This window comes from Helicobacter sp. 12S02232-10 (genome assembly GCF_002272895.1).
GTDB lineage: Bacteria > Campylobacterota > Campylobacteria > Campylobacterales > Helicobacteraceae > Helicobacter_J.
Genome location: NZ_MLAQ01000001.1, coordinates 1 through 57,671 on the forward strand (window position 1 = coordinate 1; position 57,671 = coordinate 57,671).

Sequence of the window (57,671 nt, forward strand, 5' to 3'; positions counted from 1 at the left end):
TTCTTTAAATACTATCTTGTATATCCAAAAATTTCAGGGAAAGAAACAAGAGATTTAGAAAATGAAAAAGAAAATCAAGCAAAAGAAATAAATGATGCATTTAGGCAACAATTCAGTACAGCAAGTACGGTTAATGATTTGGATCTCTATTCATTTATCATCAATCTGATTGCTGATGGTTTGATCAATCCGAATGGCTCACTTAAAGTAGCTGGCAGTTTGAACCAAAAATAAAGGAGTATTTAATGCTTTTAAATAACAAAAACAAAAATCTTATCGATCATCCAATGATACGATATTTATTCAGACTAATGGTAGTGTGTTTGATTGCTCTAGGAGTATTGAACATAGCTTATGGAGAAAAGATGGGTCTTAAAGAAGCAAAGATGAAATATTATGATGCCCTAATAGATGATCGTAATTTATTTATTCCTCCAAGATTTAGGTGTCCTGTACCATATCAAAAAACAAATGATTCATTGCTTCAAAACAGACAAGGAAATGAAGTAATCATTTGCAATTTCAATCATCTTTCCTTTCAAGATAATTTCTTCTCTTCTCTCTATAAAGCCATCATCAAAGGAAATCCAAATCTTAAAGAAAGAGCCAAGAAGATTGTGGAAGCAATGTTAGATGAAAGAGATAATCAATGCAGTGTTCCTGCTGAAGCGTTTGTCAAAAATAGTAATGTTTTAAAAACTTTTCAAGGTGGTATAGATGGTGTGGCGACTGCTGGATGTATCTCTGGAGTCTATGATGATTTTATCTATCAAATGGTCTCTTTTCTTTATGAGAATGACAAAACTTTATTTGAAAGAATATTTGGAAAAGATAAATTTTTCTCTGATTTTGTAGAGAAATATCCAACTTATAAGAATTATAATAGATATGATGAAGAAGATTCTGAGATGAAAGAATTCTATGATGAGTTTAAAAAAACACATAATGGCTTTTCTTGTAGCATTGATTTTGATTGTTTCTATACACTTCTAGTTGCTGATGATCGGTTGGATATTGAGCATGGAAGGCTTAATATTGTATTTGAGGATGAAAAAGACTATGTTAAAGCCAAGCAGGAATATAACGCATATGCTCCATACATTAAAGATATCTTTGTAGCTACAGCTGATTTAAGCAAATTACCCAAGATTTCTCCAAGCTTTCAATGTAAAATCAAAGATAAAAATCTTAAAAATATCACCAAAGCAAAAGATATTACTACTGAAGATATGATTTGTATTTCTAATGATCTTATTTATAGGGATAATCTCTTCTCTTCTTTGTATCAAGCCATCATCAAAGGAAATCCAAAACTCAAAATGGAAGCTAGAAACATTGCAAGGGAAATGCTAAGAAAAAGAAATGGTAAATGTAACTTTAAACGTGGCGACAATTTTGATTGGATTGCACACATCTATCATTATTGCATCTTTAAAGCCTATAGTGACTACATCTTCAAACTTGCTTCATTCCTTTATCAAAATGATCAAGTCCTATTCAATCAAATCTTTAAAGATACTCAAAAATCTCCCACTCCTTATTATTCTGAATTCTTTAAAAATTATCTTTTATATGCAGAAGATTCAGATGATTTAGAAAACGAAAAACAAATTCAAGCAAAAAAAATAAATGACACATTTATAGAGGAATTCAGTACAGCAAGTATGATGAACAGCTTTGATCATTATTCACCAGATAATTATCCAGTAAAGGCGTATTTATCCGATCTGTATCTATCAAGTGATTATATAGATAACTATTCATTTATCATCAATCTGATTGCTGATGGTTTGATCAATCCGAATGGATCGCTTAAAGCAGCTGGTGGTTTGGAGAAAAAATGATGAAATACAATCTCGATAGTTATCTTTAAGATAGTTGCTGCTTCCTATGAATCAGTCAAAATCAAAGATTTGTTTGTATTTATTTCCTTTTAAAAAAACAGAAGAAAAGCAACGGATTTGATTGTTTCAGGTGACATTAAAGGAGCGTTGGATAAAGTAGTTCAAGAATGAACAAAGGAAGAAGCAATGATGCAAATTGATCGCATAGCGGGGTGGGTGGTATGGTATAGTTGGCACAATGTCGATTAATGGAAATGAGGGTGATTTTAAATGGTTCGGTTTCTTTGATAAAAAGACAAAAAAAGTATTTTTTGGAAGATGTGTCTAGTTTTTCTGATTATGCCAAAAATGGTGTTATTAAGCTCCATCATTGTGAATAAATTCAAATCAATCAGAATCAAAAATAAAGGAGTATTTAATGCTTTTAAATAATAAAAATAAAAATCTTATCGATCACCCAGTGATACGATATTTATTTAAACTAATGGCAGTGTGTTTGATTGCTCTAGGAGTATTAAACACAGCTTATGGGGAGGAGATAGATCTTGATTACGAAAAGATGCAATATGATGCTATACAAGATGAAGATTTTGATTTATTAGTTCCTACAAGATTTAATTGTCCCTTGGCGTATCAAGGACCAAGTAATTGGTCACTTCAAGAAAACAGACAAAAAATTGAAGCAATCATTTGCCAACTCAATAGTCTTTCCTTTCGAGATAATTTCTTTTATTCTCTCTATAGAGCCATCATCAAAGGAAATCCAAAACTCAAAGAAAGAGCCAAGAAAATTATGGAAGCAATGTTAATTGAAAGAGATAATCAATACGAAACTTGTGGTTGTGAATTTTTTAGTTGGACTACTGTTACTATGCTTGCTGAAGGTCGTATAGTGCGTGATTATATCTCTGGAGTCTATGATGATTTTATCTATCAAATGGTTTCTTTTCTTTATGAGAATGACAAAACTTTATTTAAAAGAATTTTTGGAAAAGATAAATTTTTCTCTGATTTTGTAGAGAAATATCCAACTTATAACAAATATAATAAAAACAATAATGAAGAAAAACTTAAGATGCAAAAACTCTATAATGAATATGCTAATGAATTTAAAAAAACACATAATGGCTTTTCTTGCAGCATTGATTTTCGTTGTTTCTATGCACTTCTTGCTGCTAGCGATCGGATGAATTTCGAAGATGGGACACTTAATATTGTATTTGAGGATGAAAAAGACTATGCTAAAGCTAAGAAGGAGTATAATTCGCTCTACCCATACGCTATAGATATTTCATTTAGGTCTGTACCCAAAATTTCTCCAAGCTTTCAATGCAAAACTAAAGATAAGAGTCTCATCGATTTCGAACTACCACGTGTTGGGTTCGAAGATATTATTTGTGCTTCTGATCTGCTTGCTTATAAGGATAATCTCTTTTCTTCTCTCTATGAAACGATCCTTATCAAAGGAAATCCAAATCTTAAAATGGGAGCTAGAGACATTTCAAGGGGAATGGTAGAAGAAATAAATGATAAATGTGGCTCTCACTTTCAACCTCCTTATGGACGTGCTCTTGTTCTTGCAGATCCCACTGCAGTTATTGGCTCTTTCCATTATTGCATTGCTAAAACCTATGATGACTATACTTTACAACTTGCTTCATTCCTTTATCAAAATGATCAAGTCCTATTCAATCAAATCTTTAAAGATAGTCAAAAATCTCCCACTCCTTATTATTCTGAATTCTTTAAAAATTATATTTTGTATCCAAAACCTTCAGAGGAAGAATACGAACATCCAAGCAAAGAAAAACAAATTCAACTAAAAGAAATAGATGATGCATTTACGGAACAATTCAGTACGGCAAGTCTAGTTAATCATTTAAATTATTATTCATTAGGAGATATTTATTCGTTCAATAAATATCCGCTACTATTTGGTTATTATTTAGATAATTATTCATTTATCGTCAATCTGATTGCTGATGGTTTAATCAATCCGAATGGATCTCTTAAAGCAGCTGATGGTTTGATCAAACCGAATGGATCGCTTAAAGCAGCTGGTGGTTTGAAAAAAAATAATGATTATTAAGGAGGGTTGATGTATCAAGACAAAAATCTTATCGATCATCCAATGAAACGATATTTATTTAAACTAATGGCAGTGTGTTTGATTGCTCTAGGAGTATTGAACACAGCTTATGGAGAAAAGATAAATAAGGATTTTGAATATGCAAAGATGGCATATGATGATGTTATACAAGATGAAGATTCTGATATATTAGTTATTCCTACAAGATTTGATTGTCCCCAGTCGTATCAAAAACCAAGTAATTGGTCATTTCAAGAAAATAGACGAAAAAATGAAGCAATCATTTGCAAACTCAATCATCTTTCCTTTCAAGACAATTTCTTTTATTCTCTCTATAAAGCCATTATCAAAGGAAATCCAAAGCTTACAACAAAAACTCAAAAAATTATGGAAGCAATGTTAAATAAAAGAGACAATCAATGCAGTGCTCCTGTTGAAGAGTTTGCCAAAAATAGTGATGTTTTAAGCACTCTTCTTGGTGGTGCAGGTGGTGTGGAGTCTTTTGAATGCATCTCTGGAGTCTATGATGATTTTATCTATCAAATGGTTTCTTTTCTTTATGAGAATGACAAAACTTTATTTAAAAGAATTTTTGGAAAAGATAAATTTTTCTCTGATTTTGTAGAGAAATATCCAACTTATAACAAATATAATAAAAACAATAATGAAGAAAAACTTAAGATGCAAAAACTCTATAATGAATATGCTAATGAATTTAAAAAAACACATAATGGCTTTTCTTGCAGCATTGATTTTCGTTGTTTCTATGCACTTCTTGCTGCTAGCGATCGGATGAATTTCGAAGATGGGGCACTTAATATTGTATTTGAGGATGAAAAAGACTATGCTAAAGCTAAGAAGGAGTATAATTCACTCTACCCATACACTATAGATATTTCAATTAGACCTATGCCCATAATTTCTCCAAGTTTTCAATGTAAGATCAGAGATAAGAGTCTTGAAGATTTCGAGAATCTAGTAGATATAAAGGATAGGTATCTTCATATTGAAGATATTATTTGTGCTTCTGATCTGCTTGCTTATAAGGACAATCTCTTTTCTTCTCTCTATGAAATGATCCTTATCAAAGGAAATCCAAATCTTAAAATGGGAGCTAGAGAGATTTCAAGGAAGATGATAACCGAAACAGATAATATATGTAAGGATAACTTTTCTCCTGGTAGAGAATATGGTCGAGCTATTGCCTATTTCCATTATTGCATTGCTAAAACCTATGATGACTATACTTTACAACTTGCTTCATTCCTTTATCAAAATGATCAAGTCCTATTCAATCAAATCTTTAAAGATAGTCAAAAATCTCCCACTCCTTATTATTCTGAATTCTTTAAAAATTATATTTTGTATCCAAAACCTCCAAAGAAAGAATATGAATATCCAGAAAAAGAATTAGAAGATTCAGAAAAAGAAAAACAAATTCAACTAAAAAAAATAAATAATGCATTTATGGAACAATTCAGTACAGCAAGTCTAGTTAATCATTTAAATTATTATTCATTAGAAGATCATTATGTACTCAATGGATATCCAGAATTCGTTGGTTATTATTTAGATAATTATTCATTTATCATCAATCTGATTGCTGATGGTTTGATCAATCCGAATGGATCTCTTAAGGCAGCTGACAGTTTGGAGAAAAAACAATGATTGCTAAGATTTTATCTTTATACAGATTGGGAATAGGGAATAATGTGATTTATGGAATATCAAAAGAATTTACCTCTTAATTGAGATTTAAAATAATTTTAACAACATTTGTTCTATTTCTTGAAGCTTCAAACATTTTAAGGTTATAAATAAGTTTTTCAAGAAATAACAAATCATACATCAAAACAATTCAAAAACTATGTTACAATTGTAGACAATACTGATTAAGTCAAGTAAAAGGTAAAATATATGGCTGATAGTTCTATAGCTCCAAAAGAGCGCATTAATATTTCATACAAAGCAAAGACAAATGGTCTCAATGCCGATGTTGAATTGCCTATGAAAATTATGGTTATGGCAAATCTTACTGGAGGAGTTAATCAAACACCTTTAGAAGATAGAGAGATGATTTCAATCAATAAAATAAATTTCAATCAAGTTATGGAAAAAATGGATATTCAAACTAGTTTTACAGTTAAGAATGTTTTAAATACGGAAGCAGATGAAATGAATATTAATCTAAAAATTTCAAGCATAAAAGATTTTTCGCCTGATAATATTGTCCGACAAGTCCCTGAACTCAAAAAACTAATGCGCTTGCGAGAATCACTAATGGCACTAAAAGGACCTATGGGAAATATTCCTGATTTTAGAAAAGCCGTTTTGAATGCTTTGAGCGATAAGGAAGCAAAAGAAAAACTATTGTTAGAAATTTCTAAAGCAAAAGAAGAACAAGATAAAGAGTAAAACAAGGAGATTTTAAAGATGAAAGTCGAAACAATCGAAACGCCGATCATAGAAAGTATTATGCAAAAAAGCAAGTATTTAGAGAACGATGATAGTTATAATATTGCCAAACAAGGCGTAGCTGAATTTATCTCTCAAATTGTGCAGTCTGAAAATGTTGCTGACAAAATCAATAAATTCGTTTTGGATGAAATGATTGCCCATATTGATGAATTATTATCCAAACAAATGGATGAAATTTTGCACAACGAAAATCTTCAGCAAATTGAAGCTACTTGGAGAGGTTTATATACCTTAGTAGAAAGGACGGATTTTAACGAAAATATCAAAATAGATTTGTTTGATGTGACCAAAGAAGAAGCATTGGAAGATTTTGAACTCAATCCCGATATTACAAAAACAACGCTTTATAAAAATATTTATTCTGCAGAGTATGGACAATTTGGGGGTGAACCCATAGGAGCAATCATCGGGGATTATCAATTGGGCGTGTCAAATCCCGATATGACTTTTTTAAATAAAATGGCTGCCATTGGAGCAATGTCGCACGCACCATTTTTAACTTCTGCGGGAGCAAAGTTTTTTGGTTTGGATAATTATATGGAGCTTCCAAACATTCAAGACTTAAAAGCTTTGCTCGAAGGACCCCAATATACAAGATGGAGAAGTTTCAGAGAAAATGAAGATGCTAAATATACCGGTTTGCTTATAACGAGGTTTTTGAGTCGATCTCCCTATGATCCTGAAAACAATCCCGTAAAAGCTTTTAATTACATTGAAAATGTGAATACATCTCACAACCATCTTTTGTGGGGTAACTCGGTTTATCTTTTTGCCACAAGATTAACGGAAAGTTTTGCAAAATACCGATGGTGCGGCAATATCATAGGTCCTCAAAGTGGCGGTGAAGTCAGGGATTTGCCAATGTATTTTTATGAAAGTTTTGGTAGTGTTCAATCAAAAATACCCACAGAAGTTTTGATTACAGATAGAAGAGAATACGAACTTTCAGAAAATGGTTTCATCACCTTGACCCTTCGAAGAGGAAGCAATAATGCATCTTTCTTTTCGGCAAATTCAGCATTAAAACCAAAGATTTTTCCAAATACTCCTGAAGGCAAAGAGGCTGAAACTAACTTTAGACTTGGAACGCAACTCCCTTATCTATTTTTGATATCGAGGGTAGCTCATTACCTAAAAGTTCTCCAAAGGGAAGAGATAGGAAGTTGGAAAGAAAGACAAGATATTGAGAAAGGGCTTAATGATTGGCTCAGGCAATATATTTCAGACCAAGAAAATCCTCCTTCTGAAGTTAGAAGTAGAAGACCTTTCAGAGGGGCAAAAGTCAATGTAGTGGATATACCTGGAGAACCTGGTTGGTATAAAGTGGAACTCTTAGCTAGACCTCATTTTAAATATATGGGGGCAAATTTTGAGCTATCTTTAGTTGGCAAGTTGGACAAAGAGTAGATGGGTTTTATTGATGGTATCATTCATAATTTGGATGACCAATGTGCTTCTATAAATTATTTTGAAAATACATTTTCAGATATTAAGAACAATATCAATTCCTTGTTGAATACAAGGGTTGATGATTGTATCAGTGTCCCGAATTTAGGATTTTCAGAGCTTAATCAATTCAGTGCAGATTCCAACGAAATTTATAGTACTTTGGGATTTGAGATTCAAAATATGCTGTATGAATATGAACCTAGAATTAAAATTTTATCTATCAGCTATTCAGATATTTCAGCCCCTTGGGAATTGTCTTTTATTTTGAGATGTGCTCTTGTTGCAGACAAATTCAAGGAGTTTGATATTTGGATTGTTTTCCGCAATAACAGGTTTTGCGAGGTTCTTTAAATGGAAGATAAAGATAGGCTTCTTTATTACAGGCAAGAAATTGATTATTTATTGCATACGCGAGAGCTTTTTATAAAAAACTTTCCCAAACTTGCGCCTTTTTTATCCCATGACAGCAAAGATCCTGATATTGAAAGATTGATTGAAAATTTAGCCTTGCTTACCTCTAAAATCCGTCAGGAAATGGATCAAAATATCCCGACAATTGCAGAGTCTTTGATTAATATTATATCGCCAAATTATACTTCACCCATTCCTTCTGTATCTATGCAAGAATTTAGCCTTTCTCCAAATTGCAGTGAGAAGAAAATTTTTATCCCAAAAGGTACAAAACTAAAATCTGAGCCTATTGATGGTGTAGCCTGTTCTTTTAAAACTATTTACGATGTGCATTTATATCCCTTGAAGATTTCGGATTTATTTGTAACGACTGCAGGCAATAAATACGCTTTGAGTATAAAAACAACGCTCATTCATAAAAATACCCTTGTAAGTGATTTGGGGATTGATAGATTGAATCTTTTTTTGGGATTAGACATTTATCTATCAACGACACTTTTAATGTGGATATTCAACCATCTTGAAAAAATTGTCCTGATTCCTGTCGGAAAAGAAGAAGAATTTAGAATTCCTAATGACTCGATTGCTCCTATAGGTTTTAGTGAAGATGAAAGTATCTTTTATGGCAGAAATTCAGGTGCTGAAGCGTTTCAATTGATGCAGGAATTTTTCTTTATTCCTGACAAGTTTAATTTTGTCAGTATCAAAAACTTGGATATTTTAAGTAGTTTTAAAACTGAGGGCTTTAGCATAAAACTAGTTTTCAACAAAGAAATTCCTCCCTTATGTATTCCTAGAAAAGAAAATATTAATTTCTTTATCACTCCTATCGTAAATTTGTTTGAGACTTCTGCAGAACCTATTATCAATAACAACCAAAAAGATGGTTATCGAATTTTTATCGACCGCACTAAACCTCATTATTATGAAATTTTAGACATCTTAAAAGTCCAAGCTTCAAGTACAAAAAGCGGGCGAAGACTCCTCAAAAATTATAAATCGTTTGAAAGATTTGAATTTTTTGAAAATAAGCATTTAAGCGATTTTTATAGTATTGCAAATAAATACGATTCGCAGGGAAATTCTTATCGGGAAATATCATTTTTTTTAATGGATCCTGATCGATTTGATATAGAGACTATCTCTATAGAAACTTTATGTTGCAATAAAAATCTTCCTATGCAATTAAAGATAGGTCAAATCAATCAAATCGAAAAAATTTTTGCAGATGTTATGACCAAAAATATCACTATCCCGACAAAAATGCACGCTGTTCAAATTGATGGACAGCTTCTTTGGAGACTCGTTTCCGTACTTTCGCTCAACTACCAAACCATTATTGACAGAAAATCTTTTCTTTCAGTCTTGCAGGCATATGATTTTACTATTCAGAATGAAGATGCAGATAATATTTCAAAAAGACTTTCGCAAGGCATTACAGATATCAAATCCAAATCCATCTATCGTATCACGAACGGAATTTCCAAAAAAGGAATTTTATGCCTGATGTTTATTGATGAAGAAAAATTCTATGGTATCGGAGAGATTTATAGATTTGGTTTGGTGGTATCTCGCTTTTTATCTTTTTTTGCCTCTACGAATTCATTTTGCGAACTCCAAATTTTTTGCCAAAATACGCGACAAACCATTGAGTTCAATCCTTGCGAAGGGATAAAATCAACAATTTAAATGGTAATTACAGAAAATAAAGTCAAAGATTATTCTTTTTATAAACTCATAGAATCGCTATTAAAAAACACCGATAGAGACAATCTATTTTTAAGGGTGAATCCCTCTTTGGGTCACCCTTCAAGGGATATAGAATGCCTCAAAATCAATCCCGAGAATTCCATCTTTGAATTATTTGTTAATTTTATGGGATTGCATGGGAATAGTTCTCAACTTCCGAGCTATATTTTGGATAAATTTTCCAAAAATAATGATGGCAATGAAGGTTGGAGTCTATTTTTTGATTTTTTTCATCATTATCTCTTGTGGTTATTTTTCGACACCATTTCGATTAAAAACTACCCAAGATCGTTCAAAAAAGACATTGATGACAAGATATCAAAGATGCTTTTATCAATGTTGGGTCTCAAGGATACTCAAGTTGCTAAAACTTATTTGCCTTTTGCTTCTCTCATTGCTTCGCATCGCAGACCTAAAAAACAGATCGAAAGAGTGTTGCAAGTCACTTTCAATCTATTTGGAAAAATATGGATACTTGAAAATATTCTCCATCAAATAACCATTAATCCCAAACAAAAAATTTTTTTGGGGATTAAAAACTCTTCACTCGGAAATACTTTTATCTTAGGAGATAAAGTCAAGTCCTATCAAACAAAAATCGGCGTGTTGATTAAAGACATCAGCTATCAAGAAGCGCTTGAATTTTTGCCTGCGGGATCAAAATTTATGAGTCTTAGGGATAGTATTATTTTTTTAACTAATAATGAGTTTGCCATCGATCTATATTTGCAAATTCGCTATAGCGATCATATGTCATTCAAATTGGGAAGAAACGGCATTAAGCTAGGTTGGGGAAGCATTATGGGCAAACCAAAGAATGACATCTATACTATGCTTGTTAAAATGTATGAATGAGAAAGATTATTTGTTTATAGATCAATCTCAGGAGTCAAAATGTATTGTCATCAGAAGCAATCATTAGTTTAAGATTTTCTTAAGAATAAAACGCTATGATTAATTCAAATAGAGCTTATTGCATATTCATAATCAAAAAATGAACCAATCAATACAGAAAACAAAATTAAATAAAGTTGGCAAAGAAAGAAATCTATACAATGGCTTATCATAAAGAATTTGGAGAAACCATTAAAACTAAGATCTCATTGTGGGGGGGGGGGTATTAGTTTTGAGTTCTATTGTTTTAAAGTCCGATAAGTACTTTAGCTGTGAAAGGACACTGTTTTTTATTTGTTAAAAGAGTGATGACTTATACTACCTTTGAAAGAGAATCGATAAGTAATCTTGCCCAAAAGCGACTTATCATCGATGCCCTTAGAGGAGAAATAAAGGAAGCCTTGCAAAAAGAAGATAAAGAACTGAGTCGATATAATTTGAAAAAATTGATTTATTGGATAAATAATCTAACAATGAACCATTTAAGGAAATTCATCTTGAATCCCCAACAATTCCATAAAATTACAAACTCCCATCAAGAAAGTAGGGAAAGGATCAAAAATTATAGTGGCAATAAACAAGAAAAAGAATTTGATGGAGCCGTTAAAAGGATGTTTGAATTTGAACCGATAATAATCTTAGGAATCGCAGGAGAATTAAAAAATAATCTGAAAGATTTGGGCATTGGATTTACTTATATAAAGGGGACAAATGAATAGCGGTAACAATGATACACAATCTAATTTTAATACCAATAATAATTTCATAATTACCTTTGAATCTCAAAGCTCTAATATCTTGACGTTAGCGACAAAAATGCTTGAGGTTGTTCAAGAAAGGGTCGATCAGGTAAAAAAAAACCTTGGAGAATTTCAAGCAAATGCAAAAGAATCCAAATTTGTCTTTAACGCAGAGAAATTAGGCGTGGTGATTGCCTATGGTAATGCCAAGGCTGAAGATATAACTAAAACATCGGCAGATTTTAGGAAGAGTAGGTTTGTGTTGTGGGGGATTAAATTTTTTTTTCGTGTGTTCAAAAAGGATTCCTATTATATTGCATTTTCTGTTATTGCTTCTGCCATCGCCACTATTTTAGTGGAGGTTTTAGTCAATAATGTTTATAGCAAAGATAAAATTAATAAAATCCCTACTAATATCAAAAAAGTCTTTGAGGCTATTCAAGAGAATGATTCTCTTTTTTTTCAAACTCTTCCTATTATCTTGAAAAGATGGATTTCTGATTGTTATCAAAACGATCTCAAAGCTTATGAGACAATAACTAACCAACCTGACAACTCTTCTCAAACCGATAATTTTAATCCTTTGACCAAAAGAGACTATTCTGATTACATCGCATTTTTTCTTAGAGCTTCTGCCCATGAAGAACTTCCTAAAGACTCCCGCTATCTTTATATCTCTAATTATTATTCAAAGAATCAAGAAAAAATAGAAGAGATCTTAACCCATCTCGAAAAATCCTTTCCTTCTTTAGAATTTTTAGAAAAGCAGAGTCAAACCCATAAAGAAGATAATGAGTCTGTTCAAAAAAAAGACACCTATCTCTATAAAGCCCTCAGTTTAGAGATTTATCAAAAAAGAAAAACGGGCAAGGGAGTGAATGATGCCAATCAAGAAAAAAATCAAGACCTCTTGGGAATTTATGAATGCCTTTTGCTCGCTCCCAACAAAAAAAATAACAATGAAGCATATCCTGAATCCATTCAGATGAAATTTAACTTTGAGAGAAAGATTAGTGAAAGATTGTCGAAAGAATCAAGCAATAAAGAATCTGACCAAAATAAATCAACAAATAAAACCCAGCCAAACAATCAATGCAACCCAAGCAATGATTCCTTGATTCATTATTCTCATTTCTTTGATGGTTCTCCTCTTATCCATACCTCCATATTCAATGTCCCCATAAATTTTAATAAAGTGAGAATCTTTTGTGATTTGAATTTTTTCTTCATCCCCTCTTTTGGTGTTAGTAGAATTATAAAAAGAAAAGTTTTCCTAAAACCACAAGCTGGTAATGAAGCCAGTCCTGTTCAAGAAGACAATGTGTTAGATAAGCAGAATATGACTGATTCTTTCATTTTTCTTAGAGCTATCTGTTCTATGATGGTTAATGATCCTAAAACTATTCAAGAGCAAAAGCATCTGATTAAATGGGGGTATATCGCTTTAAGTAACAAACCACAAAGAAAAAATAAAAAGAATATTCAAGAAAAAAACAAAGCCATTCAAGCTAAACTAGATCAAATCTCTAAAGATGGCAAAAATATAGAAACATTAGACAACTTTGTTCATTTAAAAAAAGAAAATGTAATCTTAGATGAGAAAATTTTTTTTGATCTTGGTCTTGATTCTTTTGATACTTATTATTGCCACAATGATAATGAGCTTGGAGAAAGTATTCTTTTAGATCTCAAGAAGCTCCAGTGGGATTTGCAAGCCAATACCTATGTGGTATTTGCCTATATCAGAAAAGCAGTAATAAGTGTAAGTGTGAAGATAGGGGAGGAAAAAAGTGAGTTATAAGTATTCTTTGACTCATAGTCCTCTAGGAAATTGGAATCAGGAGATCCTTAAGAGGAAAAATAATGTTAGAGACTACAATATCTTTAGAGAAAAATACAAGGGCATTATCACTGCTTTGAATACTATAAAACATATCAATATTTTATAGCATTCAAAGCATATCCTGAGGTTTTTGGTGCCAAGCCAAACAGAGAATAGGTGATCAAAAGAGATGATGAATTTTGAGGAAGTGGCAGAGAAATGCGATTTTATAACGATATTTGATACCGATCGTTTCTGTTTTTGCTATATTTACCAAGCTTTCATCGTCCTATACCTTATCAAATATGCAGCCGATTGGGGCAACTGTTTTCCCATCAGGCATAAGTTTTGCAAATCAGAATATGAAAGTATTTTCTATAGTAATGACAAATTTCGTTGAAGCAAGAAATGGACAAATTGATTTTGATTGTTTCTACACACTTCTAGTTGCTGATGATCGGTTGGATACCGACACTGGAAGACTTAATATTGTATTTAAGGGTGAAAAAGATTATGTTAAAGCGCAGGTGGAATATGACTCATATGGTTCATATCCTCCAAGCTTTCAATGTAAAATCAAAGATAAAAATCTTAAAAACATCACCAAAGCAAAAGATATTAGTACTGAAGATATGATTTGTAGTTCTGATGAACTTGCTTTTAAAGATAATCTCTTCTCTTCTTTGTATCAAGCCATCATCAAAGGAAATCCAAAGCTCAAAATGGAAGCTAGAAACATTGCAAGGGAAATGCTAAGAAAAAGAAATGGTAAATGTAACTTTAAACGTGGCGACAATTTTGATTGGATTGCACACATCTATCATTATTGCATCTTTAAAGCCTATAGTGACTACATCTTCAAACTTGCTTCATTCCTTTATCAAGCTGATGGTTTGATCAATCCGAATGGATCGCTTAAAATAGCTGGCAGTTTGGAGAAAAATAAAGATTAAAGTCTTGCGGCACTATTGGACATTAAAATGGTTGCTAAATCGGTGATTATAGAGTATAACGATAAAAGTCTTAATTACTGTTTTTCTCAGCTTTTTCCAGTAAATCTTTCCAATATTTTTTACCCGGACTTGTGGGCATTTCATCACAGGCTATAAAAAATATTTGGATTGCAATCACAAGGGGTGATAAAAATTTCATTATTTTCTCCTGTATTGTATTGACCGTTGCTTTATAATATCGGATTTATCGGCATAAAATTTAGTTTTGATGATTTTAATCAGGATTTTATTTATAAAGTCTTATAGACTGGTCGGAGTAGCGGGATTCAAACCCACGACCTCACCCACCCCAAGGGTGCGCGCTAATCAGGCTGCGCCATACTCCGTAAAACCAGAAGTGGCATTGTAACATAAAAACGTTCAAATTTTATTTTTGCGAAGCATTTGTAGAATTTTTGAAAATATGGAATGTTTGTTGCTTTTTGGAGTAGAGTTTATGATTTTAAAGGAGAGAGCTTTATGGTATTTCAAAGGCACTCAAGCGGAATTTTTCTAGTGTGTTTTTTAGTATGCTTATTTGGCTTGAAACTGCAGGCGGAGAAAATAGGTGATATTGCTAATATTGTAGGGGTGAGGGATAATCAGCTCATCGGTTACGGCTTAGTGATCGGACTAAATGGGACAGGAGATAAGACGAGTTCAAAATTTACGATGCAATCGGTAGCAAATATGCTTGAGAGCGTGAATGTAAAAATTTCTCCTGAAGACATCAAATCCAAGAATGTCGCAGCAGTAATGATTACAGCTTCTTTACCTTCGTTTGGGAGACAGGGGGATAAGATCGACATACAGATATCTTCTATAGGTGATGCAAAATCTATTGAGGGTGGGACGCTTGTGATGACACCATTGACTGCAGTCGATGGAAATATTTACGCCATTGCTCAAGGAGCTGTAGCTTTGGGAAGCTCACAAAATCTTCTTTCAGGAACCGTTGTTAATGGGGCTACGATAGAGCGTGAGGTAAGCTATGATCTTTATAATAAAACAGGGATGACGCTGAGTTTGAAAAAGTCAAATTTTCAAAATGCCATCAAAATCCAAAATACACTCAATGAGGTTTTTGGTTCTGATATCGCTGTTGCTATTGACCCTAGGACAATTAAAATTGCACGACCTGAGAAGTTGAGTATGGTAGAGTTTCTCGCACTTGTTCAAGAAGTGAATGTAGATTATTCCAACAGAGATAAAATTATTATTGATGAAAAATCAGGCACTATCGTGGCAGGAGTGGGAATTATCGTACATCCTGTGGTTGTTACAAGCGGGGATATTACTATCAAAATCACTAAAGATCCTTTGAATGGGCAATCTCAAAAGCTTGATGGGGATAACGACTTTGATCCCAAAGAAAATACGCTTAGCTCAAATGGCAAGCTTACGACTATTTCTAGTGTCGTGAAAGCGTTGCAAAAAATGGGTGCAAGCCCCAAAAGTATGATTTCCATTCTTGAAGCAATGAAAAAAAGTGGCGCAATCAGTGCTGAAATTGAGGTGATATGATGATAAAGTCAGATGCAATCAATCTTTATAATAACTACCAAACTCAAAAGGTTTTGGATAAACGTGGGCTAAAAGGTGATGATAAGGCTTTGAAAGAGCAAACCAATGAATTTGAAGCTTTGCTGTTAAAATTTCTACTTGAAACTTCCTTGAAGCTTGAAGATCCACTTTACCCTAAGCAGCCAGGAGGAGAGATCTATCAGTCAATGTATAAGGACACTTTATCAAAGCAGCTTAGCGGGAGTTTTGGCTATAGTGAGCTATTGTTTGATTTCTTGAAAGAGCAGCAGCTTGGCAAGCGATAAACATTCAGATAAGAACATCATCCAGCTTGAAGATACTACAGATACTGATGAAAAAGTAATAGGTCAAGATGTGCTTGAGAAAATTAACTCTCAAGATAAACAGGAGCTTCTTGGACTTTTGAATGAGTTCATACTTCAAACTTATAAGATTGAGAAAGAATTTAAAGACTATAAAGCTCTTTATGAATGGGTCATTGAGATTTTACCCCAAGCGATATGGGTGATCAATAATGGTGGTAGTTTTTTTTATAAAAATACGTTGGCCAATCAGATTGAGATTATTTTTCAAGAGGCTAAAAAACAGGATTTTAGTGGCGAAGTTGATTATGATGAAAAAACCTATTTATTTCAAAGCAACAGTATTCAAAATAAACAGATTGTAACGGCTATGGATATCACGCTTCAAAAGCGACAGGAGCGACTGGCTTCTATGGGGCGAGTTTCGGCACATTTGGCTCACGAAATCCGTAATCCTGTGGGATCGATTTCGCTTTTGGCATCGACACTGCTGAAACGCGTGGATAATGCTTCAAAACCCATCGTTTTTGAGATACAAAAGGCTTTATGGAGGGTCGAAAGGATTATTAGCGCAACCTTACTTTTTTCTAAAGGCGTGAGTATTCAAAAGAGTGCGTGTAATTTGAATGACCTTAAGGATGATTTGGAAGAGGCTATTGAGCAATACACTTACACCAAGCAAATAGATTTTTTGTTTGATTTTGGGATGCAGGAGGCATTTTTTGATTTAAATTTAATGGGGATTGTATTACAAAATTTTGTCTATAACGCCATTGATGCAATTGAAGAAGGAGAGGAAAGTAGGGGATGGGTGAAAGTTGATGTGAATATTTATAAGGAACAGATTGTATTTCGTATTGCCGATAATGGCAAAGCAGTAGAAAATAAAAATCTTCTTTTTGAACCCTTTAAGACTACAAAACTCAAGGGGAATGGTCTAGGACTTTCACTTTCTTTGCAAATTGTGGAGGCTCATGGAGGAAGTATTGAACTTTTGGAAGATAGAGAGAAAGTTTTTGAAATCAAGATTCCAAACTCTATTTAGATTAACTTTAATTTACTATTAATGGTATATAATCAACATTATCTAAAGATAAAATTTTCAAATAAGGACATACAAATGAATACCGTTAAATTACTCAAACAGCTTCAAGCTGATTCCATCGTACTTTTTATGAAAATTCACAATTTTCACTGGAATGTTAAGGGTTCTGATTTTTATCACACCCATAAAGCGACAGAAAGAATTTATGAAGAGTTTGCTGATATGTTTGATGATCTTGCTGAAAGGATTGTACAAATCGGAGATAAGCCTGTAGTCACTCTTACAGAGGCACTAAAAACTGCTAAAGTAAAAGAAGAGATTCGATCAGATTTTCGATCAGATGAAGTTTTTAAAGGTATTTTGCAAGATTATGAATATCTTGAAAAAGAATTTAAACAATTGTCTGAATTGGCTGATAAAGAAAATGACAAGGTAACTGCAAATTATGCAGATGATCAAACTGCCAAGCTTCAAAAATCTCTTTGGATGTTAAAGGCACATTTAGCTTAATTTCTCTTCGCCCCTTTAGGGGTGTTTTCTTCCATTGCTTCTTAGTTGTGTTATAATATAAGCTGTTTATACTTGGAATGAGATTTAACAGGGCTTGCTATGATAAAAATACTAAATACTGCCGATTCGAGTTTTAAGGAGAAATTTCAGCAGGTGCTGGATAGAGGAAAACTTGATATAAAAGATGTCAAAACGAAAGTTCAGAGTTTGCTTGATGATGTTTCTTCACGCGGACTGAAAGCGGTTTTGGAGCATATTGCAAAATTTGATCGTTGGAATCCGCTTGGGTTTGAGGACATTTGCGTATCTCCGCAGATGTGTCAAAACGCTTATGAGAATTTGAGCGAGGATGTAAAATGTGCTTTGCATACCGCTTATGAGAGGATTTATGCTTTTCATTTGAAACAAAAGCCAAAAACTTGGCTGGATTTGGAAGAAAATGGGACGATTTTGGGTCAAAAGATCGCTCCTGTCCAGCGGGCAGGTCTTTACATACCCGGAGGAAAAGCGGCTTATCCGAGCTCTTTGCTGATGAATGCCATTCCTGCAATCGTCGCAGGTGTCAAAGAAATTATTGTATGCACTCCCACTCCTGAAAATCGGCTCAATGATATTTTGCTTGGGGCAGCTCATTTATGCCAAATTAAAACAATTTATAAAGTCGGTGGGGCAAGTGCGATCGGGATGATGGCTTATGGCATCGAGGGGATTAAGAAAGTCGATGTTATAACAGGTCCAGGAAATATTTTTGTTGCCACTGCTAAACAACTTGTTTTTGGTGAAGTGTCTATTGATATGATTGCAGGTCCTAGTGAGATTGGCATTATTGCTGATGAAAGTGCCAATCCTAAATATATCGCTCACGATTTACTCTCTCAAGCCGAACACGATGAGATGGCAAGCTCGATTTTAATCACACCAAGTTCCAAAATAGCTGATGAAACTATCTTTCATCTTCGCAAAATTTTAAGCACTTTACAACGTCAAAGCATTGCTGAAGAAAGCATTGTTAATCGGGGGATGATTATCATTGCCAAAAATATTGAAGAATGCATTGATTTGAGCAATGAGATTGCACCTGAACATTTAGAGATACTCACGTATAATCCTTTTGAGCTTTTGCCTAAAATTAAAGATGCAGGTGCAATATTTTTAGGTGAAAATACACCTGAACCTATAGGTGATTATCTTGCTGGTCCTAATCATACGTTACCTACAGGAGGAAGTGCAAAGTTTTTTTCTCCTTTAGGAACGGAGCATTTTATGAAAAAAAGCTCTATTATTAGTTTTTCAAAACAAGCTATTTTGGAGCTTGGCGAGGATTGTGCTAAATTGGCCCATCTTGAAGGGCTTGGTGCGCATAAGGAAGCCGTTTTAGCTAGAATAAAGGAGTGATAATGTGGGAAAAATTTGATGATCTTGAAATGCTTGAGGGCAGTCCGATTGAAAAATGGAAAGATATTATTTTCAATGCAAGCAGGAATCTTTCAGGTATTGAGCTTGAAAGAATGTTAGAATTGCAAGCGATTTATGAGGTGGCATTTGAAGAGTTTGAGCTTGAAAATAAGCTCAAAGAATTATATATGAGGCTCAAGGAAGATGTGGAATTTCAAGAAAAAGTCAAGCATCAAAAAAATAATATTGCTATTGAATCGATGGCTAAAATTTTGAGTGAAAATGAATAAATTTTTTTATTTATTTATTTTTGCAACTTTGGTTTTTTCCAAAGCTCCAGTTTGGAGTTTTGATCAAAATGTTGTTTTAAAAAAAGATCAGTTTTATAAGGGGATGGTTTATAAAAACTATGTCCAAAAACCTCTTTTTTTAAGATGGACATTGTATAAGAATTTTGGTCTTGTGGTTCATTTGAATTATGATAAGTTTCCTTATCAATTTATTTTATATAAAGATTATCAAAGAGATACTTTTAAGCTTGAGCTTTTTGGGAATGATCCTGTTGGAAAAGTTTCATATTTATACGTTTCCTTTAGGGATTTTAATCAAAAAGAAAATACTGCTTCATTGTGGTTGGGAATATCTGGCGACGCTCAATTTTTAAAACAATAGGGAGATAAATGTTAGGGGAAGTCCAAGAGAGAATACGAAGTTTTATGGATCAGGTTGGTAATCCGAACGTTTCCCATCTTTTTTCTCAAGTGGTTTGCGGGAAAATGTTAAGAAGTAAGCTTATTTTGGCCATATGTCCTCATCATCCCAAAGTAATCGATTTGTGTGCGGTTATTGAGATGATCCAAAGCGCCTCTTTGCTTCACGATGATGTGATTGATGAATCAGAAACCCGCAGAGGACAATCTTCTTTAAATGCGGTTTTTGGAAATAAGAATTCGATTATGCTAGGTGATGTTTTTTATTCAAAGGCATTTTTTGAGCTTACAAAGATAGATGATAGGGTGGCTAGATGTATTTCAAATGCTGTTGTTGAGCTTTCAAGAGGAGAAATAGATGATGTATTTATGGGGGAAAGCTTCAATTCAGATAAGGAAAAATACTTTCAGATGTTGCGGGATAAAACTGCCTCTTTGATTGCTGCAAGTGCTGAGTCAGCAGCCATTTTAAGCGGATTGGACAGTGCAAAGTATAGGGATTACGGACTTAATTTGGGAATTGCATTTCAAATTGTCGATGATTTGCTTGATGTTACTCAAGATGAACGTATTCTTGGAAAACCTGTTATGAATGATTTCAAGGAAGGGAAAAGCACCTTGCCTTACATTTTGTTGTATGAAGCACTTGGTGAAGATCAGAGAAAAATTTTGATTTCTTATTTTAGAGAAGATAAAATAGATGCCCAAAAGTGGTTCAAAGAACATTTTTACAAATACAACATTATACCGCTCGTAATTGCTGAAGCTAGAAAATACGGGAATTTGGCCATTGCTTCGATTAAGGATCAAAACAATCGCTTATTGGAAGAAGTGGTTGAAAGTATGATATATAGGGAGTTTTGATGGAATATACAGCGGGATATTTGGCGATCAGCTTTTCGCATAAAAATACCGAAATTGCGATGAGGGAGAAACTTGCCTTTGATTCAGGCGAAGATTTGAAGATTTTTTTGCAAACGATGAAGAGCCAAAATCCTGATATCCAAGAAGTGCTTTTGCTTTCAACTTGCAATCGGGTAGAAATCTATATTTATGCTTCAAATTTAGAAAATAATAAGGATTTTGTTTTGGCATTGTTTGCCAAGATTAAGGGTGTGGATTTAAAATATTTACAAGAAGTAGCAGATGTTTATGTTGATCAAGGGGCAGTTCATCACGTATTTTGTGTGGCAAGTAGCCTTGATAGCATTGTGGTTGGAGAAACACAGATTGCAGGACAACTCAAAAGTGCTTATAAGTTTTGTTTTGATCATGGATTTTGCGGTAAAAATTTAACCCGACTGATTCATTTTGCATTTCGATGTGCAGCTCAAGTAAGGAATTCTACGCAAATTTCACAAAACGCGGTTTCTGTTGCATCGGTAGCTGTTAAAGAGGCTAATGCAATGCTTGAACAAAGTGAGATAAAAGACAAGATTGCCATTGTTGTGGGGGTAGGTGAGATAGGCACTTTAGCAAGCAAACATTTGCTTGCCTGTGGTTATCGCATTTTATTGCTTAATCGCAATAAACAAAGAGCACTTGGGCTTGCACACGAGCTTAATAATGAATATGGCAAAATGGTGGAGGTAGGGAATTTTTCAGAGCTTCCCACTCTTATCAATCAATACCCCCTTTTATTTTCGGCTACTTCTTCATCTTATCCGATTATTTTAAATTCAATGATTGAACTTACCAATTTCAAGCGTTTTTGGTTTGATTTGGCAGTTCCTAGAGATATTGAAAAACCCAATGTCAATGAAATTTTTTTATTCACTGTTGATGATTTGGAACAAGTTGTTTATGAAAATATTGCCAACAGGAAAAGAAACACGACTAAAGCTTATGAGGTCATAGGGATTTATACGTTGGAATTTTTCAAATGGCTGCAAAGTTTGGGCGTGGAGCCTTTGATTAAAAAATTGCGAGATTTAGCCAAAGACGCTTCTTTAAAAGAATTGGATAGGGCGGTAAAAAAAGGTTTTCTTCCTAAGGAATATCAAGAGAATGTTGCAAAGATTCTTCACAGTGCCTTTAACGCATTTTTGCACCAGCCTACGATTAATATTAAAAAATTTTCAGATACACAAGAGGCTGATCCTATCATTGAAGCTATCAAGAGCGTTTTTAACATTGATGATGAAGTGATACTTATCAATCGTTATAAATGCGAATATGACACAATTTTGAACTAAAAGGATTTAAATGCTATTTTCCAAGATTTTTATTCCAACGGCTAAGGAAACACCAAAAGACGCCGTACTTAAAAGCCATCAATTTTTAATTCGCGCCGGTTTTATCCATCAGATCGGGAGTGGGATTTATAATTTTTTGCCGCTTGGAAAAAAGGTATTGGATAAAATTTCTCAAATTATAAAAAGAGAGATGAATCGTTCTGGTGCCCAAGAAATTATGATGGGATTTGTGATTCCTGCTGATATTTGGAAAGAGAGTGGGAGATATGAGAAATACGGCAAAGAACTCTTGAGATTTAAAGATAGAAAAGAAAACGAATTTGTTTTAGGTCCTACGCACGAAGAAAGCGTTACAGAAATTGTAAAATCTTATGTGACAAGTTATAAGCAACTTCCGCTTAATCTCTATCAGATTCATACGAAGTTTCGAGATGAGCTTAGACCTAGATTTGGACTGATGCGAGCACGAGAATTTATTATGAAAGATGCTTATAGTTTTCACGCAAGTAAGCAGGATTTGGAGAGAGAATTTGAGCTGATGGAGAAAACCTATCGGAATATTTTTCAGGCTTTGGGACTTGATTTTAGGGTTGTAGATGCTGATAGTGGGGCTATCGGAGGAAGTGGCAGTAAGGAATTTATGGTATTGGCAGAATGTGGCGAAGATACGATTGTTGTTTGTCAAAATTGCGATTATGCAGCTAATATTGAAGCGGCCAAACGATCGAAGCGTCTTGAGCCTGAAAATGCACCTAAGGCTTCCTTTGCAAAATTTTACACCCCCAATGTTTCGACGATTGAAAAGCTTGCAGATTTTTTTAAAGTCGATAAGTTTTTTACTCTGAAGGCAGTGGTTAGAAAGGCTATTTTTGATTCTTCTGCAAATAAAAATCCAGAATTGGTTTATTTTTTCCTAAGAGGAGATGATAATCTTGAGATTACCAAAGCCTTGAACGCTATTAACAAATTAGGCGCAGATGCTTTGGAGCTTGTAGATGCCACTGCCGATGAAATAGAGAGTTTGGGGCTTAAGCCTGGATTTATTGGTCCTTATGCTTTAAAGAATATTACAAATGCACGTTATATTGTTTTTGATGCAGATTTGAGAGAAGAACGTGATTTGATTTGTGGTGCTAATGAGAAAGATTACCATTTTGTTGGTGTGGATTTGAGTTCATTTGAGGGTTTGATTTATGACGATATTGTCGAGGTCAAAGCAGGGGATCAATGTCTTTGTTGTGGAGGAAGGCTTGATTATAAAAAAGGCATTGAAGTCGGGCATATTTTTAAGCTCGGGCAAAAGTATTCAAAGGCTTTAGGGGCTGTTTTTCTTGATCGGGATGGGAAAAGTATTCCTTTTGAAATGGGGTGCTATGGTATTGGGGTAAGTCGTTTGCTACCAGCTATTTTGGAGCAAAAAAGCGACTCTAAAGGGTGCATTTGGACAAGAGCGAGCGCGCCTTTTGATTTGAGTATTATCATTTCCAATATAAAAGATGAGAAACAAAATCTTTTTGCTCATAAAATTTATGAAGAACTGCTTGGAGCTTGCGTGGATGTTTTGCTTGATGAGAGGGATTTAAGATTTGGCGCTAAAATGGTCGATTTTGAGCTTATTGGTTCAAGATATGCGTTGATTGTGGGTAAAACTCTTGAACAAGGAAAAATTGAAATTATCAATAGAAAAAATTTACAAAAACAAGATTTGGATTGTGATGGTTTGCTCGAGCAAATTCTTAAAATTTTAGAGAAAGATTAAAAATGCCCTTTTTGTACATTGGAGGTTTTTTATATTTGGTGCTTGAGCTTTTTTCGATTGTGATTTTTGTTCAAGAATTTGGTGCTTGGATATATTTTTTAGAAATTATTGTCAGTGGAATTTTTGGATTTTTTATTTTATTTCGGGGGCGTTTGAGTATAGCAAAGGGCTTATCTGGACTTTTTGAGGGCAGGATTGTGTCGATGGAGTTTTTAAGCAGTAGTTTTTTTGGAATGCTTGGAGCATTTTTTTTAATACTTCCGGGTATTTTGAGTGATTTTTTCGGAATTATTTTACAATGCGTGGGATTTTTAATTTCTAACGCTTATTTTTTTAAAAAGCATCCAAAAAATAATAATGATGATGAGATCATTGATGTAGAAATAATTCCTGATGATGAAAACTTAAAGCAGGAGAAGTGATGAAAAAACTTATCATAGGGACACGGGGTAGTGTTTTGGCTTTGTGGCAAGCTAAGCATATCCAACAAAGGATTCAAAGTGAATTAGGAATTTTAAGCGAACTTCAGATTGTAAAAACAAAAGGTGATAAAATCTTAGATGTACCGCTTGCAAAAATTGGAGGAAAGGGATTATTTACAAAAGAGCTTGAAGAAATGCTGCTTGATCGAAAAATTGATTTAGCAGTCCATTCGTTAAAAGATGTTCCGGTTGATTTTATTCAAGGGCTTGGGCTTGCTTGTATTACCGAGCGTGAAGATGTCAGGGATTGTTTTTTGAGTCATCGGTATTGTGATATTAAAGCTTTGCCAATAGGGGCAAAAGTCGGTACAACTTCTTTGAGACGTTCAATGCAAATCAAAGCCTTTAGACCTGATTTGGATACCCAAAGTTTGCGTGGGAATGTGCAAACAAGGCTTAAAAAACTTGAAAATGGAGAATTTGACGCAATTATTTTGGCTTGTGCAGGCGTGAATCGTTTAGGTATAGATACTTCTGAAGTTAGACATATATCGCCTATATCCACAGAGATAATGATTCCGGCTATGGGGCAGGGTGCTTTAGGTGTAGAGGCACTTGAAAACGGAGAAGTATTTTCTCTATTGAAATGTCTCAATCATAATCCTACAGCTATATGTTGCAATATTGAGCGGGCATTTGTGAGGGCTTTGGAGGGGGGGTGTCAGGTTCCTATCGGTGTGAATGCTTCAATTTCTGATAATAAGGTTTATATGAATGCAATCGTGGGGCTTCCTGATGGTTCTGAAATTCTTCAAGATAGAATTGAAGGGAATATAGGAGATGGAGAATTTTTAGCTCGAGAACTTGCTGAGAATTTTATCCAAAGAGGTGCCAAAGAGCTTTTAGAGAGAGCGCAGAAAATGATGTTTGGAGAATAGCTTTGCTTAAAGGTCTTTATGGGATTAGCAATGAGATTTTAAATCCTAATGATGAGATTTTTAGAATGTTGGGACAAGCCATTAAGGGGGGATTAAAAATTTTTCAACTTCGGGATAAGAGTCATTGTGATGAGGAAATTTTGAATCTTTCTTTAAAACTTGTTCGTTTTTGTGCTGAAAATGACGTTTTATTTGTTATGAATGATAGAGTTGATCTTGCTATTGAGGTTGGCGCAGATGGGGTTCATATTGGAGAACAAGATTGTTCTTTAAGAGAAGTTAGGAAACGTTTTAAGGGAAAAATCGGAGTTTCTTGTTATGATCGCTTGGAATTGGCATTAAAGGCTCAAGAAGAAGGGGCGGATTATGTTGCTTTTGGAGCTTTTTTTGATTCTAAAACCAAACCGAATGCTAAAAGAGTCTCTTTAGATATTATCAAAAAAGCGAAACAAGAGTTAAGTATTCCAATTTGTGCGATTGGAGGGATTAATCATCAAAATATTCATTTGTTAAAAGATGTAGAAATGGTTGCAGTAATTGGGGGACTTTGGCAAGGAGATATTCAAAAAAATGCGAAGTTGATGATCGAGCATTGGAAGAAATAATCTTCCAAATGCGGATTATCTTGTCTTGGGATTGGCTTCGTTTACTCTGATGGTTCTGCTCATAAATTCTGTGTTATCAAGAGAGCTGATAGCTTTTAGGGCTTGATCGTCTTCCATTTCTACAAAACCAAAGCCTTTTGCTCTGCCAGTTTCTCTGTCGCTCACAAGCTTTACTGACACTACGTTGCCGTATTTGCTAAAAAGCTCTTTGATATCTTCGTTGGTCGCACTATAGGCGAGATTTCCTACATAAATACTTTTCAAATCTATTCTCCGTTATGCTAAAATTAGAGGCGAACCTCAACAAACACTTATTCTTTAATTGTGTAGGCTGAGGAATCAGGAATGTGAAAATACCAATAAGAACTCAAACTTACATACTTAAAGTGTTGTAATAGTAAGCTAGTTAAGCTTAAAAACAATTAAAACGATGTCACTCATTCCTCAAAACAGATAAAGAATCAATATTAGAAGCTTTTTTTGCAGGGTAATAAGATGAAATGAAAACGATTATAACCGCTCCGATGATGGTAGAAAAAAAATCTGTAAGAGAGAGATCGATAGGGAGTTTGGTAATGCCATAAACATCTGCAGGCAAGGAAATAATAGGGAAAGTTGCCAGAATATATAAGACTATGATGGACAAGATTACGCCCAATAAAATGCCTCCAATTCCAATGCAGTTTCCAAGCCAAAAAAATGTTTTTTTAATTTCAGCAGAAGTCGCTCCCAAACTTAGAAGGAGTGCAATTTCTTTGCGTCTGTTCATAATTACCATTAATAAAGAACTGATGATATTTAATGAAGCCATCAGAATAATTAACATCAATACAATAAATAAGGCTCTTTTTTCTAATGCCATCGCTGAAAAGAAATTTCCGTTTTGTTGCCACCAACCTTCAATTCCTATGCCATAATTGGGAATTTCTAAAAGGGCTTGCTTGATTTTGGTAATGTCTTCCATTGGCTTGAGGGAAAAAATATGGATCCCATCATAGGTTTTAGAATCAATGTTTTTAATGGCAGCAATTGCTGAAAGATTGGTATAAATGTAGCTTGTGTCATATGCTTTGAGACCTGAATCAAAAAAACCTTTCACATCAAATCTTTTCATAATGGGCGAAAAGGTTAGCCCAGTTGGCTCAAGTTTTGTGAAAAATAGGCTAATTTTGGAATCATTTTGGAGCAATAACAAATCCTTAAGCCCTTCTCCGACAATGACAGAAAACTTATTTTTATGAAAATCTGAAATATTTGTTTTGGTAAGTGCTTTTGCAAATACTTCATTAATTTTGGCTTCTCTTTGAATATCTACTCCAAAAACAATGCCTGCAGACATTATTCCATTAGCTCTTGCAACCGATTGTATTCTTAGATAGGGGCTGAAAGAGAGATCAGGAAATTTATTTTCCAATGCTTCAAGAACTTTTTCAGAGATCCCTTTGCTACTCGTCGCAAATAGGGTAAGGGGGTAGTTCATAACAAAGAGTTTTTTTTCAAACTCCTTTGTCATTCCGTTCATAATCGCCATTGCCACAATCAGTACCATCACGCCCACTCCAACACCTAAAAATGCAAGGATAGCAGTGATAGAAATGAAAGGTTGGCTTTTGTCAAAGCGTAGATAGCGTTTGATTAAAAATTTGCTTAGAGTTGCGGTATTAAGCATTTTTTGCCAGCAATCCTTTTTTTGGACCGCTTTTTCCGTGACATTGCTTATATTTTTTTCCGCTCCCGCACGGACATAACTCATTTCGGGATATTTTTTTGGGATTGATATCAAGTTCTATTTCATCGGTATTGTAATCAAGCTCTTCTTGAGATTGTTCAAGTTCTTCAAGGATTTTTTGTGTAGAATCTTGTGCTTTTTGATTGGTGTCTTCAGCTTGGAATTGAATGATATGGAGAGTTTTGATAGCTTCTGATTTTATCGAATCAATCAACTCTAAAAACAGATTGTAACTTTCTTTTTTATATTCCACCAAAGGATCTTTTTGATTATAGCCTCTCAGTCCGATTCCGGTTTTGAGGTTATCCATTGTATATAAGTGTTCTCTCCAAGCGTTATCAAGGACTTGTAAATAGATAATTCTTTCAATTTCATTTTTTTGTTCAGGTTCTAAAGAAGACATTTTTTTATCATAAGCTTGGGTAATTTTTTCGAGAATGAAGCGGTATATAGCTTCATCATCAAGCACGTCTGATTCATTCATTTGGAGATCAGTTCCAAAATCTTCTTTGATGATTGCTTTTAGGGTTTCTATATCTGCATTTTGAATATCTTGATTTTTAAACGCTTGAGTTTTAGCAAGACTTTGAGAGAGAGTATATGCACGATTTTCTTCAATGCGTGTGCTAATGTTGTAATTGGGATCTAAAAGTTCATTTCTAAACTTATAGACGGTTTTTCGTTGTTCATTAGCCACGTCGTCATATTCCAAAAGATGTTTTCTTGATTCAAAATGCAAATTTTCTACTTTTTTCTGGGCATTTTCCACGGAACGAGTCACAAGTCCCGATTCAATATGTTCGCCGTTTTTTAATCCCAATCTTTCCATTACGCCTTTGATTTTATCGCTACCAAATATTCTAAGAAGCGGATCTTCTAAGCTGAGATAAAATTGACTGATTCCAGGATCGCCCTGTCTCCCGCTTCTTCCGCGAAGTTGATTATCGATTCTGCGACTTTCGTGCCTTTCTGTACCAATAATGTAAAGACCGCCAAGTTCTTTGATTTCTTCTTCAAGTTTTATATCCACGCCTCTTCCTGCCATATTTGTGGCAATAGTAACCGCTCCTTTTTTGCCGGCATCTTTAATGATTTCAGCTTCTTTTGTGTGTTGTTTTGCGTTTAGAACGGTATGGGGAATACGTTGTTTTTGAAGAAGATGGTGCAAGACTTCGCTTTTTTCAATGCTTGCTGTTCCTACCAATACGGGTTGTCCTTTGGTGTGAAGTTCTTTGATTTTTTTGATGACGGCTTCAAATTTTTCTTCTTCGCTTTTATAGATGAGATCATTGAGATCTTTTCTCTTGATAGGAACATTGGTTGGTATGGAGACAACTTCTAAATTGTAAATCTGCAAAAATTCACTTGCTTCAGTTTGTGCAGTGCCTGTCATACCTGAGAGTTTTTCATAAAGTCTAAAGTAATTTTGAAACGTGATATCTGCTAAAGTCTGGCTTTCTTCTTTTATCTTCACGCCCTCTTTGGCTTCAAGAGCTTGGTGTAAGCCTTCGCTAAAACGGCGTCCTTCGCTTAGTCTGCCTGTAAATTCATCAACGATAATGACTTCACCTTCTTGAACTACATAGTCTTTATCTTTAGCAAAGAGATAATTTGCCTTAAGGGCTTGATCAAGATGATGGGAAAGTGCAGCATTTTCAATGCTATATAAATTTTCAATTCCAAAGAGTTCTTCGGCTTTTTTGATACCATTTTCAGTGATAAGAATGATGCGATTTTTCTCATCGATGCTGAAATCGTCTTTGGGTTTAAGTTTTTGGGCGACCTTATCAGCAGATTCGTAATTTTCCATTTTTCGATTGACAGGACCAGAGATAATTAAAGGTGTTCTAGCCTCATCAATCAGAATTGAATCTACTTCGTCTATAATTGCAAAAAAATGTTCTTTTTGAACTTTTTGATCCAAAGAATACTTCATATTGTCACGTAAATAATCAAATCCAAATTCGTTATTGGTTCCATAAACGATGTTATTGGCATATGTATCAAGCCTTTTTCCATCGTCTTTGACTTCAGCTGTTATCACACCAATACTATAACCCAAGAAATTGTAAAGAGGCTCCATTTCTTTGGCATCGCGATTTGCTAGATAATCATTAACGGTGACAACATGAACACTTTTGGCACACATTGCATTTAGAGCTACTGCTAAGGTTGCCACTAACGTTTTTCCTTCGCCCGTTTTCATTTCGGCTATCTTCCCATCATTTAAGACCATTCCTCCAATAAGCTGCACATCAAAGTGACGCATATTTAAAACTCTTTTGGAAGCTTCTCGAGTAATGGCAAAACTGGCTTCCAAAACCTCATCAAGAGTTTTTTCTTTATTTTGAACCATTGCCTTAAGCTCAGAAAATTCAGCCTTAAGTTTTTCATCATCCATTGTCTGATATTTAGATTCTAAGGCATTGATGGCTTGAACGCGTTTCTGGTATTTTTTGACCAGTTTATCGTTTCTTGTGCCGATGATTTTTCCTATCAATGTTTGTATCATTTGGATTTATCCTCGTGTTTTTCAATTTTAAGCTAACCTGAATTCTAACATAGTTACAATAAAATTTCTTTAAACTAAAGTAAAATCGGGGTAAATGATGCATCTATTGAAAGTGTTGATTTTATTGATGCTTGTAAATGCTCTTTATGGGGCAGGAGAGAATATTAAAAGTTTTTGGGCAGATTTTGTTCAAAATGTTTCTAGTGAAAATGAGGGAAAAATTTCCTATGAGGGTAATATTGAAGCAAAAGTACCTAATTTGGCAAAATGGACCTATTTGAAGCCTTTGAAAAAAGAAATTTATATCAATGCTCAAAATGTGATTGTTTATGAACCCAATCTTTATCAGGCCACTATCACGCATTTGGAAGAGAAAGCCGATTTTCTTTCCATTATCAAAACCGCAGTTTTAGGAAAAGATGGACGGTATCTTTCTGTGATCGGAAAAACTTCATATTTTTTGACTTTCAAAGATAAAAAACCTTATTTGCTTGAATTTAACGACGAATTTGGAAATGAAGTTCGGATTGAATTTAAAAATGTTCGAATGAATATCCCTCTTAAAGATAGCGATTTTGTCTTTGTGCCTAGTGATGATATTGATATTATCCATCAATAGATAATGAAATTTGGATATAATCGTATGTCTCAATAATAATGGGAATAATGGGGCTGAAATGGCTTCGACAGGAGCCGTATCGCTTGGGTTGCATGCCAGCTGCACGCTGTAAAACTGCACAGAAAATAAACGCAAACAATACAAATTACGCTCCAGCTTACGCAAAAGTCGCGTGAGTTTAACTTACTCTTAGGAGCTGGTCTTTCCGAATGATGCTAGCTCATCGGTTTGATCATCATCACGCTAGATGCCTCTATAAAACACCTTGTTTATAGGGAAAGATTTTGGTTGCTCGCTTATAATGCTTTGGGGATTGAGCGTTTAAGTGAAAAGATTTTTCAATCCTATCTAAGCATGTAGATGCTCTTGTTGGGTATGGTTTTTGGACTGGGGTTCAATTCCCCACAGCTCCACCACAATCTCTTCTTTTTCCATAGTAATTCATAGTCATTTCGTAGTATATTACAACCATTAAAAAGTGGTTACCAATTTGGATATAATTCAAAAAACGCTATTTTTGGTAACCACTTGGTTGGGTTTACCTGCTAAACAAGGGGATTAGACTTGACTGATTTTAAAATTAAAAATGCCAAACCCAAAGAAAAGAATTATTTTTTATTTGATGGTAATGGGTTAAGATTATTGATAAGAAGCAGTGGTTTAAAAGTTTTTCAAATTCGCTTACCTATCAAAAACAAAGAAAAGTCATTACAATTGGCTCTTATCCTCAATTTTCTCTTTTACAGGCAAGAAAGAAAGCGTTAGAATATAAAGAATGTTAAAGGATAGGGTTTTTTTGTTGTATGCTTATAAAAATTTATTAAGATTTGTTTGTTGATTTGTAAAGGAAAGAAATGAAGAGACTGCTTTCAGTTTTTTTAGTTTGTTTATGTTTTAATGGGGTGATATATTCCCAAGAAACTTCTAAACAAGAAACAAAGAATTCAACTAGTGCTGAAGCTCCTATAGAAATAAAACCTGAGATTGAAAATCAAGATTCTGTAATTGAAAATGAAACCAAAGAGAAACAAGTACCCTCAAAAAAAGAAAGATGGAAACCGGGTTTTACCGCTTATGGTGGTATGGATTGGGGTATGAAATTTTTTTCATCAAATGATACCAGTAGTGTATTTTTAAATTTCATTATTTCGGCAGGTCCGCTTTATAGATTTACAGAACATTTTGCAGTTGGTGCCCGAATCGGTATAGGTTATGAGATAAGACTTGTTGATGATGACAAAAAGTCAGGAAGCTATACCATCCCGTTAGCTTTGGATGCTATGTATCAATTCAGTAATAAATTTGGAGTATTTGGCGGGACTGAGTTTGATGTCGGAGGTTTGATAAACAATTGGTCTGTATATCTCGGGGTAGTAGGTTTTAATAACGATGGAACAACTAATTATTTTGTAAGATTAGGCTATATCCCTTATTCCAATCTAAATCCTCAAATCACTGCTGAGAATTCTGATAGATTTGAATTTTCTCCAAAAGAAAATTCATCTAAAAGCTTAATTAAAGGTGCCTTCTTGATTTCTATAGGTTTTGTTTTATAAGAAAGAAATTGACTATGACTTTTAAACATTAAAATCAGATCAAAAAATTCATCAATAATAAGGATTGATGATTTTTATCGATTCTGTCCGTTGTATAAGTGCTAGACATCTTAAAAAGTTTTAAATTCTTTTAAGTGAAATAAGATTCTTCGTTATTTTCCATTGCTTGAAATTGTGATATAAATTTTTAGCGTATTTGCTTTAATTAAGAGATATAATTTTGAAAAATTTAAGATTTGGAGAAAAAATGAACATATTTGAAAAAATTGTTGCCGGAGAGATTCCGTGCAAAAAAGTTCTAGAAAATTCAAAATTTTTAGCTTTTCACGATATAGCTCCAAAAGCTCCTATCCACGTGCTTGCAATTCCTAAAAAGAATATCAGGGATTTTAATGAAATAACACCGGATTTGATGGCTGAGATGAGTGATTTTATTTTAGAGGTTGTTGAGGAGCTTGGCATTAAAGACAAAGGGTATCGCTTGATTACAAATACTGGAACAGATGGAGGTCAAGAAGTACCTCATTTGCATTTTCATATTCTTGGGGGAGCCAAATTAAAATGGCCTGATTTGATTTGAAGGTTTTAAAATGTTGCGCAAGAATGAAATGTTAGAGAGTTTTTTTGCACCGCTTTTGAATCCTGATATCGATAAATTAGAACAACTGCGTCAAAGTATTATCTTAAAAAAAGGTGTTCGCTATTTTGATTGGACAGCTTCAGGATTGGCGAGTATGCTTGTGGAAAAACGCGTAAAAAAACTATTACCCTACTATGCTAATACGCATTCTGAAGCCTCAAGTCACGCATCTTTAATGTGGGCAGTCTATGAAAGAAGCAAAGAGAGTTTAAAAAAAAGTCTAGGATTGGGCGAAGATTTTGCGATTATTTGCGCAGGGTTTGGGGCCACTGGAGCAATTAAGAGATTCCAAGAAATATTGGGAATTTATATTCCCTCAAAAACAAAACATTTTCTCTTTAACAAAATCAAGGGTTTAACTTTGCCTAAAGTATTGATAGGTCCTTATGAACACCATTCCAATGAAATCAGTTGGAGAGAAGGGCTTTGTAATGTTCAAAGAGTCCCCTTAGATACGGAAGGATTATTGGATTTAAAAATTTTTCAAAAATATCTTCAATGCGATCAGAATATTTATGCCTCTTTTAGCGCAGCTTCAAATGTAACCGGTATTATTTCGCCGCACAAGGAAATCAGTGCTTTATGTAAGAAATATGGTGCTGTTTTGGGTTTTGATATGGCAAGTTTTTCTGCGTATGGAAATATTGATGCTAATCTTTTTGATGCCTGTTTTCTTTCTGCGCATAAGCTTTTAGGGGGAGTTGGGACAAATGGATTGCTTGGAATCAGAAAATATCTTGTAGATACAGACATCCCACCAAGTTTTGGGGGAGGGGGTGTGATCAAGTATGCAAATAGAAAAACCCAAGAATATTTTGAAGATGTTCAAATCAGAGAAGAAGCAGGGACGCCTGGACTTCTCCAGACATATAAGAGCGCACTTGCCTATATGCTCCGGGATGAGTATTCTTTGGAGGCCATCAGGCGCAGAGAGCATATTTTAACTCAAGCTTTTCTCTATGAACTTGCTTCAATTCCTGCTGTCAGAATATATGGGAATTTGGACGCAGATAGATTAGGTATCGTGTCTTTTAACGTTGGGGGTGTCTCACCTTATGATCTCGCTTATCTTTTAAGCAATGTTTATTCTATAGAGACTCGAGCAGGATGTAGCTGTGCAGGTCCTTACGGACACGATTTGCTTGAGATGAAAGATATGAGTTCGCAAGATTTGGAAGAAAAACCCGGATGGTTGCGAGTCAGTTTACATTATACGCATTCTTTAGAGGATATTGAATATCTTACAGATAGTTTGAAAAAAGCTGTTAAAAAATTGCGTGGGGCATAGGGGCATAAATTGTAAGACTAATATTTGATTTTGAATTGGTTGCATTTATCAGGTTTGGTATAATTAATAAATGAGGATTGAGAGGATTGAATGGATAATAAAATATCTCCAAATACAACTTGGTTGAGTGTAGAGGAATTTATCAAGCTTTCAGGTATTGAAGAAAAGAGAGTTTTGAAGCTAATTGAAGAAGGTATTATTCAAAGCAAAACTCAAAACGGAAAAATACTTATTGATGCTACAAGCGGGACAAATGCAATCATTAAAAGAGTTGAAAATAATCTTGTATCTGCAGATATGAATGGGAACGTTTTAGACCCTATTTTTGTGGAAAAGACCATCAGCACGATATTAGGATTACATGATAAGGTGGTTGCAGCAAAAGATGAAACCATCAGTGCTTTTAAAAATGAAAATGTTTTTCTTAAAGATGCCTTGATTTCAATGCAAGAAGTTTATGATGATGATAAAAAAACAATTGAAACGATGAGAAATGAGCTTCAGAGCGCACGTGAAGAAATTGAATTTATGAAAAGAAAATATCGCTTAATGTGGGGTAAGGTTTCTAGCCTGAGTGGAGGCGGGCAAAATGAAGACTAAAAAAGAGTGTTTGTTATGTTTAGCTAATCAAGCTTCATATGTAATGAAGCTGACTTCGCAGCCTGATAAAATTATCCAAAAAACTTTAAGTGCTACTGATTTGGCACTCCAATCATCGCAAAATGTGCAAGCTCCTCCTCCACAACTTGCTACCAAAGTTTATGGTACTATAGCTTCCATAACAGGAAATCCTGATATTTACCAAAATATTAAAGCCGATTGTATTCAAAAAGCCAAACACATAACAGATAGGCTTCTTTGTGATAAACCTTTTTTTCCTGATGTTTTTTCAGAACTTGAATGGGCGATTCATATTGCTGCATTGGGAAATGTTATTGATTATGGAAGTGCTACAAGTTTTGATATCAACAAACAAATTTTTAATTTGGATCATTTGGATTTTGCAATCTTTGATTTGAAGCCTTTTATGGATAAGTTGGAGCATTCAAGAACTCTTGTTTATATTGGGGATAATGCTGGAGAGAATTTATTTGATGAGATTCTGATTAAAACGCTCAAAACACATTATCCTGATTTGAGAATCATTTATTTTGTCAGAGGTATTCCGATTATTAATGATATTACTTTGAATGATTTGATTTTTCATTCAGAATGTAAAAATATATTTGATCTTTGTGAAGTTGTTGATAGTGGTGTAAAAAGTCCAGGTTTTATTTATGAATTTGCTTCACCCATTGCCCAAAAACTTTTTGATGAAGCTGATATTATTCTGGCAAAAGGAATGGGAAACTTTGAATGTTTGGAATCGAAAGAGGATTCTCGGATTTTTTTGCTTTTTAAGATTAAATGCAATGTTGTTGCGAACTATTTAGATTTTAATTTGGGAAGAATGATTTTTAAACAAAATAGATAATAAATAAAAAATTAATTTTTTTTATAAATATCACAAAGCAATTATTTTAAATGTCCATAAAACACTTTATATATATATTTATATAACCATTATTTATATTTTTTAACCGAATTATCGATATAATCATAACTATCTTAAATAAAACAAGGAGATTCTATGGCTCTTTCAAGACGAAGTATGCTGAAAGGAACTGCAGGAATAGCATCTTTGAGTGCGTTATGTTCATCGCCTCTTCAGGCTGTCGGGGTATTCAAGAAAACCGAAATGATTCCTCATGCGACACATTTCGGACCTTTTATAGCTAAAGTGGAAGATGGTATCATTAAAGATATTATTCCTCAAAAAACTGATGCCAACCCCTCTATTATGATTAAAGCAATGATTGATAGGGTATATTCTGATACGAGAGTCAAATATCCTTGCGTTAGAAAAAGTTACTTGGAAGGCAAAAAAAACAATAAAAATATGCGCGGTAAAGAAGAATTTGTTCGTGTGAGTTGGGATGTTGCACTTGATCTTGTTGCAAAAAAACTCAAAGAAATCCCTAGAGAAAATATTTATAATGGGAGTTATGGAGGATGGGGACATGTTGGACGACTTCATAACTCAAACATTGTAGCCGGAAGATTTTTTAACACAACTTTAGGGGGAGCTATAGGAACGGATGGAGAATATAGCAATGGAGCTGCAGGAAGAGTTAATCCAACCATTATGGGTGATATGGAAGTGTATTCATTGCAAACTGCCCATGAAGAAATGATTGCCAATTGCAAGGTTTATGTAATGTGGGGAACTGACTTGTTTAAATGTAATCGAATTGATTATGTTGTTCCTAATCATGTTAATGATGATTATTACCCCAAATATAAAAAAGCAGGGATTAAATTTATCTCCATTGATCCCATTTATACTGAAACTGCACAAATGTTTGGAGCAGAATGGATAAAAATTCGTCCTAATACGGATGTAGCGTTGATGCTTGGAATGATGAATTATCTTTATACATCTGGAAAATATGATAAAAAATTTATTGAAAAATATACCGATGGATTTGATAAGTTTTTACCTTATTTACTTGGAAAATCAGGGGATAATACGCCTAAAACTCTAGAATGGGCAGCCCAAATTACTGAAGTTCCTGCATCTAAAATTAAAGAATTGGCTGATTTGTTTGTTTCTACTAGAACCTTTTTGGCGGGCAATTGGGCAATGCAGAGAGCTCAACATGGTGAGCAGGCTGATTGGGCATTGATTGCTCTTGCAAGTATGATTGGGCAAATCGGACTTCCAGGTGGTGGGTTTGGCTTCTCAATGCATTATGGAGGAGGCGGACAAGCATATTCAGGTTATCGAACAACTCCTGGTCTTTCTCAAGGAAGAAATCGGGTTGAAAGCTCAATCCCTGCCTCTCGAATTTCAGAAGCTATTTTGAATCCAGGAAAAGAAATCAATTTTAAGGGTAAAAAAATCAAACTTCCAAAAGTTGATATGGTTTATATGTGCGGGGCGTCTTTGCTTGGACATCATCCTAATACTAATGAACTTATTGAAGCCCTTAGGAGTGTAGATACAGTCGTAGTACATGAGCCTTGGTGGACTCCACTGGCTAAAATGTCTGATATTGTTTTTCCTTCGACTTGTACCCTTGAAAGAGATGATATCACTTCTGGAGGCACATATTCTAGAAATGTTATTTATGCGATGAAAAAAGTAATCGAACCTGTTTATGAATCAAAAGATGATTTTGAAATTTTTAGACTTTTGGCTTTGAGGCTTGGTGGAGAAAAAGTAGAAAAGCGTTATACAGGAGGCAAGACTTATATAGAGTGGATTAAGGGATTTTATGAAAAAAGCGACGGCCCTGTATTTAAAGAATTTGATCAATTCTGGAAAGATGGGTATGTGGAATTTGATATTCCTGAAGAAGCTAGAAAATATGTTCGTCACTCTGAATTTCGTGCTGATCCAGTTGCTAATAAGCTTGCTACAGAGAGTGGAAAAATACAGATTTATTCTGAAAAATTTGCTTCTTATAATCTTCCTGATTTTAAGGGTTATCCAGTATGGCTTGAACCTGCAGAATGGCTGGGAGCAAAAGAGGCAAAAAAATACCCTTTTCATTTGCTTTCTCCACATCCTAGATACCGTGTCCATTCTCAGCTTGATAATACTTGGGTTCGGGATGTTTATAAAATTCAAGGACGCGAGCCTGTAATGATTAATACAAAAGATGCTCAAAAATTAGGTATCAAGCACGGTGAAATTATTGAGGTCTTTAATGGTAGAGGGCGATTACTTGCAGGGGCTCTTGTGAGTGATAATATTCGTCCTGGAGTTGTAGCGATTCAAGAAGGAGCGTGGTATGATCCTGAAGAACCTAAGGCAAAAAAACCTAGATGTAATGCTGGTCACGTTAATGTTTTGACTTCTTCTCGTCCTACAAGTCAAATGGCACAAGCGACATCAGTGAATACGGCTTTAGTGGCGATTAAAAAACTTGGAAAAGATGAGGTTGTCAGACCTTATCGATCAATTTCTGTGCCTGAAATTATAGGAGCATAACTATGAAAAAAATTTCTTTGATCTTTACTTTTTTAACTTATTCTTTATGTGCACAAACACTTTATGTGATGGATAATACCAATGCCTATGATAAAGATGGTAAAAATGTGATTGGGACAATAGTCAGAGGTACGCCAGGTGAGCAAGTCGGTGAGGCAGGGGGAAAAATTGTTATTAAAGTTAAAGGTTATCTCAAGGCAGGGGATAAAAAGACTCTTTATGGAACAAAAAATCTTGAATTGCCTTTTATAACTCTCAAAACTGGTGAAGTGAATTCAGATACACTTGAGGTTTCTCTTCCAAAAAATGAATTGAATAAAAGTCAAGCTGAAGCTTGGGCAGATGCTGAATTTCTCTATTATGATACGTGTTCGATGTGCCATGCTGCTCACGCTCCAAAAGAGCATAATATGATGGAATGGGATGGACTTTTTACGACAATGAGAGCCTTTGCAATGCCAACGGATAAGGAAGCAGATATCATTATCCAATATTTAAAGGCACACGCTACTGATGGCTATGCCACTGATGACGAATAAGAGATTTAGAAAATTTCGATTTGAATGATTTGATTTGAATTTTATTCATTGAGGATTTATTTCAATCCTCAATTTTCTGCCGATTCTTCCTGTGTAAATTGTTAGAAAATAAAAGTATTGCAATATATATTTTGCAATCATTCTTGCCATAGTATAGCTGCATTCTAAAATTTTTATTCCCAAAATCTGTTGGTGTGTTCATAACTCCACTCAAAGATATTTTAGGCTATTTGTGAGGATAAATGAGCTTTTGTGCTATAGGATAAGCAAAACTAAGCAGACTATAGTTGAAAAAATATGGAATCTTTTTGAGGGTCATAGTACATCTGTTTTGATTGTGTTATCAATAGAAGATTTTTCTGAAAATTCAATAGTTTTGTTTGTAAGGTCATTTTTAAAATTATATTTTTGTTTCATTTTGTAATTTGATAAAAGAAGTTAATTTTTGGAAGTTTTGATATGATTTCAAAGATGATTATGAAATAAATGAAAGGTTTTTATGGATAGGGTTGAAATTTTAGTCTTGGATTTTGGAAGTCAATACACACAGCTTATTGCAAGAAGGCTTCGTGAATGTGGTGTTTATGCCGAAATTGTCCCGTATTTTGAGACATTTGAGAATATCAAAGCAAAACATCCTAAGGGAATTATTTTGAGTGGGGGACCTGCAAGTGTATATGAAGAGGGAGCCTATAAGCCTGATAGCAAGATTTTTGGACTTGGAGTTCCAGTACTTGGGATTTGTTATGGAATGCAATACATTGCAGATTTTTTTGGCGGACGCGTTATTCCTGCACAGGCTCAAGAGTTTGGTAAGGTGAGTTTGGAATTATTGGAGCAAGATTATGAGATTCAAACTATATACGCAAGCCAGATGAATGCTCAAAATTTAGAGAAACTTCTGAAGAGTTGGGAAAAGTATTTTAGAAAACGCCATAATTTTATGGATGAAGCAAAAATTTTATCTGTCATTCAAGATATGTGCGAAATTTTAAAAAATAGCGACCAAACATTGATTTTACTCAGAGATGATGATGTACTTGGATTTATGAGTACAAAAGACAATACATTTGATATTTTTTTCACTTCAGATGAGGCGAATTTTAAGAATTTTGGTAAGATATTTTTAAGAGAGGCACTTGAAGTGTGTTTCAAGAAATATGAAGAAATTGAAGTCACTTGCTTGTTAGAGAGTATGGATGCAATTGCATTTTATCAGCAAGCAGGATTTGAGATATTTAAAGAAAATGCTATTTTTAGAGGCACTCCGTTACTAAACGTGCAATTGCGTTCAAAAACAAATACCTTGAGAGATTGGGTTAAGTCAAGTGCAATATTTGAAGGGATCAAGCGCAAGAGTATTGTGTGGATGAGTCACGCTGATAAAGTCGAAGTAATGCCGGAAGGATTTGTTGCATTAGCAAAGAGTGAAAACACGCAATGTTGTGCAATAGCTGATTTTAGCAGACGAATATATGCTTTACAGTTTCATCCTGAAGTAGTTCAAAGTGAATGTGGCGGAGAGATATTGAAAAATTTTGCTGTAAAAATTTGTGGCACATCTACTGATTGGAATATGCATCGGTTTGCTCAAACTGAGATTATAAAGTTGCGCGAAATCATTAAAGATGGAAAAGTATTATGTGGCGTAAGCGGAGGCGTGGATTCTTCAGTCGTAGCGACATTGCTTCATCGTGCGATTAAAGAGCGTTTGATTCCTGTTTTTGTAGATCACGGACTTTTGAGGGCAGGCGAACGTGAGGCAGTTGAAGCAATGTTTAAAAAAGATTTGGGCATACCTTTAATTAGTGTGGATGCAAGCGAACTTTTTTTAAGCAAGCTTGCAGGCATAAAGGATCCGGAAAAGAAACGTAAAATCATTGGTGAAACATTTATTGAAGTTTTTGAAAAAGAAGCAAAAAAATATCACCAAGATGGTGAAATTAAGTTTTTGGCTCAAGGCACGTTATATCCTGATGTTATTGAATCTGTAAGCGTGAAGGGACCCTCTAAGACTATCAAATCCCATCATAACGTAGGAGGATTGCCTGAGTGGATGAAATTTGAATTGATTGAACCCCTCAGAGAACTTTTTAAAGACGAGGTTCGTGAATTGGGGCGTGAGCTTGGAATTCCACAAAAAATGTTAATGCGCCACCCGTTTCCTGGACCTGGACTTGCGATTCGCATTATGGGTGATGTGAATCGGGCAGACTTGGATTTATTAAAGAAAGCTGATGCAGTTTTTTTGGAAGAATTGCATAAAAGCGGGTATTATGATAAGGTGTGGCAGGCTTTTTGTGTGTTGTTAAATGTCAAATCCGTAGGAGTGATGGGGGATAATCGTACTTATGATAATACTATTTGCGTGCGTGCAGTCATAGCTGTCGATGGAATGACTGCAAGTTTTGCATATCTACCTCACGAACTTTTGGAAAATGTTTCAAGTCGCATTATTAATGAGGTTGGCGGGGTTAATCGAGTCGTTTATGATATTACTTCCAAGCCGCCAGGAACGATTGAATGGGAGTAAAGATTGTTTGCGATTGCAATATTGGAACGGGCAATAAAATTTTTATCATTTATAAAATAAATAGTGATAGATTAGGTATTTATGGGCTAGATAGGTTTGTGAATTAGAAAACTTCAAAATTTCATCTTATTTAATTCTTTATAATTAAAGATATGAAATTCTTTCATATGAATAAGATTGCTTCATTAATTATATAAATTTATATTCTTTAATGATAGCAAATCCATCAAAAAAATTTTCTTTAAATTGAAAAAAGTATCATTATTACCCTTTAAGATAATTTTAGTCACAATGATTATTAAATTATATAAAGTTAAATTAATTATTTAATAAGAGAGATTTTATGATTGATATAAGGTATTTTAAAATTGTTTGGTGGATAATTGCTATAAGTTATGTTTGTTTGCTTGCTTTAGATTTTTTATTTCCATTGTCTGGAAAAGTGAGTACTTATTCTGATATATTTTTTAATTTGGTGTTCAGTAAATTTTCCAATTATGAATTTCAAAATATCTCTTTGGAATATAAATTATCGGCATTATTTTTTCTTCTACTCATAGCATTTGTGGCCATTGGTTTTTGGGTTTCAATAATGGGAATTTATTTTTTTAAAAATTGGGCAAGATGGCTGTATTTGTTAGTTAGCATTGGATATTTCATTCTTTGCTTAGTATCGGGTAGTTATTATGTTGATTATAGCAGTGTTTTTGTTGTTAAGTCTGTAGTCAATATGTTTGAGGGAATTTTTTTATTTCTAATGTTTTTTGTTCCAACAATAAGAAGAAAATTTTTAAAAGTTAAGAAATTGGCAAGAACCGAAAATTTCGGTTCTTAGAGTATTAGAATTTTTTCTTGCGAGTGTCTTCAAGGATTTCGTTGGCAATTCGATTGACATTGCTACTGATAGTCAATGATGAATCCACAATCGTAACATTATTTTCAGTATTGGTTTCAAGCTCTGCAATGGTGTCATTAATTTGAGTGATATTTTTAGATTGCATTTTGATTGATTCTGCCATATCACTGATGGATTGCACAAGAATATTGATGTTAGTTTCTATTTCAGCCAGAGATTTTTGAGTTCTTTCGGCTAGTTTTCTGACTTCATCGGCTACGACTGCAAAACCTCTGCCGTGTTCGCCTGCTCTAGCAGCTTCAATGGCGGCATTTAAGGCTAGAAGATTGGTTTGGTCGGCAATGTCGCGAATAATATCAATGATATTTTTAATATCTTGTCCTTGCGCAATTACATCATTGGTTTTTAAGGCTACATTTTGCATTGAGTCTGTAATTTCTTCTACAGATACAGAAGTTTGTTTGAGATTTTGAGACTGATATTTTGAGCTTTCTGTGAGCTTATCTACGGCTTCTTTAAGTTTTTGACTTTCTTCTGAAAGATTGTTTGCAAAGTTTGAAGATGTGATGAGCATCTTTTTGATTTCTTGTCCTAAAATATTGGTTGTAATTTCTACATTTCCTTGTGCATTTTTAATATCTGAAGTGAAATTGAGACTTTTATAATCATCAAAAATCCTTTGAATTTCATTCATATTAGCGCCAATTTTTTGTTGGAGAACATCAAGCATTTTATTCAGAACATTTTTAAGTTCTATAAGTTGGGGATTGGCAGGTTGTTTTGTAATTCTAGCTGTTAGATTTCCTGATTCAACTTCTTGTGCAACTAAAACAGATTCAGAAACTGCATTTTTATCTTGTTGTAGAATTTTTTGGGTTTTGGTGATGTTATCATTGATGGCTTGCCCCATTCTACCGAGTTCATCTTCAGCTTGAATTGTAAGTAATTTAATATCGGTGTTATTCTCGTGATTGAGTAGTTTGAAGAAGCTGAGCAAAACATCATAAATATTGTTTATGCGTGTGGATACTTTAACTTTAATGAAGAAATAAATGGAGATAACAATGATGAAAATAATAATAATACTACTGAAGGTAATCAGTAGCTGGATGTTTCTAACAGGTTGATAGACAGCATCTTCAGAAGAATAAATACCTACAGCCCAATTCAAATCAATTTTGTCATAGATTCTAAATGGTTGCAAGGCAAGGATACTTGTCTTAGAATTCGCCATTCCCTTATAGATAAGAATTTCTGGAGTATTGCTTTTTTGAGCTTCTGCAATTTGTTGTACACTAGAATCGTGATTTACATCTTTAAGGAGTTTATTTTGGAGTTTTTCGTTATAAGATAAAGCGATTCTAGTTCCTGAAGTAAGCAAAAAAGAATGTTCATCTTTGAGACTTTTTTCAGAAGGATCGAATAAGACATTTTTAAGGATATTTAAGTCAATAAACATTCCTATTGCTCCGATGATTTTACCATTTTGATTTTTAATAGGTCCAGCCATATTTACAGCATAGATAGTTTTTCCATCTGCGAGTTCAAGGTAAAAAGGAGGGCTATAGGCAAGTTGTCCTGTTTTGATAGCTTCAAGATAAGCACGATTTTTTAAGATGAAGGGATCAGTTTTTGTTATACTAACCTTATTGCCTGATTTTGCCATTTCAAGCAAAAATGTATTGTTATTATTTACAATAAAATTAGGGTGAGAGGTATTGAAATAATTACTATCATTGAGAATGATCCAGCCTAGAGCAATATAGTGATTGTTGCTAACCATATTGCCGATTATATTTTGAATATGTTTTATGTTTTGAATATCTTCAATATTATTGGATGAAATAATATTTCTAGCAGTTTCTAGTGATGAAAAAGCTTCATTGGTTGCAATGAGAATTTTGTTTGCACTGATTTTTGCTTTTGCACTTAAGGCTGTATCAGATTGTTCTTTGACAACACTTCTGACATCACTAGAGATAATAAAACCCAATATAAAAATGCCCAATGCCACACACAAGGATACAATGGTGATTATTTTGGCGCCTATACTTAATTTTGAAAAGGTCATAAAACATCCTTTGACTGATTGATTTTGAAGAAAAGAGGTTGTATTCTATCACAACCTGAAGCTTATGAAAGGATGTCTGTATTAATATAACATATGTTTTATTTTTTCTATAATATCTAAGAGTTTTTCTTTATAAAGATCAGCGCTTTCTTTGTCTTTGGCTTCAAATCTTGTAACCAAAACAGGGGTTGTATTGCTTGCACGCACAAGTCCCCAGCCATTTTCAAATACAACCCTTACGCCATCTATGGTAATGATTTCAAGGATTTTTGGAAAATTTTTCGGCGGGTTTTTAAGAATCTCGCGGAGTTTATTGATAATTACGAATTTATTCTCTTCAGAGGAGGGAATTTTTTCTTCAGGGGTGCAGTAGAATGATGGAAGTTTGGCAATCATATTTTCAAGTTCTTCAGGAGTGTGATTCAAAAATAATTCCAATGCCCTAAGACCTGCATAAATGGCATCGTCATACCCAAAATATCGATCATTAAAAAACATATGCCCACTCATTTCTGCAGCTAAATGTGCATTTAGTTCCTTAAGTTTGATTTTAAGGTTGCTATGCCCTGTTTTATACATCACACTTTTACCGATTTTATTGATCTCATCATACATAATTTGAGAGCATTTTACTTCTCCAATAACCAAAGGAGAAATATTGCATTCAGCTAGGTTTTTGGCAAAGAGTATCGCAAGTTCATCGCCTTTGTAGTTATGATTTGAAGTTAAGAGGGCAATGCGATCTGCATCGCCATCAAAAGCTAATCCTATGGGAGTATTGTGGTTTTTTAAATAATTTTTGAGGTCTGATAGGTTTTTTTCTTCACTTGGATCGGGATGATGGTTGGGGAAATTCCCGTCGGGTTGGGCAAATAAGGAAGAATGGCGGATGTTAAGCTTGTTTAAAATATCTTCTAGACCAATTGCACCAACACCATTTCCATAGTCAAGAGCAACTGAATAAGGGAAATTTTTGAGTTTTGAAAAATGTTTGATTAAATAATCTTTATAAGCTTCTAATGCATCAATATTGTATTCTTGGATCGGTTTAGGGTCATAGGAAATGGGATTTTGGGCTAATTTTTCTCCAAGTTCTTTAATGTCTTTTCCATAAAAAGGCTTGCGTCCAAGCGTGATTTTAAATCCATTATATTGCGGGGGATTGTGAGAGCCTGTGATCATAATGGAATTATGTGATGAGAACCCATTGATAGTATTATAGGTTGCGAAGTAGGCTACTGGAGTAGGAACCATACCGATAAAATAAATTTTAAGTCCATTTTTTCCAAGACCTTCTTTGAGCCATTTGTAAAGGATTGGGGAGTGAGTTCGAGCATCAAGTCCGATAAAAATGCTTTCACCGCCATTTTCTTTAATTTTTTCACCCAATAAGACGCCGATTCCAAAAACAGTGTCTTGGGTGAGATTTTGATTATAAATTCCTCGAATGTCATATTCTCTAAAGATGCTAGAATCAATCATAAGTCGCATTTCCTTTCTTATTGTTTAAATAAATCTAATCCTTGAAGACAGAGGTTTTTCCAAGGAGAATCTGTTTGAATAAGCATACATTTCTCAAATGATTTTTTTGCTCCTTGTACATCTTTTTGGAGATTTTGTATTGAAGCTTTAGTATAGAGAGCTTTTTGTTTTTGTTCATCATTGAGATTTTTTAAAAGTAGCTCATTGACTTGAACCAACGCTTCTTGAGGTTTGTTTGAGCGAATTAGGGAGTTGATGAGTTCAAACTCTACATAAGGAGTGAATTCATCGATTTTATATTTTTTTTGGAGCGCGATGATGTTTTGCGCATAAATTTGTATGGTTGTATCATTTTTAATTTGAGTTTCCCAATTGAGTAGGGTTGCATAAACTTTTATCATTCTTTTATCATTTTTGAATAATTTTTCAAGTTCGTTATAAGTTTTAAAGGCTTCTTCTTTGCTGTTAATATCAGATAGATCAGAAAATAACGTGAATCCAACATCATAATATTGAGATTTTTTGCTTAAAAGTGCTATAGAGAATGCATCTTTGGCTGCTAAAACTGAAGTTTTATAATTTCCAAGTTTATAGAGATTATTGGCGTCTCGGTAGAGCCACGCTAATTTTTGATCAGTGGTTTTAGCTTGTTGTGCCATTCCCTCAGAGATAATTTGGGCATTTTTATTTAAAGAGGCATTGTAGAGACAATCAAATGCTTTAAGTTTTTGAGATTCATTGAGGTCGTATTGTTGCGTCTGAACCAAATAGATATTAGCATCTTTACAATCATTATCTTGCAGATAGCTTTTAATCAGACTATTGATTGCAAGTTGCACAAATGGAGAATCTTCCCCAAGGTCTTTTCTCATTTCTAAAACTTGTTGGTATTGTTTTTCATCTATGAGTAGCCGGGCTTTAAGTTTTTGAGCTTTTTGGCTTTGTTCGGTATTGGGATATTTTTTAATGATGTAGTTATAGCGTTCGAGCTTCTCTTTGTTGTCGCCTGAGATTTGGAATAGAATTTTATCATCTCTTTTTTTGACTTCTTTTATTTTTGGATCTGTCGGATGACTTTTAATATAGTCAAGATTTGCTTGATGTGCCTTGTCGAATTCTCCTGCTTTTTCGTAGAGATTTCCAAGATCATATCCTATTTGTTTACTGTTAGTATGTTTAAAGAGATATTGGGCAATGTCAGCAGCATTTTTGTAAAGACTATTCTTCTCTAAAAAATTTATGATTTTATAAGTTTTTTGAGGATCTAGAACAAAAAATTCTGGATAGGCTTGGAGTACTTTTTCAATCAAATTCGCAGCATTTGTAAAATTTTGTTTTACGATTTCAAGCCTCGACCAATTGAGGGCGATTTCACTTGCACTTTCAAGGTCTTTTGCTTCAGCATAAGCTTCTTGAAAATAGATGGAGGCTAATCCAATATTGGAAGCGTTGAGGAAGTCAATGGCTAAGCGCATTTTTGCTAATGGAGCGTATCTGCTTTGAGAATATTCTTGAATGATTCTTTTGTAGTAGTATTGAGACTCTGAAATGTATCGAATTTCTGAATAAGCTTTTGCCAAAAGGTAAAGTACGTGTGGAATTGATGGATCATTGGGATATTGTTTGATCCAATTTAAAGCTATTTCAATAATTGCATCCTGTTGTTTTTGATTCAGTTTGGAAAGAGCAATAATTTGGTAGAGATAGAGATCTTTTTTAAAGATTGTATTAGGGTACTGTTTTAGCGTTGCGTTAATAGTATTTAAGGCTTCATAATACGATTTTTTTTCTAATTCAGATTTTGCTTTCATATATGCGTCAAAATCAAATCCTTTAGAATAAGTTAAGGGTTTATTATTGATATCGAGTTCTGGAATATAGGGGGTTTGGGCATCAGGTATGAGGACTGGAAAGTTTAATCCCCTAGGGCGCTGATTTGAGAGAAAAGGAATATGATCTTCATATCCGATGATCTGCCACGCTTGAGATAAGGTTGGTTTTTCTCTGATAATTTGAATGTCTTTTTTGAGATCATTAGGAATGGCAAAAAGTTTTTGCTTTTGTTTGGGCTCAATATAAAGATGGAATTTGCCATCAATCATTCGGTAATAAAAGTCAAAAAACATTGTTTTTGTAGGTGAAAAACCTTCTTGAGGTATTGCATCAATGATACATTCAACGATGTAGCCAGAATCTACATAGTTCGGTTTTTCTGCACACAAGAAAGGTTTAGAACCTTTGATGTTGAGGACGGAGAAATTTTTTGAGTTTTCTTTTCCGTAATTAACCGTAATTTCAAGAGAATATAAAAAATTTGAAATTAGAAAAATAAGTATAAGTGCTTTGGAAATGTCCAATGATTTCTCCAAAAATATTAATAAACACTATTGGTAATGTATTTTGAAGTGATATCAAGCAAAAATTGAACCATAAAAATCGAAAGGCAACAAATAATGGCTGCAATTCCGATCACACCTTTAATGGAGTAGGTCGCATTTTCTATATAAACTTCTGAATTTTCCTGTGTGACTACAGGCTCTTTGAGAAACATAAAAACAATTAGTTTAAGGTAATAATAAGCTGCAATTGCACTATTTAGCATCATAATGATTGCAAGCCAAATATAACCAGCATTAATTGCAGAACTTACTGCAAGCATTTTACCCCAAAAGACTGCAAAAGGTGGGATACCAGCAAGACTAAACATAAAAATAGCTAATAAGATAGCCATGAGTGGATAAACCCTTACAAGACCTTGAAATTTTGAATAAGGATGATCGTAATGGGAGTGCCAAAGCTTTTTTTTATTTTTTGATAGCCAAAGGATAGCAAATGCACCAATGTTCGTAAAAAGAAACATAAACCAATAAATGAACATTGCATTTTGACTTTGAGTTGTATTGATAAAAATACAGGCTAATGCAAATCCTGAATGGGATATGGAGCTAAAGGATAGCATTCTTTTAATATCTTCTTGCATAAATGCCATAATATTAGGAAGAGTGATCGTGATGATGACAAGGATATAGAGTAAATCTTCAATCCACGGAATTTCTGATTTAATGAAGACATCAAAAATCCTGATGGCTACAGCAAAACCTGCAATTTTTGGAACAATGGAGATGTATCCTGCCAAAACTGGATTGCTTCCCTCATAAACATCGGGCATCCAAGTATGAAAAGGAACTAGAGAAATTTTAAATCCGATGGCTCCAATCATAAATATGAACCCCGTTATAAGCAAAAGGGTTGGTTCAAAATTATTTTGATAAATAGTAGCTACAATATTGTGAATTTCAATATTTCCGGTAGCCAGATAAAGAATCATTGCCCCAATGGCATAAAATGCGCTTGCCAAAACTCCCATTACAAAATATTTGATAGCTGCCTCTATGCCTGTATTTTCATCATTAAACGCAATAAGGACACATAGAGAAAGCGAAGCGATTTCTAATCCCAATAAAATTAAAATTAAATTGTCGCTTGAAACCATAAACTGAAAGCCTGCAGTCATAAATAAATAAAGCGGATAAAATTCAGGAGTTTGAAACTCTGCATAGCGCTCTTTTGAAATGGCTAGAAAGATAAAAAATAAACTAGCAACAAGAATGATAATTTGGGTTAAAATTGAAATGCCATCAAGTCTGATAGTGCCAAAAAATCCCAAATCAAATCCATTTAAACCCAATACAAAAGCCAAGTCAATAGCAATAAATAGCATACATAGCGCTACGTTGAGACTACGTGAAAATTTTAAGGTAAAAGCATTTGCACTGAGGATACAAATGGCTCCAAAAATGGTAATAAACATAGGCAAAAGAGTGTGGAATTTTAAGTCTGTAAAAGGAATGTAAAAATTTTCTAGCATATCACGCCTCTCTGATTGGTTTGGGATTTTTGTTCAAGTCTTGAACCGATTCGTTTTTAAGCATAGATTTTTGTAGATAGTTTTTTGTTTTTTCTTTGACGGATCGATCATTCATAATTTGCAAAAGTTGTTCAGAACTATTTTGGATTGGGGTTAAAAGAGGTTTTGGATAAATGCCCAGAAAAATAATCGCAATCACAAGGGGAGTTAGAACACTCATTTCTCTAGGACAAAGATCTTTTAAAACAATATTTTTAATATTTTTGACAGATCCAAAAAATACTTTTTTATATAGATTGAGCATATAAATTGCTGAAATGACAATGCTTGTTCCTGCTAACAGGGTAATAACAGGGTGGATTTTGAAAAATCCCAATAAACTAAAAAATTCGCCGACAAAACCTACGGTTAAGGGAAGACCTACATTTGCCATCATTACTATTCCAAAAATAACTGCAAAATTTGGCATTACTTGTGCCAGCCCTCCAAATTCTGAAATTTGCCTTGTTTTCCTTCTGTGATAGATCATTCCTACTAGCATAAACAAAGCACCGCTTACAATGCCGTGTCCGACCATTGTAAATACCGAACCTCCAATTCCTTCAAGATTGAGGGCAAAAATACCAATAACTGCTACACCCATATGGGATATGGAACTGTAAGCGACTACTTGCTTCATATCTTTTTGAACAAAAGCAAGCATACCCCCATAAATCACCATAAAAAGAGCTAAAATTGCTATAGGAACTATAAGAGCAAAACTTGCATCGGGGAAAAGAGGAAGAGAGAAACGCACCAAAGCATATGTACCCATTTTAAGAAGCACAGCAGCTAAAATGACAGATCCTAGTGTCGGGGCATCTCCATAAGCGTGAGGAAGCCAAGTATGAAAAGGAAAAATAGGGATTTTTACGGCTATACTGATGAAGAATGCTAAAAATAGCCATAGTTGAATATCAAAAGGCAAGACAAGACTATACCAGTCTAAAATATCAAAACTCCATCCTCCTGAAGCGATAAAATAAAGATAGCCAAAATAAAGTATGCCGATAAACATAATTAGAGAGGCAAAAAAAGTATATAAGAAAAATTTTAGTGCAGCATAAATTTTTTCTCCGGTTCCCCAAGCTCCTATCATATAAAGAATCGGCACTAGAGATATTTCCCAGAAAATATAAAATAAAACCATATTTAGTGATGAAAATACACCCATTAAGATGCTTTCTAAAAGCAACAGACAGACAACGAGATGATTTTTATCATTGGGTTGATTGAGATAAATGGTTGTTAAAAAGATGATAAAAGCGTTTAAAACCAATAAGAAAAGCGAAATCCCATCGATACCAACGTGATAATTGATTCCATAATCAGGAATAAGTGCAAAGGCATTTTCAAATTGCATATTTGGATTGGAATAATCAAAGCCCATCCAAAGTGCTGCGACCAAAATGAGCTCAATAAGTCCGATAGTGATGCCATAGGGTTTGGCAACATTGTTATCCATAATAAAAACAAATACGGAGGCTAGAGCAGGAAAGAAAATAACGATACTGAGTAAATAATCCATAAATTACCTCCAAAATCCAATGATTGCAAAAACAAGCATTATAAGAATGCCAAAACTCATCAATCGGAGCGAACGGGTAAGGTTTCCATTCTGAATGAATTGCAGCATTTTGCTGAGCCAAATTAAAATTTTACCAATACTATCCACGGTTGCATCAATAATTTTTATTTCAATTTTTTTCCATAAGAAATCGGCTATGACTCCATAGGGAATAATGAAAATTTTTTTATAAATTTGAGGAATATAATATTGATTGTACAGGAGTTTGTAAAAAAAGCCTCTTTCGGCTTCTTGGTATCCTTGTCGATATTTATAAACCGCATACAAGATTGATAAAATTGCTATAAGACTTGTGATGGCAATTAAAATCAAAACAGGGGCGTGAAATTGCTTCATTAAAGGAATGCTTTGATAAATAAAATGGGAAAAGTTCTCTTCAAAAAAGCCTGAAATAATAGCCAAAAGAACCAATGGAGACATCGCATAGAGCATAAACGATTTGGCTTCATGTGGATGAGAAATCGAATGACGTTTAGAACCAAAGAAAACAAGCATAATGAGTCTAAAACTATAAAAGGCTGTCATACCTGCGCCGATTAACAGCAATAACCATAAGAAGTAATGCCCACTACCAAATGCGACTTCTAAAATTTTGTCTTTTGAAAAAAATCCTGCAAACGGATAGATACCCGAAAGAGCAGCTGAAGCAATGATCATAAAAATACAAGTTACTTTTAAGGGTTTAAAAAGTTTTCCCATTTTTGTAATGTCAAGATTGTCTTCCATCGCATGCATTACATTGCCTGCTCCTAAGAATAAAAGAGATTTGAAAAAGGCGTGTGTGAATAAATGAAATAAAGCAATCCAATAAGCACCGATACCAGCTGCTACAAACATATAGCCGAGCTGGGAGAGAGTAGAATAAGCAATAATTCTTTTAAGATCTTTATTGACAAGTGCCATACTTGCTCCAAATATCGCTACAAATGCCCCAAGACAAGCTATAAAGTAGCCAAGATGTGGAATCATTTCATACAATGGATTTGATCGAATCAAGAGATACACCCCTGCAGTTACCATCGTAGCAGCGTGGATAAGTGCTGAAACGGGTGTTGGTCCTTCCATAGCATTGGCAAGCCAAGTATGCAAAGGAAATTGGGCAGATTTTCCCATAGCCCCAATGAATAGTAAGATTCCTATTATTGTTAGGTAAGAATTTGGTATATCGACATTTTGGATCATATCAAAAACTTGTGCATATTTGAGAGTTCCAAATACCCAATAAATCATAATAATGCCAAGAAGCATTCCAAGATCAGCGATTCTATTCATTACAAAGGCTTCGATTGAGGCTGCATTTGCGCTTGTTCGATCATACCAAAAGCCAATGAGAAGATAGGAACATAATCCCACGCCTTCCCATCCGATAAATAGCCCTAAAAAATTATCACTCATTACTAAAATAATCATTGAGAATACAAAGCCTGAGAGATAGCTGAAGTAGCGATTATAGCCGGGATCTTTTTCCATATAGCCGATTGAATAGACATGAACTAAGAATGAAACAAGGCTTACAACCAGAATCATTGTCGCGCTGATAGAATCAAGAACAAAAGAAAAATCTGTGTTAAAATCCCCTAAAACCATCCAATCCATTAGTGTAAAATCAAAACTCACACCATTAGCAGTGGAAATGAATAAAATGACAGAAGCGATAAAAGATATAAAAATTAAAAAGGAATTTAAAACCCCAACGTGAAAGGATTTTTCTTTACTTCCCCAGAATCCTGCATATATAGCTCCTATAAGCGGTGAAAAAATAACTAGAGATAAGAGAAAAATATAGTGCGAATCAGATAAAAAATTCATATTTAACCTTTCATAGTATTGAGATTGTCAATATCAAGGGTTTTATGTTTTTTAAACCACATAATAACAAGCCCCAATCCGATGGCCACTTCGCTTGCTGCGATAGCAATGATAAAAAGAGCAAACATTTGCCCATTCATATCGCCCATAAAGCTTCCTATCGCTACAAAACCGATATTGACGGCATTGAGCATAATTTCTGTTGAAAAAAATAGCATTAAAATATTTTTTCGTCTTAAAACACCTGCTAACCCGATGCAAAATAGGAGTCCTGAAAGAACTAAATAATGTCCAAGACTTATCATAATACTTCCTTTATTTGTTCTTCAGATTTTTGGTCTTCAGAGGGAAAATGAACCTTTCGAATACCAGTGGCAATTCCTCCGATCATTGCTCCCAAAAGCATAATTGCAGCAACTTCAAAAGGAATGAGATATTTTGTAAATAGCACATAACCGACCAGTTCAATATTGCTCATTTTCTCATTGATTGCTAAAGTCGTATCCATTTGATTGTTCATCAGATTTTGAGAAATAATGGGGGCACCAAAAATAAGTGTAAGGATCACAGCTATACCAAATACCAACAAATAAAGAATTTTTGGAGAATGCGTGCGTTCAATTACATCTTGAGAACTATCAAAAAACATCATTCCAAAAGCATACATTACAATCACTGCTCCAGCATAAACAGCAATCTGAACCACTCCCATAAACTCTGCATTCAATAAAAAGAAAAATGCGGATATAAAAATCAGTCCGCTTGCAAGAGCAGTAATAGCATATAGGACATTCTTGGTTGTTACCACGATGAGAAACATAGATAAACTCAAAGCGGCAAAAAAATAAAAGGCTATCACTTCAAACATTTGTATCTCCTAATAATCCAAAGGGGTTTTTTTGATTTTTGTATCCGCATCCAAACTTGGAGAGCCAAAACCTTGAAATTCTTGCTGAGAATGATTTTTTGCTTCCTGCATATCTTTCAAAAAATCTTCCTTAATTCCAAAGTGTGCTCTTTGCTCGCTCGCATTTTCAAATCTATCTCCCATAACAATTGCAAGTTCGGGACATACTTCTGCGCATAGCCCGCAATAAATGCAACGTCCTAAATTGATGGTATAACTATCAATTTTTTTTCTGCCATCATTTCCTTTGTGCGTGATGATACGAATGCAGTTACTTGTACAAATTTTTTCACACAAACCACATCCGATACATCTTTCTTCTCCAGATTCAAGCAATCTTTGCAAATTATGGACTGCTCGATATCTTGGGCTTAGTGGCAGGGTTTCTAAAGGGTATTGCACTGTCACATTTTTGCTGAAAAACTCCTTGAGCGTGAGTGCAAGTCCCTTAAAAAGATCCATTCCGAATATGGTTTTAAGACTTTTAAAGAATTTTTGAGGGTTATTTGTGGGTGTGGGTAAGGCTTCCACCCATTTATAGCTTTGTTTTGCCATTTAATTCTCCTAGAGTAAGATCGCAATGCCAGTGATTAAAATATTAATCAACGCCAAGGGCATCATTATTTTCCAGCACATATGCATCAATTGATCGGGTCTGACGTGGGCAAATGTAGCTCTTGCCCACATTGCCAAAAATACAAAAAAACAAACTTTTAAAATAATAGCGATGCCACCAGGTATAAACCATAAAGGATTGTACCCCCCAAAAAAGATCAATGAGATCACAAAGCAGAATGCAAATAAATGTGCATATTCTGCTAAGAAAAACATTCCCCATTTCAGACCGCTATATTCAGTGGCATAACCGGCTACGATTTCAGCTTCGTGTTCCAAAAGATCAAAAGGAGTTCGATTAAGCTCAGCATAGCTTGCGACTAAAAATAATACAAAGGCTAAGGGCTGCTTAAATACTAGCCAGTTTGATATCCCTCCAGATTGATAATTATTGATTTCAATTAAAGATAAAGAACCCACAATCATTAATGGAGCCAAAATAGTCAAAGTGCTTACAACCTCAAAGCTCAAAAGTTGAATAGCTGCTCTTGCAGCCCCAATAAGAGAATATTTACTTCTAGAAGCAAGACCGGCAAGTAATGGGGCATAAATACCTACAGACCCTATTGCCAAAAAGAATAAAAGACCGACGTTGATATCTGAAATGACAGGTTTGATACGATAACCAAATAGAGTAAAGTCGCCAAAAAATGGGATCGGAGCCATTGATATAAATGCACTCATCATTGCTATGATAGGGGCGATGGTAAAGATAAGTTTATTGGCATTTTGAGGCACAATATCTTCTTTGCTAAAAAGCTTGATACCATCGGCAACTACCTGAAAAAGTCCCCAAGGACCAACATAGACAGGTCCTAATCTTCGTTGGAAAAATGCCAAAATTTTTCTTTCCAAATAAGTAGTAAATCCACCTAAGAATGAAAAGACAGCAACGACGACTAAAATTTTAATCAGAGTTTCTATTATAAATGCGCTCATAAGCGCTCCTTTGGGGTAAGATTTTCAAAAATATTTTGTTTGAAAATATTTTGTTTGTCCAAACAAGGAGAGATGATAAAAATATCTTGTTCTAGATCATAATCGATATAAATCTTTCCTATGATTTCTAGATTGTCTTTTGTTAGACAGATTTCATCACCTTGTTTGAGAGAGAGAGCTTCCAAGTTGTTTTTTGAAGTATAGATACCGATTTTTGTCTGTAAATTTTGACTTTGAGCTGTAATATTGGAGAATTGTACTTGAGAATATTTTAAATAAGCATTAAAAGTTTCATTACAAACAGATTCTATCGGGCTTATTTCATAATCAGAAGATGCTTGATTGAGATTTGTAGGATTTAAGAGATAGCCTCTTTTATCATCTCCTCCATTTGTGTAAAAATTTCTAAGCTCATCAAAAGGAATTTTTTTATAACCGACTTCTGTGGGTAACGAATGGGTATAATCTATGAGACTTTCACCGTTAAAACCAAAAGCTTGAGCGATATCGCTTAAATCATATCCTTTATAGGGAAGTGCAGGCTTTAAGGGCAAAATTCTGTGTTCAAAACTTGTAAGAGTGCCTTCAAGTTGATTGAGAGCAGGAAAAATAAAATCGACTTTTTGTTTGGAACCATCTTTGGTGCTGAATTTGTCCGAATCGATTTGATATTCTCCTTTGGTACGGATTCCAATCGTATTTTCTTCTCCTTTATCTACATCTAAAGAACAAATTAGGGAAATTCCGACTGAATTTGTTTGAGGAGGGATTGGAATGACTTTGATATTTGTGTTTTTTTCTAAAACAGCAAGCAAGGCAGCAATATTTTCGGCTTTTTTGTGCTTGTAAATATCTTGACCAATGATTAAAATTGGCGCAGAAGCGGATGCGAGAAGTTTGGATAATTTTTCGTAAGTTTCATAATCGATATTTGCTTGTTCGAGCATTTCATAGTATGGAATTTCAATTGTTTCATCAATTTTTTCAGTGACTTCTTTTGGAGGTTGTCCATCTTCTTGAGGAAGCGTTTTTTTGATTTCTTTAGAGAGAGTTTTAAAAATCGTTTTTTTTGTTTCAAGCAAAGATTGGAGACAATTATTTGGATTTAGATTTAAACTTAAAAGCATTGCTCCAAGCATTATTTCATCGCTTTTTGGAGAATAATGGATTGTCAAGATATTTTTCCCAAGTTTTTCTATAAGAGAATCTTTGACGGGGTGGGCATAGATCAAAGAAGCATTTTTATTGAGTTTGAGAGTATTATTGATAGTGTATCTAATGAGGGGATTTTCAGTCTTAATCCCTGACCCTAGAGTGATAATGAGATCTGCATTTTTGATATCTGAAAGATTGTAAGTTTGTTGTTGAGAAAGAATATTGATAAATTCTTGAAATTTTCTTGTTTCTTCGCAATAAAGTTTAAAGCCGAGTTTTTTTCTCAAACCTTCAATGAGATAGGCTTCCTCATTTGTAATATCTCCTCCTATGCGAACGGCTTTAGCCTTCTGTATAGCTTCTATTGCTTCATAAAGGTTTTTACTACCTTCTGGGCTTGAAGTGATGTCAAATGCAAATCTACCTGCCCCGCAGATAGGATTATGATTAAAATTATTGCTTACGCGATAGATTTTAGGCTGTTCTCCTAGAGTATCTTGATGTCTGACTTCATAGTTGATATAGCATCCTGCTGCACAATGTTGGCAAGTCGAGTTTATTTTTTCAAGTTCCCACGCATTGGAGGTGTAGCTAAAATCTTTATAACCTAATGCTCCTACTGGACACACAGAAATGCATTCGCCACAATCAAAACAAGGAGTTTCGCCGACAAAATCAATCAATGCTTTTTGTTTTCTGCTCCAAACGCTGTAAGGATCTTTTGGCATATTGTCTTTAAATTTTTCAGGAGAATGCAGATCTGTTTTTACGGCCTTAAGATTGCTTTCTCCAATATTGTCTTTGCAGGTCGTTACGCAACGTTCGCATAAAATGCAAAGATTGGGATCATAAGTAGTTTGAGCCCAATATTTATGTTCTTTAGGATCATCTTGTACATCAAAGGGCTGGCTTTCTATTTGCATTTTTAAGGTTAAATCTTGAAGTTCGCATTCTCCGCTTTTATCACACACGCCACATTCCAAAGGATGATTGACA

General features: G+C 34.3%; 51 protein-coding genes, 1 tRNA gene and 1 other RNA gene (1 of these 53 running past the window's edge). 37 read left to right on the top strand and 16 right to left on the bottom strand.

Going from position 1 to position 57,671, the window contains the following annotated elements; all coding sequences use genetic code 11:
- From BKH41_RS09695 to BKH41_RS00060, 13 genes are all read left to right on the top strand, one after another.
- Nucleotides 1–234, top strand: a 234-nt coding sequence (locus BKH41_RS09695; protein WP_180762677.1) for a hypothetical protein, incomplete at its 5' end; no start/stop codon positions are given.
- 11 nt (nucleotides 235–245) lie between these two features.
- The gene (locus tag BKH41_RS00010; RefSeq protein ID WP_095296299.1) at nucleotides 246–1,844 is read left to right on the top strand and encodes a hypothetical protein; all 1,599 of its coding nucleotides are present in this window, start codon (nucleotides 246–248) and stop codon (nucleotides 1,842–1,844) included.
- A 254-nt stretch (nucleotides 1,845–2,098) separates the two neighbouring features.
- On the top strand, nucleotides 2,099–2,224 hold the full coding sequence (locus BKH41_RS10015; RefSeq protein ID WP_257875349.1) for a hypothetical protein: 126 nt from the start codon (nucleotides 2,099–2,101) through the stop codon (nucleotides 2,222–2,224).
- Nucleotides 2,225–2,262: 38 nt separating this feature from the next.
- Nucleotides 2,263–3,933, top strand: coding sequence for a hypothetical protein (locus tag BKH41_RS00015; protein WP_095296301.1), 1,671 nt, complete (start codon nucleotides 2,263–2,265; stop codon nucleotides 3,931–3,933).
- A 9-nt stretch (nucleotides 3,934–3,942) separates the two neighbouring features.
- The gene (locus tag BKH41_RS00020) at nucleotides 3,943–5,601 is read left to right on the top strand and encodes a hypothetical protein (RefSeq protein ID WP_095296303.1); all 1,659 of its coding nucleotides are present in this window, start codon (nucleotides 3,943–3,945) and stop codon (nucleotides 5,599–5,601) included.
- 249 nt (nucleotides 5,602–5,850) lie between these two features.
- Nucleotides 5,851–6,348: a type VI secretion system contractile sheath small subunit gene (gene tssB, locus BKH41_RS00025; RefSeq protein ID WP_095296305.1), complete on the top strand. Its 498-nt coding sequence runs from the start codon at nucleotides 5,851–5,853 to the stop codon at nucleotides 6,346–6,348.
- Nucleotides 6,349–6,366: 18 nt separating this feature from the next.
- Nucleotides 6,367–7,818 (top strand): type VI secretion system contractile sheath large subunit, encoded by a 1,452-nt coding sequence (gene tssC / locus BKH41_RS00030; RefSeq protein ID WP_095296307.1) that lies wholly within the window; start codon nucleotides 6,367–6,369, stop codon nucleotides 7,816–7,818.
- Entirely contained in the window at nucleotides 7,819–8,211 is a 393-nt protein-coding gene (locus tag BKH41_RS00035) for a GPW/gp25 family protein (protein WP_095296308.1), read from the top strand.
- Entirely contained in the window at nucleotides 8,212–9,960 is a 1,749-nt protein-coding gene (gene tssF / locus BKH41_RS00040) for a type VI secretion system baseplate subunit TssF (RefSeq protein WP_095296310.1), read from the top strand. It begins immediately after the preceding gene.
- Nucleotides 9,961–10,875, top strand: a complete 915-nt coding sequence (gene tssG / locus BKH41_RS00045) for a type VI secretion system baseplate subunit TssG (RefSeq protein WP_095296312.1) — start codon at nucleotides 9,961–9,963, stop codon at nucleotides 10,873–10,875.
- A 347-nt stretch (nucleotides 10,876–11,222) separates the two neighbouring features.
- The gene (locus BKH41_RS00050; protein WP_095296314.1) at nucleotides 11,223–11,633 is read left to right on the top strand and encodes a hypothetical protein; all 411 of its coding nucleotides are present in this window, start codon (nucleotides 11,223–11,225) and stop codon (nucleotides 11,631–11,633) included.
- Nucleotides 11,626–13,455: a hypothetical protein gene (locus BKH41_RS00055; protein WP_095296316.1), complete on the top strand. Its 1,830-nt coding sequence runs from the start codon at nucleotides 11,626–11,628 to the stop codon at nucleotides 13,453–13,455. Before BKH41_RS00050 ends, BKH41_RS00055 begins: the two co-directional genes overlap by 8 nt.
- A gap of 404 nt (nucleotides 13,456–13,859) precedes the next feature.
- Complete coding sequence (locus tag BKH41_RS00060; RefSeq protein WP_143428673.1) at nucleotides 13,860–14,429, top strand: hypothetical protein; 570 nt, start codon at nucleotides 13,860–13,862, stop codon at nucleotides 14,427–14,429.
- Nucleotides 14,430–14,499: 70 nt separating this feature from the next.
- On the opposite strand, the gene BKH41_RS10020 is transcribed toward BKH41_RS00060, so the two are convergent.
- A complete protein-coding gene (locus BKH41_RS10020; RefSeq protein ID WP_257875350.1) occupies nucleotides 14,500–14,628 on the bottom strand; it encodes a hypothetical protein in 129 nt (42 codons plus the stop codon).
- Between the two features lie 109 nt (nucleotides 14,629–14,737).
- Nucleotides 14,738–14,815, bottom strand: a tRNA-Pro gene (locus BKH41_RS00065).
- A 133-nt stretch (nucleotides 14,816–14,948) separates the two neighbouring features.
- Between BKH41_RS00065 and BKH41_RS00070 the strand changes: the two genes are divergently transcribed.
- From BKH41_RS00070 to thiE, 13 genes are all read left to right on the top strand, one after another.
- Nucleotides 14,949–15,992 carry a flagellar basal body P-ring protein FlgI gene (locus BKH41_RS00070; RefSeq protein ID WP_095296320.1) on the top strand — a complete coding sequence of 348 codons (1,044 nt, stop codon included), beginning with the start codon at nucleotides 14,949–14,951 and terminating at the stop codon, nucleotides 15,990–15,992.
- A complete protein-coding gene (locus tag BKH41_RS00075) occupies nucleotides 15,992–16,297 on the top strand; it encodes a hypothetical protein (protein WP_095296322.1) in 306 nt (101 codons plus the stop codon). Before BKH41_RS00070 ends, BKH41_RS00075 begins: the two co-directional genes overlap by 1 nt.
- Nucleotides 16,298–16,313: 16 nt before the next feature.
- Complete coding sequence (locus BKH41_RS00080; RefSeq protein WP_257875367.1) at nucleotides 16,314–17,360, top strand: ATP-binding protein; 1,047 nt, start codon at nucleotides 16,314–16,316, stop codon at nucleotides 17,358–17,360.
- Nucleotides 17,361–17,435: 75 nt separating this feature from the next.
- Nucleotides 17,436–17,870 carry a Dps family protein gene (locus BKH41_RS00085; protein ID WP_095296326.1) on the top strand — a complete coding sequence of 145 codons (435 nt, stop codon included), beginning with the start codon at nucleotides 17,436–17,438 and terminating at the stop codon, nucleotides 17,868–17,870.
- 99 nt (nucleotides 17,871–17,969) lie between these two features.
- Nucleotides 17,970–19,265 (top strand): histidinol dehydrogenase, encoded by a 1,296-nt coding sequence (gene hisD / locus BKH41_RS00090; protein ID WP_095296328.1) that lies wholly within the window; start codon nucleotides 17,970–17,972, stop codon nucleotides 19,263–19,265.
- 2 nt (nucleotides 19,266–19,267) lie between these two features.
- Nucleotides 19,268–19,555, top strand: coding sequence for a DUF2018 family protein (locus tag BKH41_RS00095; RefSeq protein ID WP_095296330.1), 288 nt, complete (start codon nucleotides 19,268–19,270; stop codon nucleotides 19,553–19,555).
- Nucleotides 19,548–19,937, top strand: a complete 390-nt coding sequence (locus BKH41_RS00100) for a hypothetical protein (RefSeq protein WP_095296331.1) — start codon at nucleotides 19,548–19,550, stop codon at nucleotides 19,935–19,937. The genes BKH41_RS00095 and BKH41_RS00100 overlap by 8 nt, the downstream gene beginning before the upstream one ends.
- Before the next feature lie 8 nt (nucleotides 19,938–19,945).
- Nucleotides 19,946–20,839: a polyprenyl synthetase family protein gene (locus BKH41_RS00105; RefSeq protein ID WP_095296333.1), complete on the top strand. Its 894-nt coding sequence runs from the start codon at nucleotides 19,946–19,948 to the stop codon at nucleotides 20,837–20,839.
- Nucleotides 20,839–22,170: a glutamyl-tRNA reductase gene (hemA, locus tag BKH41_RS00110; RefSeq protein ID WP_095296335.1), complete on the top strand. Its 1,332-nt coding sequence runs from the start codon at nucleotides 20,839–20,841 to the stop codon at nucleotides 22,168–22,170. Before BKH41_RS00105 ends, hemA begins: the two co-directional genes overlap by 1 nt.
- A gap of 10 nt (nucleotides 22,171–22,180) precedes the next feature.
- Complete coding sequence (gene proS, locus BKH41_RS00115; protein WP_095296337.1) at nucleotides 22,181–23,929, top strand: proline--tRNA ligase; 1,749 nt, start codon at nucleotides 22,181–22,183, stop codon at nucleotides 23,927–23,929.
- A 2-nt stretch (nucleotides 23,930–23,931) separates the two neighbouring features.
- Entirely contained in the window at nucleotides 23,932–24,351 is a 420-nt protein-coding gene (locus BKH41_RS00120) for an FxsA family protein (protein ID WP_095296339.1), read from the top strand.
- Nucleotides 24,351–25,289: a hydroxymethylbilane synthase gene (gene hemC, locus BKH41_RS00125; protein ID WP_095296341.1), complete on the top strand. Its 939-nt coding sequence runs from the start codon at nucleotides 24,351–24,353 to the stop codon at nucleotides 25,287–25,289. Before BKH41_RS00120 ends, hemC begins: the two co-directional genes overlap by 1 nt.
- A gap of 2 nt (nucleotides 25,290–25,291) precedes the next feature.
- Nucleotides 25,292–25,894: a thiamine phosphate synthase gene (gene thiE, locus BKH41_RS00130; protein ID WP_257875351.1), complete on the top strand. Its 603-nt coding sequence runs from the start codon at nucleotides 25,292–25,294 to the stop codon at nucleotides 25,892–25,894.
- A gap of 15 nt (nucleotides 25,895–25,909) precedes the next feature.
- On the opposite strand, the gene BKH41_RS00135 is transcribed toward thiE, so the two are convergent.
- The 3 genes from BKH41_RS00135 to secA form a co-directional block, all read right to left on the bottom strand.
- Nucleotides 25,910–26,158 carry an RNA-binding protein gene (locus BKH41_RS00135; RefSeq protein WP_095296344.1) on the bottom strand — a complete coding sequence of 83 codons (249 nt, stop codon included), beginning with the start codon at nucleotides 26,156–26,158 and terminating at the stop codon, nucleotides 25,910–25,912.
- A gap of 169 nt (nucleotides 26,159–26,327) precedes the next feature.
- Nucleotides 26,328–27,563: an ABC transporter permease gene (locus tag BKH41_RS00140; protein WP_257875353.1), complete on the bottom strand. Its 1,236-nt coding sequence runs from the start codon at nucleotides 27,561–27,563 to the stop codon at nucleotides 26,328–26,330.
- Entirely contained in the window at nucleotides 27,556–30,135 is a 2,580-nt protein-coding gene (gene secA, locus BKH41_RS00145; RefSeq protein ID WP_095296348.1) for a preprotein translocase subunit SecA, read from the bottom strand. The genes BKH41_RS00140 and secA overlap by 8 nt, the downstream gene beginning before the upstream one ends.
- Nucleotides 30,136–30,232: 97 nt before the next feature.
- Between secA and lolA the strand changes: the two genes are divergently transcribed.
- The 11 genes from lolA (at nucleotide 30,233) to BKH41_RS00210 (ending at nucleotide 42,181) form a co-directional block, all read left to right on the top strand.
- Nucleotides 30,233–30,754, top strand: coding sequence for a LolA-like outer membrane lipoprotein chaperone (lolA, locus tag BKH41_RS00150; RefSeq protein WP_180762678.1), 522 nt, complete (start codon nucleotides 30,233–30,235; stop codon nucleotides 30,752–30,754).
- Nucleotides 30,755–30,803: 49 nt separating this feature from the next.
- Nucleotides 30,804–31,170, top strand: a transfer-messenger RNA (tmRNA) gene (gene ssrA, locus BKH41_RS00155).
- Nucleotides 31,171–31,608: 438 nt separating this feature from the next.
- Nucleotides 31,609–32,310 (top strand): hypothetical protein, encoded by a 702-nt coding sequence (locus tag BKH41_RS00165; protein ID WP_095296354.1) that lies wholly within the window; start codon nucleotides 31,609–31,611, stop codon nucleotides 32,308–32,310.
- A 247-nt stretch (nucleotides 32,311–32,557) separates the two neighbouring features.
- Nucleotides 32,558–32,890, top strand: coding sequence for a histidine triad nucleotide-binding protein (locus BKH41_RS00170; protein WP_095296650.1), 333 nt, complete (start codon nucleotides 32,558–32,560; stop codon nucleotides 32,888–32,890).
- A 28-nt stretch (nucleotides 32,891–32,918) separates the two neighbouring features.
- Nucleotides 32,919–34,238, top strand: a complete 1,320-nt coding sequence (locus tag BKH41_RS00175) for an aminotransferase class V-fold PLP-dependent enzyme (RefSeq protein ID WP_095296651.1) — start codon at nucleotides 32,919–32,921, stop codon at nucleotides 34,236–34,238.
- A 90-nt stretch (nucleotides 34,239–34,328) separates the two neighbouring features.
- A complete protein-coding gene (locus tag BKH41_RS00180; RefSeq protein WP_095296355.1) occupies nucleotides 34,329–34,838 on the top strand; it encodes a DUF3972 domain-containing protein in 510 nt (169 codons plus the stop codon).
- Nucleotides 34,828–35,712 (top strand): ARMT1-like domain-containing protein, encoded by an 885-nt coding sequence (locus BKH41_RS00185; protein WP_095296357.1) that lies wholly within the window; start codon nucleotides 34,828–34,830, stop codon nucleotides 35,710–35,712. Before BKH41_RS00180 ends, BKH41_RS00185 begins: the two co-directional genes overlap by 11 nt.
- 156 nt (nucleotides 35,713–35,868) lie before the next feature.
- Complete coding sequence (locus BKH41_RS00190) at nucleotides 35,869–38,274, top strand: molybdopterin guanine dinucleotide-containing S/N-oxide reductase (protein WP_095296358.1); 2,406 nt, start codon at nucleotides 35,869–35,871, stop codon at nucleotides 38,272–38,274.
- 2 nt (nucleotides 38,275–38,276) lie between these two features.
- The gene (locus BKH41_RS00195; protein ID WP_095296360.1) at nucleotides 38,277–38,813 is read left to right on the top strand and encodes a hypothetical protein; all 537 of its coding nucleotides are present in this window, start codon (nucleotides 38,277–38,279) and stop codon (nucleotides 38,811–38,813) included.
- Nucleotides 38,814–39,312: 499 nt separating this feature from the next.
- Nucleotides 39,313–41,346 (top strand): glutamine-hydrolyzing GMP synthase, encoded by a 2,034-nt coding sequence (guaA, locus tag BKH41_RS00205; protein ID WP_219350011.1) that lies wholly within the window; start codon nucleotides 39,313–39,315, stop codon nucleotides 41,344–41,346.
- A 343-nt stretch (nucleotides 41,347–41,689) separates the two neighbouring features.
- Nucleotides 41,690–42,181: a hypothetical protein gene (locus tag BKH41_RS00210; protein ID WP_095296361.1), complete on the top strand. Its 492-nt coding sequence runs from the start codon at nucleotides 41,690–41,692 to the stop codon at nucleotides 42,179–42,181.
- A gap of 4 nt (nucleotides 42,182–42,185) precedes the next feature.
- Here the strand turns inward: BKH41_RS00210 and BKH41_RS10025 are convergent, their stop codons facing one another.
- The 11 genes from BKH41_RS10025 to BKH41_RS00265 all read right to left on the bottom strand — a co-directional run.
- Complete coding sequence (locus tag BKH41_RS10025) at nucleotides 42,186–42,626, bottom strand: methyl-accepting chemotaxis protein (RefSeq protein ID WP_343286802.1); 441 nt, start codon at nucleotides 42,624–42,626, stop codon at nucleotides 42,186–42,188.
- Between the two features lie 1,728 nt (nucleotides 42,627–44,354).
- On the bottom strand, nucleotides 44,355–45,752 hold the full coding sequence (locus BKH41_RS00220) for a phosphomannomutase/phosphoglucomutase (RefSeq protein WP_180762692.1): 1,398 nt from the start codon (nucleotides 45,750–45,752) through the stop codon (nucleotides 44,355–44,357).
- Nucleotides 45,753–45,772: 20 nt separating this feature from the next.
- Nucleotides 45,773–48,112 carry an outer membrane protein assembly factor BamD gene (bamD, locus tag BKH41_RS00225; protein WP_095296367.1) on the bottom strand — a complete coding sequence of 780 codons (2,340 nt, stop codon included), beginning with the start codon at nucleotides 48,110–48,112 and terminating at the stop codon, nucleotides 45,773–45,775.
- A gap of 17 nt (nucleotides 48,113–48,129) precedes the next feature.
- Complete coding sequence (gene nuoN / locus BKH41_RS00230; protein WP_095296369.1) at nucleotides 48,130–49,623, bottom strand: NADH-quinone oxidoreductase subunit NuoN; 1,494 nt, start codon at nucleotides 49,621–49,623, stop codon at nucleotides 48,130–48,132.
- A 1-nt stretch (nucleotide 49,624) separates the two neighbouring features.
- The gene (locus tag BKH41_RS00235; protein WP_095296371.1) at nucleotides 49,625–51,190 is read right to left on the bottom strand and encodes an NADH-quinone oxidoreductase subunit M; all 1,566 of its coding nucleotides are present in this window, start codon (nucleotides 51,188–51,190) and stop codon (nucleotides 49,625–49,627) included.
- A 3-nt stretch (nucleotides 51,191–51,193) separates the two neighbouring features.
- Nucleotides 51,194–53,059, bottom strand: coding sequence for an NADH-quinone oxidoreductase subunit L (gene nuoL, locus BKH41_RS00240; RefSeq protein WP_095296373.1), 1,866 nt, complete (start codon nucleotides 53,057–53,059; stop codon nucleotides 51,194–51,196).
- Nucleotides 53,060–53,061: 2 nt separating this feature from the next.
- A complete protein-coding gene (nuoK, locus tag BKH41_RS00245; RefSeq protein WP_095296375.1) occupies nucleotides 53,062–53,364 on the bottom strand; it encodes an NADH-quinone oxidoreductase subunit NuoK in 303 nt (100 codons plus the stop codon).
- The gene (locus BKH41_RS00250; protein WP_095296377.1) at nucleotides 53,361–53,927 is read right to left on the bottom strand and encodes an NADH-quinone oxidoreductase subunit J; all 567 of its coding nucleotides are present in this window, start codon (nucleotides 53,925–53,927) and stop codon (nucleotides 53,361–53,363) included. Before BKH41_RS00250 ends, nuoK begins: the two co-directional genes overlap by 4 nt.
- Before the next feature lie 9 nt (nucleotides 53,928–53,936).
- Complete coding sequence (gene nuoI, locus BKH41_RS00255; RefSeq protein WP_095296378.1) at nucleotides 53,937–54,521, bottom strand: NADH-quinone oxidoreductase subunit NuoI; 585 nt, start codon at nucleotides 54,519–54,521, stop codon at nucleotides 53,937–53,939.
- Between the two features lie 9 nt (nucleotides 54,522–54,530).
- Entirely contained in the window at nucleotides 54,531–55,520 is a 990-nt protein-coding gene (nuoH, locus tag BKH41_RS00260) for an NADH-quinone oxidoreductase subunit NuoH (RefSeq protein ID WP_095296379.1), read from the bottom strand.
- Nucleotides 55,517–57,671 carry the 3' portion of an NADH-quinone oxidoreductase subunit G gene (locus BKH41_RS00265; RefSeq protein WP_095296653.1) on the bottom strand. The gene runs 266 nt beyond the window's last position, so the window shows 2,155 of its 2,421 coding nt (coding positions 267–2,421); its start codon lies off the right edge, out of view; its stop codon occupies nucleotides 55,517–55,519. Before BKH41_RS00265 ends, nuoH begins: the two co-directional genes overlap by 4 nt.

Excerpts from the sequence above, each read along its gene's own strand:
- BKH41_RS00010 (WP_095296299.1), top strand. The coding sequence starts at position 246 with ATGCTTTTAAATAACAAAAACAAAAATCTTATCGATCATCCAATGATA.
- BKH41_RS10015 (WP_257875349.1), top strand. The coding sequence starts at position 2,099 with ATGAGGGTGATTTTAAATGGTTCGGTTTCTTTGATAAAAAGACAAAAA.
- BKH41_RS00015 (WP_095296301.1), top strand. The coding sequence starts at position 2,263 with ATGCTTTTAAATAATAAAAATAAAAATCTTATCGATCACCCAGTGATA.
- BKH41_RS00020 (WP_095296303.1), top strand. The coding sequence starts at position 3,943 with ATGTATCAAGACAAAAATCTTATCGATCATCCAATGAAACGATATTTA.
- tssB (WP_095296305.1), top strand. The coding sequence starts at position 5,851 with ATGGCTGATAGTTCTATAGCTCCAAAAGAGCGCATTAATATTTCATAC.
- tssC (WP_095296307.1), top strand. The coding sequence starts at position 6,367 with ATGAAAGTCGAAACAATCGAAACGCCGATCATAGAAAGTATTATGCAA.
- BKH41_RS00035 (WP_095296308.1), top strand. The coding sequence starts at position 7,819 with ATGGGTTTTATTGATGGTATCATTCATAATTTGGATGACCAATGTGCT.
- tssF (WP_095296310.1), top strand. The coding sequence starts at position 8,212 with ATGGAAGATAAAGATAGGCTTCTTTATTACAGGCAAGAAATTGATTAT.
- tssG (WP_095296312.1), top strand. The coding sequence starts at position 9,961 with ATGGTAATTACAGAAAATAAAGTCAAAGATTATTCTTTTTATAAACTC.
- BKH41_RS00050 (WP_095296314.1), top strand. The coding sequence starts at position 11,223 with ATGACTTATACTACCTTTGAAAGAGAATCGATAAGTAATCTTGCCCAA.
- BKH41_RS00055 (WP_095296316.1), top strand. The coding sequence starts at position 11,626 with ATGAATAGCGGTAACAATGATACACAATCTAATTTTAATACCAATAAT.
- BKH41_RS00060 (WP_143428673.1), top strand. The coding sequence starts at position 13,860 with ATGACAAATTTCGTTGAAGCAAGAAATGGACAAATTGATTTTGATTGT.
- BKH41_RS10020 (WP_257875350.1), bottom strand. The coding sequence starts at position 14,628 with ATGAAATTTTTATCACCCCTTGTGATTGCAATCCAAATATTTTTTATA.
- BKH41_RS00070 (WP_095296320.1), top strand. The coding sequence starts at position 14,949 with ATGGTATTTCAAAGGCACTCAAGCGGAATTTTTCTAGTGTGTTTTTTA.
- BKH41_RS00075 (WP_095296322.1), top strand. The coding sequence starts at position 15,992 with ATGATAAAGTCAGATGCAATCAATCTTTATAATAACTACCAAACTCAA.
- BKH41_RS00085 (WP_095296326.1), top strand. The coding sequence starts at position 17,436 with ATGAATACCGTTAAATTACTCAAACAGCTTCAAGCTGATTCCATCGTA.
- hisD (WP_095296328.1), top strand. The coding sequence starts at position 17,970 with ATGATAAAAATACTAAATACTGCCGATTCGAGTTTTAAGGAGAAATTT.
- BKH41_RS00095 (WP_095296330.1), top strand. The coding sequence starts at position 19,268 with ATGTGGGAAAAATTTGATGATCTTGAAATGCTTGAGGGCAGTCCGATT.
- BKH41_RS00100 (WP_095296331.1), top strand. The coding sequence starts at position 19,548 with ATGAATAAATTTTTTTATTTATTTATTTTTGCAACTTTGGTTTTTTCC.
- BKH41_RS00105 (WP_095296333.1), top strand. The coding sequence starts at position 19,946 with ATGTTAGGGGAAGTCCAAGAGAGAATACGAAGTTTTATGGATCAGGTT.
- hemA (WP_095296335.1), top strand. The coding sequence starts at position 20,839 with ATGGAATATACAGCGGGATATTTGGCGATCAGCTTTTCGCATAAAAAT.
- proS (WP_095296337.1), top strand. The coding sequence starts at position 22,181 with ATGCTATTTTCCAAGATTTTTATTCCAACGGCTAAGGAAACACCAAAA.
- BKH41_RS00120 (WP_095296339.1), top strand. The coding sequence starts at position 23,932 with ATGCCCTTTTTGTACATTGGAGGTTTTTTATATTTGGTGCTTGAGCTT.
- hemC (WP_095296341.1), top strand. The coding sequence starts at position 24,351 with ATGAAAAAACTTATCATAGGGACACGGGGTAGTGTTTTGGCTTTGTGG.
- BKH41_RS00140 (WP_257875353.1), bottom strand. The coding sequence starts at position 27,563 with ATGCTTAATACCGCAACTCTAAGCAAATTTTTAATCAAACGCTATCTA.
- secA (WP_095296348.1), bottom strand. The coding sequence starts at position 30,135 with ATGATACAAACATTGATAGGAAAAATCATCGGCACAAGAAACGATAAA.
- lolA (WP_180762678.1), top strand. The coding sequence starts at position 30,233 with ATGCATCTATTGAAAGTGTTGATTTTATTGATGCTTGTAAATGCTCTT.
- BKH41_RS00165 (WP_095296354.1), top strand. The coding sequence starts at position 31,609 with ATGAAGAGACTGCTTTCAGTTTTTTTAGTTTGTTTATGTTTTAATGGG.
- BKH41_RS00170 (WP_095296650.1), top strand. The coding sequence starts at position 32,558 with ATGAACATATTTGAAAAAATTGTTGCCGGAGAGATTCCGTGCAAAAAA.
- BKH41_RS00175 (WP_095296651.1), top strand. The coding sequence starts at position 32,919 with ATGTTAGAGAGTTTTTTTGCACCGCTTTTGAATCCTGATATCGATAAA.
- BKH41_RS00180 (WP_095296355.1), top strand. The coding sequence starts at position 34,329 with ATGGATAATAAAATATCTCCAAATACAACTTGGTTGAGTGTAGAGGAA.
- BKH41_RS00185 (WP_095296357.1), top strand. The coding sequence starts at position 34,828 with ATGAAGACTAAAAAAGAGTGTTTGTTATGTTTAGCTAATCAAGCTTCA.
- BKH41_RS00190 (WP_095296358.1), top strand. The coding sequence starts at position 35,869 with ATGGCTCTTTCAAGACGAAGTATGCTGAAAGGAACTGCAGGAATAGCA.
- BKH41_RS00195 (WP_095296360.1), top strand. The coding sequence starts at position 38,277 with ATGAAAAAAATTTCTTTGATCTTTACTTTTTTAACTTATTCTTTATGT.
- guaA (WP_219350011.1), top strand. The coding sequence starts at position 39,313 with ATGGATAGGGTTGAAATTTTAGTCTTGGATTTTGGAAGTCAATACACA.
- BKH41_RS00210 (WP_095296361.1), top strand. The coding sequence starts at position 41,690 with ATGATTGATATAAGGTATTTTAAAATTGTTTGGTGGATAATTGCTATA.
- BKH41_RS10025 (WP_343286802.1), bottom strand. The coding sequence starts at position 42,626 with ATGCAAAATGTAGCCTTAAAAACCAATGATGTAATTGCGCAAGGACAA.
- nuoN (WP_095296369.1), bottom strand. The coding sequence starts at position 49,623 with ATGCTAGAAAATTTTTACATTCCTTTTACAGACTTAAAATTCCACACT.
- BKH41_RS00235 (WP_095296371.1), bottom strand. The coding sequence starts at position 51,190 with ATGGATTATTTACTCAGTATCGTTATTTTCTTTCCTGCTCTAGCCTCC.
- nuoL (WP_095296373.1), bottom strand. The coding sequence starts at position 53,059 with ATGAATTTTTTATCTGATTCGCACTATATTTTTCTCTTATCTCTAGTT.
- nuoK (WP_095296375.1), bottom strand. The coding sequence starts at position 53,364 with ATGATAAGTCTTGGACATTATTTAGTTCTTTCAGGACTCCTATTTTGC.
- BKH41_RS00250 (WP_095296377.1), bottom strand. The coding sequence starts at position 53,927 with ATGTTTGAAGTGATAGCCTTTTATTTTTTTGCCGCTTTGAGTTTATCT.
- nuoI (WP_095296378.1), bottom strand. The coding sequence starts at position 54,521 with ATGGCAAAACAAAGCTATAAATGGGTGGAAGCCTTACCCACACCCACA.
- nuoH (WP_095296379.1), bottom strand. The coding sequence starts at position 55,520 with ATGAGCGCATTTATAATAGAAACTCTGATTAAAATTTTAGTCGTCGTT.